The sequence below is a fragment of the Amycolatopsis sp. NPDC057786 genome, assembly GCF_042797905.1.
Lineage (GTDB): Bacteria > Actinomycetota > Actinomycetes > Mycobacteriales > Pseudonocardiaceae > Amycolatopsis.
Genome location: NZ_JBHVKW010000007.1, coordinates 1 through 56,518 on the forward strand (window position 1 = coordinate 1; position 56,518 = coordinate 56,518).

The 56,518-nt window shown below is 70.7% G+C and carries 51 protein-coding genes (1 of these 51 cut by a window edge); 34 read left to right on the forward strand and 17 right to left on the reverse strand.

The annotated features are described in order from the left end of the window. Nucleotides 1–199: 199 nt before the first annotated feature. From ACFVM3_RS06995 to ACFVM3_RS07005, 3 genes are read right to left on the reverse strand one after another with little or no spacing between them, the layout of a single operon-like run. On the reverse strand, nucleotides 200–2,728 hold the full coding sequence (locus tag ACFVM3_RS06995) for a DUF3488 and DUF4129 domain-containing transglutaminase family protein (RefSeq protein ID WP_378436383.1): 2,529 nt from the start codon (nucleotides 2,726–2,728) through the stop codon (nucleotides 200–202). Then, nucleotides 2,725–3,999 carry a DUF58 domain-containing protein gene (locus ACFVM3_RS07000; protein WP_378436385.1) on the reverse strand — a complete coding sequence of 425 codons (1,275 nt, stop codon included), beginning with the start codon at nucleotides 3,997–3,999 and terminating at the stop codon, nucleotides 2,725–2,727. Before ACFVM3_RS07000 ends, ACFVM3_RS06995 begins: the two co-directional genes overlap by 4 nt. Before the next feature lie 18 nt (nucleotides 4,000–4,017). After that, nucleotides 4,018–5,103, reverse strand: a complete 1,086-nt coding sequence (locus tag ACFVM3_RS07005; protein ID WP_378436387.1) for an AAA family ATPase — start codon at nucleotides 5,101–5,103, stop codon at nucleotides 4,018–4,020. 272 nt (nucleotides 5,104–5,375) lie between these two features. Here ACFVM3_RS07005 and ACFVM3_RS07010 point away from each other — a divergent pair, with 272 nt between their 5' ends. The 16 genes from ACFVM3_RS07010 to ACFVM3_RS07085 all read left to right on the forward strand — a co-directional run bounded on the left by ACFVM3_RS07010 (nucleotide 5,376) and on the right by ACFVM3_RS07085 (nucleotide 23,245). Continuing rightward, entirely contained in the window at nucleotides 5,376–5,729 is a 354-nt protein-coding gene (locus ACFVM3_RS07010; RefSeq protein WP_126734978.1) for a hypothetical protein, read from the forward strand. A 4-nt stretch (nucleotides 5,730–5,733) separates the two neighbouring features. Further along, nucleotides 5,734–6,267 carry a DUF3558 domain-containing protein gene (locus tag ACFVM3_RS07015; protein WP_378436389.1) on the forward strand — a complete coding sequence of 178 codons (534 nt, stop codon included), beginning with the start codon at nucleotides 5,734–5,736 and terminating at the stop codon, nucleotides 6,265–6,267. Nucleotides 6,268–6,278: 11 nt separating this feature from the next. Beyond that, entirely contained in the window at nucleotides 6,279–6,857 is a 579-nt protein-coding gene (locus ACFVM3_RS07020; protein ID WP_378436391.1) for a PE-PGRS family protein, read from the forward strand. Next, the gene (locus tag ACFVM3_RS07025) at nucleotides 6,854–7,606 is read left to right on the forward strand and encodes an ESX secretion-associated protein EspG (RefSeq protein WP_378436393.1); all 753 of its coding nucleotides are present in this window, start codon (nucleotides 6,854–6,856) and stop codon (nucleotides 7,604–7,606) included. Before ACFVM3_RS07020 ends, ACFVM3_RS07025 begins: the two co-directional genes overlap by 4 nt. Before the next feature lie 646 nt (nucleotides 7,607–8,252). Next, nucleotides 8,253–8,684, forward strand: a complete 432-nt coding sequence (gene mraZ, locus ACFVM3_RS07030) for a division/cell wall cluster transcriptional repressor MraZ (RefSeq protein WP_005156436.1) — start codon at nucleotides 8,253–8,255, stop codon at nucleotides 8,682–8,684. Between the two features lie 204 nt (nucleotides 8,685–8,888). Further along, entirely contained in the window at nucleotides 8,889–9,848 is a 960-nt protein-coding gene (gene rsmH, locus ACFVM3_RS07035) for a 16S rRNA (cytosine(1402)-N(4))-methyltransferase RsmH (RefSeq protein ID WP_378436394.1), read from the forward strand. Beyond that, complete coding sequence (locus tag ACFVM3_RS07040) at nucleotides 9,845–10,552, forward strand: hypothetical protein (RefSeq protein ID WP_378436396.1); 708 nt, start codon at nucleotides 9,845–9,847, stop codon at nucleotides 10,550–10,552. Before rsmH ends, ACFVM3_RS07040 begins: the two co-directional genes overlap by 4 nt. After that, on the forward strand, nucleotides 10,552–12,480 hold the full coding sequence (locus ACFVM3_RS07045; RefSeq protein WP_378436398.1) for a peptidoglycan D,D-transpeptidase FtsI family protein: 1,929 nt from the start codon (nucleotides 10,552–10,554) through the stop codon (nucleotides 12,478–12,480). Before ACFVM3_RS07040 ends, ACFVM3_RS07045 begins: the two co-directional genes overlap by 1 nt. A gap of 442 nt (nucleotides 12,481–12,922) precedes the next feature. Beyond that, nucleotides 12,923–14,428: a UDP-N-acetylmuramoyl-L-alanyl-D-glutamate--2,6-diaminopimelate ligase gene (locus ACFVM3_RS07050; protein ID WP_378436606.1), complete on the forward strand. Its 1,506-nt coding sequence runs from the start codon at nucleotides 12,923–12,925 to the stop codon at nucleotides 14,426–14,428. After that, nucleotides 14,425–15,936, forward strand: a complete 1,512-nt coding sequence (murF, locus tag ACFVM3_RS07055; protein WP_378436400.1) for a UDP-N-acetylmuramoyl-tripeptide--D-alanyl-D-alanine ligase — start codon at nucleotides 14,425–14,427, stop codon at nucleotides 15,934–15,936. The genes ACFVM3_RS07050 and murF overlap by 4 nt, the downstream gene beginning before the upstream one ends. Next, the gene (gene mraY / locus ACFVM3_RS07060; protein WP_016332673.1) at nucleotides 15,933–17,018 is read left to right on the forward strand and encodes a phospho-N-acetylmuramoyl-pentapeptide-transferase; all 1,086 of its coding nucleotides are present in this window, start codon (nucleotides 15,933–15,935) and stop codon (nucleotides 17,016–17,018) included. The genes murF and mraY overlap by 4 nt, the downstream gene beginning before the upstream one ends. A 3-nt stretch (nucleotides 17,019–17,021) precedes the next feature. After that, entirely contained in the window at nucleotides 17,022–18,425 is a 1,404-nt protein-coding gene (gene murD / locus ACFVM3_RS07065; protein ID WP_378436402.1) for a UDP-N-acetylmuramoyl-L-alanine--D-glutamate ligase, read from the forward strand. Then, nucleotides 18,412–19,890, forward strand: coding sequence for a putative lipid II flippase FtsW (gene ftsW, locus ACFVM3_RS07070; RefSeq protein WP_378436404.1), 1,479 nt, complete (start codon nucleotides 18,412–18,414; stop codon nucleotides 19,888–19,890). The genes murD and ftsW overlap by 14 nt, the downstream gene beginning before the upstream one ends. After that, nucleotides 19,887–21,014 carry an undecaprenyldiphospho-muramoylpentapeptide beta-N-acetylglucosaminyltransferase gene (murG, locus tag ACFVM3_RS07075; RefSeq protein ID WP_378436406.1) on the forward strand — a complete coding sequence of 376 codons (1,128 nt, stop codon included), beginning with the start codon at nucleotides 19,887–19,889 and terminating at the stop codon, nucleotides 21,012–21,014. Before ftsW ends, murG begins: the two co-directional genes overlap by 4 nt. Then, a complete protein-coding gene (gene murC / locus ACFVM3_RS07080; RefSeq protein ID WP_378436408.1) occupies nucleotides 21,007–22,416 on the forward strand; it encodes a UDP-N-acetylmuramate--L-alanine ligase in 1,410 nt (469 codons plus the stop codon). Before murG ends, murC begins: the two co-directional genes overlap by 8 nt. Nucleotides 22,417–22,441: 25 nt before the next feature. Further along, nucleotides 22,442–23,245 carry a cell division protein FtsQ/DivIB gene (locus tag ACFVM3_RS07085; RefSeq protein WP_378436409.1) on the forward strand — a complete coding sequence of 268 codons (804 nt, stop codon included), beginning with the start codon at nucleotides 22,442–22,444 and terminating at the stop codon, nucleotides 23,243–23,245. A 72-nt stretch (nucleotides 23,246–23,317) separates the two neighbouring features. On the opposite strand, the gene ACFVM3_RS07090 is transcribed toward ACFVM3_RS07085, so the two are convergent. Then, on the reverse strand, nucleotides 23,318–24,067 hold the full coding sequence (locus tag ACFVM3_RS07090; RefSeq protein WP_378436411.1) for a TetR/AcrR family transcriptional regulator: 750 nt from the start codon (nucleotides 24,065–24,067) through the stop codon (nucleotides 23,318–23,320). A gap of 95 nt (nucleotides 24,068–24,162) precedes the next feature. Here ACFVM3_RS07090 and ACFVM3_RS07095 point away from each other — a divergent pair, with 95 nt between their 5' ends. Further along, a complete protein-coding gene (locus ACFVM3_RS07095) occupies nucleotides 24,163–24,996 on the forward strand; it encodes an NAD(P)H-binding protein (protein WP_378436413.1) in 834 nt (277 codons plus the stop codon). A 107-nt stretch (nucleotides 24,997–25,103) separates the two neighbouring features. Here the strand turns inward: ACFVM3_RS07095 and ACFVM3_RS07100 are convergent, their stop codons facing one another. Together ACFVM3_RS07100 and ACFVM3_RS07105 are read right to left on the reverse strand one after the other, a co-directional pair. Then, complete coding sequence (locus ACFVM3_RS07100) at nucleotides 25,104–25,874, reverse strand: hypothetical protein (RefSeq protein WP_378436415.1); 771 nt, start codon at nucleotides 25,872–25,874, stop codon at nucleotides 25,104–25,106. 130 nt (nucleotides 25,875–26,004) lie between these two features. Beyond that, the gene (locus tag ACFVM3_RS07105; RefSeq protein ID WP_378436417.1) at nucleotides 26,005–28,059 is read right to left on the reverse strand and encodes a PASTA domain-containing protein; all 2,055 of its coding nucleotides are present in this window, start codon (nucleotides 28,057–28,059) and stop codon (nucleotides 26,005–26,007) included. 185 nt (nucleotides 28,060–28,244) lie between these two features. Here ACFVM3_RS07105 and ACFVM3_RS07110 point away from each other — a divergent pair, with 185 nt between their 5' ends. Continuing rightward, nucleotides 28,245–28,613 carry an Rv2175c family DNA-binding protein gene (locus ACFVM3_RS07110; protein ID WP_378436419.1) on the forward strand — a complete coding sequence of 123 codons (369 nt, stop codon included), beginning with the start codon at nucleotides 28,245–28,247 and terminating at the stop codon, nucleotides 28,611–28,613. Here ACFVM3_RS07110 and ACFVM3_RS07115 read toward each other — a convergent pair. Beyond that, nucleotides 28,582–29,748, reverse strand: coding sequence for an MFS transporter (locus ACFVM3_RS07115; protein ID WP_378436421.1), 1,167 nt, complete (start codon nucleotides 29,746–29,748; stop codon nucleotides 28,582–28,584). The genes ACFVM3_RS07110 and ACFVM3_RS07115 overlap by 32 nt on opposite strands. A gap of 22 nt (nucleotides 29,749–29,770) precedes the next feature. Between ACFVM3_RS07115 and ACFVM3_RS07120 the strand changes: the two genes are divergently transcribed. After that, nucleotides 29,771–30,331 (forward strand): CGNR zinc finger domain-containing protein, encoded by a 561-nt coding sequence (locus ACFVM3_RS07120; RefSeq protein WP_378436422.1) that lies wholly within the window; start codon nucleotides 29,771–29,773, stop codon nucleotides 30,329–30,331. Between the two features lie 58 nt (nucleotides 30,332–30,389). Here the strand turns inward: ACFVM3_RS07120 and ACFVM3_RS07125 are convergent, their stop codons facing one another. The 5 genes from ACFVM3_RS07125 to ACFVM3_RS07145 form a co-directional block, all read right to left on the reverse strand. Next, entirely contained in the window at nucleotides 30,390–31,178 is a 789-nt protein-coding gene (locus ACFVM3_RS07125) for an LLM class F420-dependent oxidoreductase (protein ID WP_125675761.1), read from the reverse strand. Beyond that, on the reverse strand, nucleotides 31,175–32,104 hold the full coding sequence (locus tag ACFVM3_RS07130) for a phytoene/squalene synthase family protein (protein WP_378436424.1): 930 nt from the start codon (nucleotides 32,102–32,104) through the stop codon (nucleotides 31,175–31,177). Before ACFVM3_RS07130 ends, ACFVM3_RS07125 begins: the two co-directional genes overlap by 4 nt. Further along, the gene (crtI, locus tag ACFVM3_RS07135) at nucleotides 32,101–33,576 is read right to left on the reverse strand and encodes a phytoene desaturase family protein (protein WP_378436426.1); all 1,476 of its coding nucleotides are present in this window, start codon (nucleotides 33,574–33,576) and stop codon (nucleotides 32,101–32,103) included. The genes ACFVM3_RS07130 and crtI overlap by 4 nt, the downstream gene beginning before the upstream one ends. Further along, nucleotides 33,576–34,667, reverse strand: a complete 1,092-nt coding sequence (locus ACFVM3_RS07140; protein WP_378436428.1) for a polyprenyl synthetase family protein — start codon at nucleotides 34,665–34,667, stop codon at nucleotides 33,576–33,578. Before ACFVM3_RS07140 ends, crtI begins: the two co-directional genes overlap by 1 nt. Before the next feature lie 68 nt (nucleotides 34,668–34,735). Beyond that, nucleotides 34,736–35,284, reverse strand: a complete 549-nt coding sequence (locus ACFVM3_RS07145; RefSeq protein WP_378436430.1) for a CGNR zinc finger domain-containing protein — start codon at nucleotides 35,282–35,284, stop codon at nucleotides 34,736–34,738. Between the two features lie 48 nt (nucleotides 35,285–35,332). Here ACFVM3_RS07145 and ACFVM3_RS07150 point away from each other — a divergent pair, with 48 nt between their 5' ends. Together ACFVM3_RS07150 and ACFVM3_RS07155 are read left to right on the forward strand one after the other, a co-directional pair. Continuing rightward, nucleotides 35,333–36,001, forward strand: a complete 669-nt coding sequence (locus ACFVM3_RS07150) for an AzlC family ABC transporter permease (protein WP_378436432.1) — start codon at nucleotides 35,333–35,335, stop codon at nucleotides 35,999–36,001. Then, nucleotides 35,998–36,303 carry an AzlD domain-containing protein gene (locus ACFVM3_RS07155; protein ID WP_378436434.1) on the forward strand — a complete coding sequence of 102 codons (306 nt, stop codon included), beginning with the start codon at nucleotides 35,998–36,000 and terminating at the stop codon, nucleotides 36,301–36,303. The genes ACFVM3_RS07150 and ACFVM3_RS07155 overlap by 4 nt, the downstream gene beginning before the upstream one ends. Here the strand turns inward: ACFVM3_RS07155 and merB are convergent. Beyond that, nucleotides 36,300–36,977, reverse strand: coding sequence for an organomercurial lyase (gene merB, locus ACFVM3_RS07160; protein WP_378436436.1), 678 nt, complete (start codon nucleotides 36,975–36,977; stop codon nucleotides 36,300–36,302). The genes ACFVM3_RS07155 and merB overlap by 4 nt on opposite strands. Before the next feature lie 136 nt (nucleotides 36,978–37,113). On the opposite strand from merB, the gene ACFVM3_RS07165 reads away from it, so the two are divergent. From ACFVM3_RS07165 to ACFVM3_RS07175, 3 genes are all read left to right on the forward strand, one after another. Further along, the gene (locus ACFVM3_RS07165) at nucleotides 37,114–37,998 is read left to right on the forward strand and encodes a methylenetetrahydrofolate reductase (protein WP_219153413.1); all 885 of its coding nucleotides are present in this window, start codon (nucleotides 37,114–37,116) and stop codon (nucleotides 37,996–37,998) included. A 42-nt stretch (nucleotides 37,999–38,040) separates the two neighbouring features. After that, nucleotides 38,041–39,726 carry a DUF885 domain-containing protein gene (locus ACFVM3_RS07170; protein ID WP_378436438.1) on the forward strand — a complete coding sequence of 562 codons (1,686 nt, stop codon included), beginning with the start codon at nucleotides 38,041–38,043 and terminating at the stop codon, nucleotides 39,724–39,726. A 302-nt stretch (nucleotides 39,727–40,028) separates the two neighbouring features. Further along, complete coding sequence (locus ACFVM3_RS07175; RefSeq protein WP_378436440.1) at nucleotides 40,029–40,910, forward strand: DMT family transporter; 882 nt, start codon at nucleotides 40,029–40,031, stop codon at nucleotides 40,908–40,910. Here ACFVM3_RS07175 and ACFVM3_RS07180 read toward each other — a convergent pair. Continuing rightward, entirely contained in the window at nucleotides 40,907–41,470 is a 564-nt protein-coding gene (locus tag ACFVM3_RS07180) for a GNAT family N-acetyltransferase (protein WP_378436442.1), read from the reverse strand. The genes ACFVM3_RS07175 and ACFVM3_RS07180 overlap by 4 nt on opposite strands. Beyond that, complete coding sequence (locus tag ACFVM3_RS07185) at nucleotides 41,467–41,997, reverse strand: YbaK/EbsC family protein (RefSeq protein ID WP_378436444.1); 531 nt, start codon at nucleotides 41,995–41,997, stop codon at nucleotides 41,467–41,469. Before ACFVM3_RS07185 ends, ACFVM3_RS07180 begins: the two co-directional genes overlap by 4 nt. A 221-nt stretch (nucleotides 41,998–42,218) precedes the next feature. On the opposite strand from ACFVM3_RS07185, the gene ACFVM3_RS07190 reads away from it, so the two are divergent. The 4 genes from ACFVM3_RS07190 (at nucleotide 42,219) to ACFVM3_RS07205 (ending at nucleotide 45,582) form a co-directional block, all read left to right on the forward strand. Next, a complete protein-coding gene (locus ACFVM3_RS07190; RefSeq protein WP_378436446.1) occupies nucleotides 42,219–42,701 on the forward strand; it encodes an SAV_6107 family HEPN domain-containing protein in 483 nt (160 codons plus the stop codon). A gap of 130 nt (nucleotides 42,702–42,831) precedes the next feature. Then, complete coding sequence (locus tag ACFVM3_RS07195) at nucleotides 42,832–43,596, forward strand: maleylpyruvate isomerase family mycothiol-dependent enzyme (RefSeq protein WP_378436447.1); 765 nt, start codon at nucleotides 42,832–42,834, stop codon at nucleotides 43,594–43,596. Nucleotides 43,597–43,733: 137 nt separating this feature from the next. Then, entirely contained in the window at nucleotides 43,734–44,402 is a 669-nt protein-coding gene (locus tag ACFVM3_RS07200; protein WP_378436449.1) for a VOC family protein, read from the forward strand. Between the two features lie 94 nt (nucleotides 44,403–44,496). Then, nucleotides 44,497–45,582, forward strand: coding sequence for a GNAT family N-acetyltransferase (locus tag ACFVM3_RS07205; protein ID WP_378436451.1), 1,086 nt, complete (start codon nucleotides 44,497–44,499; stop codon nucleotides 45,580–45,582). A 64-nt stretch (nucleotides 45,583–45,646) separates the two neighbouring features. Here ACFVM3_RS07205 and def read toward each other — a convergent pair whose 3' ends face one another. Further along, nucleotides 45,647–46,147, reverse strand: coding sequence for a peptide deformylase (gene def / locus ACFVM3_RS07210; protein WP_037343240.1), 501 nt, complete (start codon nucleotides 46,145–46,147; stop codon nucleotides 45,647–45,649). Between the two features lie 37 nt (nucleotides 46,148–46,184). Beyond that, entirely contained in the window at nucleotides 46,185–50,807 is a 4,623-nt protein-coding gene (locus tag ACFVM3_RS07215; protein WP_378436608.1) for an ATP-dependent helicase, read from the reverse strand. A 172-nt stretch (nucleotides 50,808–50,979) separates the two neighbouring features. Between ACFVM3_RS07215 and ACFVM3_RS07220 the strand changes: the two genes are divergently transcribed. From ACFVM3_RS07220 to ACFVM3_RS07245, 6 genes are all read left to right on the forward strand, one after another. Continuing rightward, entirely contained in the window at nucleotides 50,980–52,893 is a 1,914-nt protein-coding gene (locus ACFVM3_RS07220) for an Hsp70 family protein (RefSeq protein ID WP_378436453.1), read from the forward strand. A gap of 35 nt (nucleotides 52,894–52,928) precedes the next feature. Beyond that, nucleotides 52,929–53,123 carry a DUF3046 domain-containing protein gene (locus ACFVM3_RS07225; protein WP_126734939.1) on the forward strand — a complete coding sequence of 65 codons (195 nt, stop codon included), beginning with the start codon at nucleotides 52,929–52,931 and terminating at the stop codon, nucleotides 53,121–53,123. A 207-nt stretch (nucleotides 53,124–53,330) separates the two neighbouring features. After that, complete coding sequence (recA, locus tag ACFVM3_RS07230) at nucleotides 53,331–54,371, forward strand: recombinase RecA (protein ID WP_020637646.1); 1,041 nt, start codon at nucleotides 53,331–53,333, stop codon at nucleotides 54,369–54,371. 78 nt (nucleotides 54,372–54,449) lie between these two features. Next, nucleotides 54,450–54,977 (forward strand): regulatory protein RecX, encoded by a 528-nt coding sequence (locus tag ACFVM3_RS07235; protein WP_219154001.1) that lies wholly within the window; start codon nucleotides 54,450–54,452, stop codon nucleotides 54,975–54,977. Between the two features lie 451 nt (nucleotides 54,978–55,428). Next, nucleotides 55,429–56,052, forward strand: a complete 624-nt coding sequence (locus ACFVM3_RS07240; protein WP_126734937.1) for a glyoxalase — start codon at nucleotides 55,429–55,431, stop codon at nucleotides 56,050–56,052. Nucleotides 56,053–56,102: 50 nt separating this feature from the next. After that, nucleotides 56,103–56,518, forward strand: the 5' portion of a protein-coding gene (locus ACFVM3_RS07245) for an iron chaperone (RefSeq protein WP_378436455.1). The gene runs 25 nt beyond the window's last position; 416 of the gene's 441 nt are visible here — the first part of the coding sequence; it begins with the start codon at nucleotides 56,103–56,105; its stop codon lies off the right edge, out of view.

Here is a 56,518-nt window from a genome sequence, read left to right on the forward strand (position 1 = left end):
GTCAGTCGGCGTTTCCTGCCCGGCAGGGGTCGTGCCGGGCTTCGCCCGGGGTTGCGAAAGGCACTTTCGCAACGTCGGCCGTGGCCGGGCCCGGGTACCGCCGTGGCGATCATGTCGCGAAAGCCACTTTCGAGACGTCTGATGTCCCGAAAGTGGCTTTCGCGACGCACCACCAGAACCCCTGACCAGGGACCGAGCGCTACTTGCGTCGCCGAAGCGACCGCGGGAACAGCCGGCCCTTCCACGACATCGGCGCGTTCCGCTTCAGGCTCTTGCGAACCTCGTCGAAGGCCGGGCCCAGCGTCTGGTCGTCCGCGGGCCGGTCCGAGTACCAGGACCGCTCCACGACACCGATGACCGTCCGCAGGCCGGTGCGGCCCTCTTCGTCCAGACGGTGCTTCTCGACGACCTTCCGGCCCGCCACGCGCACCGTGTCGCCGTCGGAGAGCGGCAGGCCGCGGTCCGCGCATTCGTCCATCAGTTCGCGCCACGCCGCGTCGGCAGCGGCGGGGGAGCGCGACGCGATCTTCTGCAGCCGCAGCCGTCGCTTGACCTCCCGGATCGTCGTCGGCGTGCCGAGCCCGCCGAGGACGATCACCAGCGCGAGCGCGAACCACCACGAAACCCACGCCGCCAGGAACGCGAACGCCGCCACCCACAGCCCGATCACGATCAGCGGCAGCCAGTTCGTCACGTTCTGGTTGTCCAGGAACCCGCCGTCCTCGCGGATCGGGGCAGGCGCGTTCGGGCCGGGGGACCGGGCGGGCGATGAGCGCAGCAGCGCCCGATATCTCAACTGCGACCGCACGATCGTCACCACGGTCAGCGCGGCCGCCAGCCCACCGAGGATCCCGGCGAGGATCGCGGGCCACAACGGCTCTTCCTCCTGCTGGCCCGTGCCGCCGTCCGCGCCGAGGTCGGCGCCGGGGTCGCGGGGCGTCCCCGTGGCGGGGGCGCTCGACGCGGGGGCGCTCGGCACTTCCTGGGTGTCGTTGGCCGTGGAGCTGCCGGTGTCGTTCTGCAGGTACGGCGGGACGACCGCGCGGCCGTCGAGCAGCGGGGTCGGGTCGAAGCTGACCCAGCCCTTCGTCTGGAAGTAGACCTCGACCCACGCGTGCGCGTCCTCGGAGGTGATCGAGACGTAGTCGCCCTTCGGGGTCCCGGAGGAGAAGCCGATGGCGACCCGCGACGGGATGCCGACCGACCGCAGCATCACGGCCATCGCCGACGCGTACTGCTCGCAGAACCCGCGTTTGCCGTTGAGGATGAAGTCGGCGAGCGCGTCGGAGTCGGTGGCGTCCGCGGTCTTGGTGTCGTAGACGAAGCCGTTCTGCGCGGTGAAGAACGACCAGAGCGCCTGCGCCTTGTCGAAGTTGTTCGACTCGTTTTCCGTCAGCTGCTTGGCCTTCGCGACCACGCGGGGATCGACGCGGTCGATCTGGGTGAACTGCTGCGGCACCTCGGCCAGGCGGGCGTCGTCGCGCCGGAGTTCGTCCTTCGTCGGGTTCTCGATCGACGCGGTCTCGGTGTAGGCGGGCGCGTTCTGCTTGGTCGTGGTGAACACGGCGCCGCCGACCGGGTCGTACAGCCAGTTGTCGGCCAGCCCGTTGAGTGCCCGCGGCGCGCCGTAGATCGGCAGCCAGTTGTCGACCCAGTTCGTCGGTTCGATCCGGATCTCCCGCGCGGGACCGGTGCCGTCGTCGCCCGGCGCGGGCGGAAGGCCCTTGTTGGCCTGCACGCCCTGCTGGGCGCGGCCGTTCTGCGCGAGCCCCCAGCCCTTGTTCGGCGTGTACGTGTCGAGGGTGAAAGCGCGCAGCAGCCGTTTGTCCGCGCCCATTCCGTAGACCTTGAACAGTTCCACGTTCTCGCCCTGGTCGAGCAGGCCGCGCAGCTGCGTGAACGGCTCGACGCCGAACCCGCCGGCGCCACCGCGGCCAGAGCCGGTGCCGCCGGGAAGGCTGCCGACCGTGCCGACCCCGGTGACGGCCGTGCCGATCACCAGGCCCATCGCGATCGCGGCGGCCACCACGCCGACGGGGGCCGACAACGTGCTCGCCGAGTTGCCCAGTCCCGGCGCGTCCCGGTTGCGCCAGCGGCGATGCCGGTGGTTGCCGTCGACGGCGAGGAGGGCGGCGAACGCGGCCGCGCCCAGCAGGAACGTCCACCACGGCAGCATGTCCTCGGCCAGCGCGGCCGGGACGGCGTATACGCACAGCAGGACCAGGCCGGTCGCGGCGGGCGCCGCGGCGGCGACGGCCAGCGTGTCGACCAGGACCGCGACCAGGCCGATCGCGATGGTGATCAGGCAGAGGATCGGCGGGGTGCCCTCGATCGGCGGCAGGCCGACACGGATCTGCTCGGCCGCCGCGGCGAGGACGCCGCGCAGTTCCCCGAACGCGTCCGGGCCGGGGAAGATCTTCAGGATCCCGCTGGTGGTGAACGCCCCGGTGATCAGCAGCAACAGGACCAGCAGCTGCGCCAGGCCGACGACGATGGTCGGCGCGCGCAGCGAGCGCAGGGCGAGCCCGGTCGAGGCGATCAGCACGACGGCGACCATCAGGTAGCCGAACCACGCCCAGCCGGAGACGACGCCGGTGAGCGAGGTCGAGGCGAACAGCGTGGCGAGGCCGGCGGCGACCGGCGCGAGCACACTGCTCGTCCAGACCGGGGGCGGGGCGGACAGCCGCGGTTGGGGGGTATGCGGCCGGGGTGGCGCGGTCGCGGTCACAGGCCGCCTCCGATCAGCGTGCCCCGGCGGGTGGCCGTCTGGCAGAGCTCGGCCCAGACCTGCGGCATGGGCGATCCGGGACCGGCGACGACGACGCCCCAGCCCGCGGCTCGCAGCAGCGCCACCGATTCCTCGGTGGCGGCGGCACGGTTTTCGGGCCGGTTGACGCCGGAGGACCAGCCGGGGGTGTCGAGCAGCACGGCGAGGCTCCGGATCCCGCGCGGGCGGTACCGGGACAGCTCGTGCACGGATTCGTTGCTGACGGTGCCGAGCACCGCGATGAGTTCCTGTCCCTCGGCCGGGTCGTGGCCGAGGGTGATGTCGCGCTGGTGCGCGGGCTGGAGCGCGGCGAGGACGTCGAGCACGACGTTGTCGTAGTGCTCGCCACCCTCGCCGGGGGTGTCGGCCAGGGTCTGGCCGTGCTCGGTGATCAGCCGGACCCGGTGACCGGAGCGGCGCAGGTGCAGTGACACGGAAGCGGCGAACGAGACGGCCCATTCGAGGCTCGCCGCGGGGCCGGTGCCGTGGTGCGCCGCCGCGCGGTGGTCCAGCAGCACCGTGGTGCCGCCGCGCCACGGCCGTTCCTCGACGCGGACCATGATCTCGTCGCGGCGGGCGGTCGAGCGCCAGTGGACCTTCCGCAGGTCGTCACCCTGCCGGTACTGCCGGACGATCACGTCCGATTCGCCCTGTCCGGCGTGCAGGCGGATGCTGCCGTCGTCGCCGGCGCCGATCCCGGCGCCACTGGGCAGCCCCCACAGGCCGACCACCTTCGGCACGACGACCAGCCGGGAATGCCCGATCAGCTCGCGTTCGAACTCGCACAGCCCGAACGGGTCGGTGATCGTCGCCCGCAGCGGGCCGACCTGCTGGACCCCGCGCAGCACCGGCTGCAGCGGGTAGCGCAGCGCGACCCGGCGGTCGTGGGGAAGACGTTCGACGACGAACCGCGGCCGCGAACCCAGCGCATAGGGCACGCCGTCTTCGAGCAGCACCTCGCCGGCCGGGAGCCTGCCGTCGCGCCAGAGTACGAGCTGGACCTCGCCCGGCGAACCGACCGCGACCCGCTCCGGGCGCAGCGAGCGGGCCGCGCCCAGCCGCAGCCGGGTCGCCGAGATGAAGAAGGCGACCAGCAGCGGCAGGGCGATGACGAACACCGCGACGCGCAGCAGATCCCGTTCGTTGAGCACGAACGAGCACACCGCAGCGGCCACGCCGGCGGCGAGGAGGCAGCGGCCGCGTGTGGTCAGGCCGGACAGAGCACGCAGCATGGCCCCGTATTCCTTTACTCAGCGGTGGTTCGAGCCCTGCGGCACGGGAACGCGGTGCAGGATCGCGCGGACCACGTCGGTGGCCGACCGGCGGGCGGCGTGCGCCTCCGTGGTGAGCACCATGCGATGCGCCAGCACCGGGACCGCGACCGTGTGCAGGTCGTCCGGGACGACGAACTCACGGCCCGAGAGCGCGGCCTGCGCGCGGGCCGCGCGGACCAGCTGCAGGGTCGCCCGCGGCGAGGCGCCGAGGCGGATCTCCGGTACCTGACGGGTCGCGGACACCAGGTCGACGGCGTAACGGCGGATCTCCGGCGACATGTGCACCGACCGCACCGTCTCGATCAGCCGCTGCACCGACTCGCGGTCGGAGACGGGTTCGAGATCGGCCAGCGGGTTGTGCCCGGCGTGCTCGTCGACCATGGCCAGTTCGGCCTGCTGGTCGGGGTAGCCGATGGACACCCGCGCGGTGAACCGGTCCCGCTGGGCCTCGGGCAGCGCGTAGGTGCCCTCCATCTCGATGGGGTTCTGGGTGGCGATCACCATGAACGGCTCTTCGAGGTGGTAGGTCGAGGTGTCGACGGTGACCTGGTGCTCTTCCATGCATTCGAGCAGTGCCGACTGCGTCTTCGGCGAGGCGCGGTTGATCTCGTCGCCGACCACGATGTTCGCGAACACCGGGCCGGGGCGGAACTCGAACTCGCCGCTCTGCCGGTTGTAGATGGACACCCCGGTGACGTCGCTGGGCAACAGGTCGGGGGTGAACTGGATCCGGCTGACGGTGCAGTCGATCGAGCGGGCCAGCGCCTTCGCCAGCGAGGTCTTGCCGACCCCGGGGACGTCTTCGACGAGGAGGTGGCCTTCGGCGAGCAGGGTCACGAGCGCGATGCGGATGACGTCGGGTTTGCCGACCAGTACCCGCTCCACGTTGGCGGCGATCCGCCGCGCGGTCTCGTGCAGTTCGTCCAGCGACGCCCTGTTCTTGGCGTCACGGCCGTTCTGCCGGCCGCTGACCGAGCCGGCGTCCGTGGGGTACGGCGCTTGCCCGGTTGCCTGCTCGCCCTGGTGTTCGCCGGGCGTCGCAGACTGGATTCTCGACGTCACTCGACCTCCTGATGCCGCGTGGCTGGATTTCCGCTGGGTCCTCTGCCGGACCGTTTCAGTCCCCCGGGCAGCGGTCAGCCTCCCACGAAGTGTGTCAAACTCGGGCGAACTCGTGGGGGGAACCCCGCCAACCCCAGTCGATGACTCTGTGCAACCGGAGACCTTACCTCGATCGGGTGAGGTGAGCGCGTTTTCAGGTGCTCCCGCTGACGCCTTGTTTTGTCGTATGCTCCGGTGCGAGGTCGCTCGACTACGGAGAGGCGTAATCGCATATGAGCGAGGTGAGCACCGCCAAGCCCCGGTTCGATCTGAGCGGGTTCGCGGTCGCGCCGGAGCTGGCCGCCGACGCCCACGCGAAGATCTCCGCCCTGCAAGACGTGGTCGGCCAGATGGTCCGCGAGGCCAAGGTGCTCGGCCGCACGGTTCCCCTCGGCGGGGGATACGCGGACGAGGTCGGCAGGTTCATGGCGCAGTACGGGATCGGCGCCGAGGGCTCCGCGGTCGAGGCGCTCACGGCGTTCGGCAAGGAACTCGAGGCGCTCAAGAACCGGATCGAGAAGGCGCTGGCGAAGTACACCCGACAGGATGAACAAGCGGCGGCGGACGTGGACTGTGTCGGCGGCTGATCCCATGAGCTCCCGCCTCGTCGCACTCGTCGGCCTCGTCGTCCTCACAGTGTCCGCCTGCGGGCAGGGGGCCGCGGGCCAGGCGCCGGTTCCGAGCGTGGAGACGGTACGCACCGGCGCTTCCGTCGCGGGCACGGTCCCGCCGGCGGTCCTGGATCCGTGCGCGCTGCTCGGCCCGGAGGACCGGTCGACGGCGGGGTTGAACGTGCTCGGCGTCGCGAAGGAGATCAACGGCGCCCGCGCCTGCGACTGGACGGTGCCCGCGACCTTCGGCGTCACCATCACCGTGGACGAGCGCAACGGCCTGAAGGATCTCGAGGTCGCGCGCAAGACCGCCACCAAGACCAAGGTCGGCGGACGGGACGCGCTCAAGGTCGCCGACAAGAAGGCCGCCGACGGGACCTGCGCGGTCCTGCTCGGCATGGGGGAGAAGGCGAGCGTCCAGATCGACGTGAGCAACACGAACTTCACCGACACCCCGCTCGCCTGCGAGCGCGCGACGACGGTGGCGGGACTGGCCGAACCCAAACTGCCTTAGGGAGAGTTGCCGTGCCTGAAGGAGAGACGCCGGGCCGCGAGGTCCCGGTCGCGGCCACGCGGTACGAGGCCTACAGCCACGAAGCACTGGCCGCCGAAGTCGAAGCGGGCAACGACCCCGAGGCCGCCGGCGGGATCGGCGCCGCCTGGGACGCGCTCGCGCGGCGCATGCACGACGCGACGTCCGAACTGGCCGGGCTGGTCGGCAGCAGCGAAGAGAACTGGCGCGGCGAAGCGGGCGACGCGCTCCGCGGTGTGCTGGCCACCGCGTCCGGCTGGCTGACCTGGTCCGCGGACATCTCGGCCGCGCTCGGGAAGGCCGTCTCCGGGCAGGCCGAAGCGGCGGCGCGGGCCCGAGCCGACATGCCGCCGCCGGTGGACTACGACCCCGGCGCGATGATCCGCGGCGCCGCCGCCGGCGGGAATCTCGCGCTCCTCGCCGCGCTCGCCGACGAGATGGAGGCCAAGCACGCGGCGGCCGAGGAGGCCCGGCGCAAGGCCGTCGACGTCATGAACACCCGCGACGCGTCCCTGCGTTCGCTGACGCCGCAGGTCTCCTTCAGGAAGCCGCCCGAGCTGGGGCGGTCTTGATCCGCGTTTCCGCGTCGGCGTTCGACGTCCTCTGGTCCGACCTGGGACACGCGGCCCCGCCCTGGCCGCTGTCCGTCCGCAGTGTCGGCGCGACGGAAGCGGAACGCGCCGAGATCCGCGGGGCGGTCTACGAAAACCTCGCCGAACGAGGCCTTTACGACGGGGGCCGGCTCGACGCCGCCCTGGAAGCGCGGCTGGACCTGCTCGCGCGCGCCGAGGTCTATGTCGAATGCGAAGCACTGGCCGACATGACGGCTCAGGCCCCGTTCCGCGCGGTCGCGGCCGCGCGCGGGCGGCACGGTGTGCTGGCCACGCAGCCGGAACAGACCATCGCGCTGTCCGGGATCACCGACGGCGAGGTGTTCGCCGCGATCGTCGACGTCCTGCCCGAACTGCGGCCAGGCCCCGGCTACGGGATCAGCCTCCCCGCGGCGCGCTTCCGCGACGACCTGGAGGATCCGGTGTTCGGCGACGGCGGGCGATCGTCGGCTTCGGACAGTCAGCTGCGCGAGGTGCTCGCGATCCAGGCGCGGCCCGTCTACAGCGCGGGCCAGTTCACCGTGCGGACCCGGGACCGCGACGGCCGGGCACACCGGGCAGGCGGGCTGACCTGGTTCGACACCGACGTCGGCGCGTACTGCGCGGCGCGGACCGAGGGTCGTGGCGGGCAGGCGTGGGTGAACGTGTCCCCTGTGGACGGTCCCCGGCTGGCCGCGCGGCTGGCCTCGCTGCTGGACGAGGACCGCTAGGTTGTGACGAGCCGAAAGCCTGAGGGGGCCTTCGGGAACAGGGGGTTCGGAATGACCGTGCCCTTCGTGGCGCTGGTGGCGGTTTCGCGTGACTGGACGGACGACACGCGTGTTGGGATGGACGACACGCGTGATCGGGTGGACGGCTCGCGGTGGCACCTGGCCGCGCGTCGTGTCGTCCGGTCGATCACGTGCTGAGCCTCGTGAGTGGTAAGGACGGTTAGAACCGTCCTTACCACTCACGAGAACGGGACCGCTGTCCTTTGTCGACACGTCATGGGATGACCCGACGTCGTCACCCTCCACAGTGTCCTCGGCCGTCCCCACCGCGCCCCACCGGATTCCCCACTTTCACCCCCACTCCGCCCCACAGCAGGGTTCCGGCTGCCGATATCCGGACGTCTCAGGCATGGATGAGGTTGCTTCGATACCCGCCCAGGGGGATCTTGGCCACCGTCCCCCACCGAGCCCCCACCTGGCCCCACCTGGCTGACCAGCGAAAACGTCTGACACGACGGAGTGGTCGCGGCTTTTGACGCGTTGACTGTGGTGAAAAGTGGGGTACGGTGGTGCGCAGTGGGGCAGAAGGGAGCCCCGTGGCCGAGCCTGGTTGTTCGCAGCCGGGAGCGGTAGGGAGGTGGAGCCGGTGTTCCTCGGCACCCACACCCCGAAACTGGACGACAAAGGGCGGCTCACGCTGCCCGCGAAGTTCCGCGACGCGCTCGCCGGTGGGCTGATGGTCACCAAGGGACAGGATCACTGTCTCTTCGTCTTCCCACGGGCGGAGTTCGAGCAGATGGCGAGGAAGGTCGCCGACGCCCCGTTCACGAACGAGGCGGTCCGGGCCTATCAGCGCTATCTCTTCGCCGGGACGGACGAACAACGCCCGGACGGGCAAGGACGTATCGCGATCGCGTCCGAGCTCCGACGCTACGCCGGGCTGAACAAGGAGTGCGTGGTGATCGGGGCGATCACCAGGCTGGAGATCTGGGACGCCCAAGCGTGGCAGGGCTACCTGGACGAACACGAGGACAGCTACGCGAAGGCTCGAGAGGAAGTTCTGCCGGGCGTCTTCTAGACGTGGCCGAGGAAGCACCCACGCCGTCGGGGGGCGCGGGTTCACGCTTCGGACACGCCGGGAACCGTCCACACGGATGCCGTGAGGCCTCTGTCCGCTCAGTGGCCCTGGTACACCTTCCCCGGTACCAGGTCAGCAGGCGGGCGGACAGGGACCTGACGGCATCCGGCATCTTCCCCGGCACTACAGGAAAGGGGGGAAGACATGGCAGACGAACACGAGCACGTTCCGGTGCTGCTGGACCGCATCGTCGAACTGTTCGCGCCGGTCTTCTCCGACCGCGAGGCCGTGCTGGTCGACGCGACCGTCGGACTCGGCGGTCATTCCGACGCGCTGCTCACCGCGTTCCCCTCGCTGCGCCTGGTCGCTCTCGACCGTGACCCCAACGCGCTGGAACTCTCCGCGAAACGGCTTGCGCGGCACGGGGATCGTGTCGACTTCGTGCACGCCGTCTACGACGAGATGCCGTCCGCGCTGCAGGGGCTCGGACTGTCCAGAGTGGACGGGATCCTCTTCGACCTCGGCGTCTCCTCGATGCAGCTCGACCGGGCCGAGCGCGGTTTCGCCTACTCCAAGGATTCCCCGCTCGACATGCGGATGGATCCGACCACCGGGTTCACCGCGGCCGACGTCCTCAACACCTACGCCCCCGGCGAGCTGATCCGGATCCTGCGCGACTACGGCGAGGAACGCTTCGCCCAGCGGATCGTCAAAGCCGTTGTGGCGGAACGGGAGAAGGAACCCTTCACACGTAGCGGGCGGCTGGTGGAATTGCTGTACGACGCGGTCCCCGCGGCGAGCAGGCGCACCGGCGGGCACCCGGCGAAACGCACGTTCCAGGCGTTGCGGATCGAGGTCAACGGCGAACTGGAGGTGCTGCGGCGGGCGATGCCGCGGGCGTTGTCCTGCCTCGCCGTCGGCGGCCGCATCGTCGTGGAGTCCTATCAGTCCCTCGAAGACCGGCTGGTCAAGCAGGCCTTCGCGGAACTGGCGAAATCCCGGACGCCGGAAGGGCTTCCGGTGGAACTGCCGGGCCACGGCCCGGAACTGAAACTGCTCACCAGAGGGGCCGAGAAGGCCGGCGAGGCGGAGACCGAACTGAACACGCGGGCCGCCTCCGTGCGGCTGCGAGCCGCCGAACGGATCGGAGACCGAGCACGATGACCGCTCCCGCGAAGTCCCGCGGCCGCCGGACACCGGCGCCCGGACGGCGTGCCCGCGCGACCAGCACGGTCGACCAGGCGCCCGGCACCGAGTCCACGACGTCCACCCGTGCCTCCCGCGGCCGCACGTCGGCGGCCGAACGCGCCTACGCCCGCCGCGCCCAGCGCGCCGACCTGCTGCAGCGAGACCAGCAGCGCAACCGTCCCGACGCCGAAGGCGGTGCGGGCAAGGAAGAGCCGAGGAAGAAGTTCACGCTGCGCTGGCCGCGTTCGCGGGCGTCGTTCGTGCTGATGATGATGGGACTGCTGGCCGTCGGTGTGGCGTGCACGCTGTGGCTGACCACGCAGGCCATCGCCGATTCGTACCGGCTCGAACAGCTCCGCACGACCAACGCCGGGCTCGCCGAGGCGAAGGAGCGGCTGCAGCGCGAGGTCGCGAAGGCCGAGTCGCCCGCTTCGCTGGCGCCCAAGGCCAGGGAACTGGGTATGGTGCCCGGCGGCGACCCCGCGCATATCGTGGTCGGCCCGGATGGACAGTCCACTGTGGTCGGTGAGCCGAAGAAGGCCGAAGCCGAAGCGCCCGCCGCCTCGGCGGAGTCGACCGCGCCGCCGCCCGCCGAGGGAACGCAGCAGGGCACGCCGTACGAGGGCGACCAGCCCGCGGTGCCGCAGGAGAACGCGGCCCCGGCGCAGGGAGGTCAGTGATGTCGCCCGGCCGCCCGGCGCAGTCCAGGGCCCGGTCGGCGGGGAGCGCGCGCAGGACGTACGCCGCCGGGACCCGCCGTGCCACCGCCCGCCGGGGCAACGGGGGGAACCGGAGCCGGTTCACCGGCGTCCGGATCCTGCTGATCGTCGTGATGGTGCTCGCCGGCCTCAAACTGGTGCAGGTGCAGTGGTTCGAGGCAGGCGCGCTCTCCGAGGCGGCGGAGCGGCAGCGGACGTCGGTGATCGAAAGTCCCGCGCAGCGCGGGTCCATCCTGGACCGCAACGGCACGAAGATCGCGTTCAGCGTCGAGGTGCGGACCCTCGCCGTGAGCCTGAACTGGGTTCGCAAGACGATGGACGACTTCGCCGCGAAGAACCCCACCAAGGGCAAGAACTTCGAGTCCGAGGTGGCGGGCGCGGCGAAGCTGATCGCGGCCAAACTGCCCGGGGTGATCACCGAGAAGGAACTGCTGGACAAGTTCCACAAGCCGGACGGCTTCACCTACCTGGTCCACGACATCGAACCTTCGGTCGCCGAGGCGATCGTCAAGGAGTACCCGTGGATCAGCGTCGAGAAGCGCTCGAAGCGGGAGTACCCCGGCGACTCGGTCGGCGCGAACATCGTCGGTTACGCGAACTGGCGCACCGACGACAAGGACGTCTCCAAGCACAACCTGCACGGTGGCTACGGTCTCGAAGCCTCGCGGGACAACGACCTCGCCGGAACGCCGGGCCGCAAGATCGTCAACACCCGTAACGGCAACGACAACCTCGTCATCCCCGGCACCGAACGGGACATCCAGAACGCCGTCCCCGGTTCGGACCTGCAGCTCACGATCGACACCGACCTGCAGTACGAACTGCAGCGGCAGCTGAGCGAGTACGTCGTCAAGTCGAAGGCCAAGGGCGGCCAGGCGGTCATCCTGGACTCCAAGACCGGCGAGGTCTACGCGCTGGCCAACGACAAGACCGTCAACCTCAACGACCCGGCTTCGCGCAGCGAGACGGAGAACCTGAACAACCGCGCGGTGACCACACCGTTCGAACCCGGTTCGGTGAACAAGATCGTCACCGCCGCGGGCGCGATCGACGCGGGTATCACCACGCCGGAGGCGTCCATGCCGGTGCCGGGCTCGCTGCAGGTCGCGGACAAGATCGTCAAGGACGCCTGGCACCACGGCACGCAGCAGTTCACCACCACCGGCATCTTCGCGAAGTCGTCGAACGTCGGCACCCTGTTGCTGGCGCAGAAGCTCGGCGAGGACCGGTACGCGGACCTGCTCAAGAAGTTCGGCCTCGGCCAGCGCACGGGTCTCGGCCTTCCCGGCGAGAGCCCGGGTGTCGTGCCGCCGCGCAACCAGTGGTCGGCCACGACCTTCGGGAACCTGCCGATCGGGCAGGGGCTTTCGATGACCGTCGTGCAGATGGCCGGGATGTACCAGGCGATCGCGAACGACGGGCTGCGCGTGGAACCCCGGGTGGTCAAGGCGAAGGTCAATCCGGACGGGACACTCGTGCCCGAACCGGCGCCCAAGACCGTCCAGGTCATCAGCCCGCAGGCGGCGAAGACCGTCCGCGAGATGATGCGCGCCGTGACGCAGAAGGGCCGCGGGCAGCAGAGCGGCACCGGGCCGAAGGCGGCGCTGGAGGGTTACCAGATCTCGGGGAAGACGGGCACCGGCCAGCAGGTCGACCCGCAGACGAAGACGTACAGCAACCACCTGTACAACATCACCTTCGCCGGGATCCTGCCCGCCGACAACCCGCGCTTCGTGGTCGGCATCCGGCTCGACGCCCCGGACGCCACCCTGCAGCAGGGACTCTCGGCCGCGCCGCTGTTCCACTCGGTGGCCGCGTACCTGGCGCAGCGGTTCCAGATCCCGCTTTCGGACGGCCCGTCACCCCAGGTGCCGCTGGTGCTCTCCTGACGTAACTCGCGTGATCGAAGGCGTAACTCTCGAAATACGCCTCCAGACACGCGAGTTACGGCTTCAAGCACGCGAGTTACGGCCCCGGACACGCGAGTTACGGCTTCGGTCACCACGGCTGAGCGGCCCCGCAACCTCCGTGACCGACGCCGGAGCGCCCGATCGTGAGCGTCGCTGTCCTCAAGCGACAGTCGGAAGCCCTTGCGTGCCAAGGAGAGCCCGCGAAACCCATTACCACGCGAGTGATCGTCGCGTGCACACACCGCACCGCTTCAGTCACCCGAATGCCGCGCCGGTAACCTCCTTGGCTGTGTCGGTGCCTACTTCAGATCCCCGCAGCGGTCCCGCCGTCGAAAGCGGGTCCGGCGCGACGGCTGCCCAGGTCCCGGACAGCCCGGTCAAGGCCGTCGCCGCGCCCCCTCGCCCGGCCAGGATCGAGCCGATGCCGCTGGGCACGTTGCTCGCCAGGGCGGGCGCGCGGCTCGTGGTTGGCGGCGACGACTACCCGGCCGCGGCCGAGCTGACGGTCACGGGCAGCACGCTGCGCGCGCAGCACGTCCTCCCCGGTGACCTCTTCGCCGCGCTCCCCGGCGCCCGCGCCCACGGCGCGGACTTCAGCGACCAGGCCATCGCCGCCGGCGCGGCCGCCGTGCTCACCGACGAGGCCGGCGCCGAGCGCCCGGTGCTCCGCGACGCCGGCGTGCCGATCCTGGTGCACCCGGACCCGCGGGCCGCCCTCGGCGAGATCGCCGCCTGGATCTACGGCGAGCCGTCGCTGGAGCTGTCCGTCCTCGGCATCACCGGGACGTCGGGCAAGACCACGACGTCTTACCTGGTCGACGCCGGGCTCAAGGCGGCCGGGCTCACCACCGGGCTGATCGGCACGGTCGAGACCCGGATCGCGGGCGAGCGGCTGGCCAGCGGGTTCACCACCCCCGAGGCGCCGGACCTGCAGGCCCTCCTCGCCGTGATGGTGGAACGCGGCGTCACGCACGTCCCGATGGAGGTCTCCAGCCACGCGCTGTCGCTCGGCCGGGTCAACGGCACGCGCTTCGCGGTCGGCGCCTTCACCAATCTCTCCCAGGACCACCTGGACTTCCACAAGGACATGGAGGAGTACTTCGCCGCCAAGTCGCTGCTGTTCGACGGCCGTTCCACCGCCGAGGTGGTCGTCGCCGACAGCGCCTGGGGCCAGGCACTCCTCACCCCGCACACGGTGACCGTCTCCACCGAGCCGGGGACGGACGCGCTCTGGCGCGCCACCGAGCTGAACCCCACCCCGGCGGGGGAGCAGACCTTCACCCTCCACGGTCCCGAAGGGCTCACCGCCTCGGCGAAGATCCCGCTGCCGGGTGCGTTCAACGTGGCGAACGCCGTGCTCGCGGCCGCGATCCTGAACACCGCCGGTATCCCGCTCGACGCCATCGTCGCCGGGCTCGCCTCGGTCGAGGTGCCGGGCCGGATGGAGCGGGTCTACCTCGGCCAGCCGTTCACCGCCGTCGTCGACTACGCGCACAAGCCCGCCGCGGTGGCGCAGGGGCTCGACGCGCTGCGTGCCCGCACCGAGGGCCGGATCATCACCGTCCTCGGCTGCGGCGGGGACCGCGACACCGCCAAACGCCCGGTGATGGGCGAGGCGGCGGTCCGGCGCAGCGAGGTCCTGATCGTGACCGACGACAACCCGCGTTCGGAGGATCCGGCCGCGATCCGGGCGGCGATGCTGGCCGGTGCCCGCAACGCCGGTCCGGCCCTCGGCGGCGAGATCCTCGAGATCGCCGACCGCCGGGAAGCCATCGTCCGCGCCGTCGAGCTCGCCCGGCCCGGCGACATCGTGCTCATCGCGGGCAAGGGCCACGAGACCGGCCAGGAGGTCCAGGGTGTCGTGCACCCGTTCTCCGACCGGGAAGAGCTGGCCTCCGCCATCCGCAGACGTCTGGAGACAGAGTGATCGTGCTCAGCCTGGCCGAGATCGCCGCCATCGTCGGCGGCAGGCTGCATCGGACCGACGGGACCGAAGAGGTCACCGGAAGCGTCGAATTCGACACCCGTGAGGTCACTCCCGGGGGTCTGTTCATCGCGCTGCCCGGGGCGAAGGTCGACGGCCACGACTTCGCCGCGCGGGCCGTCGAGGCGGGCGCCGTCGCGGTGCTCGCCGCCCGCGAGGTCGACGCCCCGGCCGTGATCGTGCCGCCGCTGGAGGCCGGCGAGGGGCACGAGCGGGCCTTCGCGCTGGTTTCGGACAAGGACGGGGCGGGTGCCGCGGTGCTGGCCGCGCTCGCCAAGATCGCCCGGCACGTGATCCGAAAGCTCGCCGGCGACCACCTGACCGTCGTCGGGGTCACCGGCTCGGCGGGCAAGACCTCGACCAAGGACATCATCGCCCAGCTGCTGGAGCCGCTCGGCCCGACGGTGGCACCGCCGGGATCGTTCAACAACGAACTCGGCCACCCCTGGACGGCGCTGCGGGCCGACGACTCGACCCGGCAGCTCGTACTGGAGCTCTCCGCCCGCGGACCCGGCCACATCGCCGAACTCGCGGCCATCGCGCCGCCGCGGATCGGGGTCGTGCTCAACGTCGGCACCGCGCACGTCGGTGAGTTCGGTTCGCGCGAGGGCATCGCCAAGGGCAAGGGCGAGCTCGTCGAGGCGCTGCCGAGCGCGGAGGACGGCGGTGTCGCGGTCCTGAACCTCGACGACCCGTACGTCGCGGCGATGGCGAGCCGGACGAAGGCACGCGTCGTGTTCGTCGGTGAGAGCGAGTCCGCGCAGGTCCGCGCGGCCGACATCACCCTCGACGGTGAAGCGCGCGCGTCGTTCCGCCTGGTCACCCCGGACGGCGAGGCGCCGGTGAAGCTGCCGCTCTACGGCGAGCACCACGTCGCGAACGCGCTCAGCGCGGCCGCCGTGGCACTGGAAATGGGCTCGACGGTCGAGGAGGTCGCGGCCCGCCTGTCGAACCTCGAACGGCGCTCGGAGCGCCGGATGGAGGTCACCACCCGGGCCGACGGCGTCACGGTGCTCAACGACTCGTTCAACGCCAGCCCCGAGTCGATGCGGGCCGCGCTCAAGGCGCTCGCGTCGATGAGCGCGAACCGCCGCTCCTGGGCCGTGCTCGGCGTGATGGGCGACCTCGGCGAGAACTCGGTCGAGGCGCACGACGGCATCGGCAGGCTCGTCGTCCGGCTCAACATCGACAAGCTCGTCGTCATCGGCCAGGCGGCCGCGGCCACCCATCAGGGCGCGCAGCAGGAGGGCTCCTGGGGCGAGGAGTCGGTACTGGTACCCGACGTCGAGGCCGCCATCGCCCTGCTGCATGATCAGCTCCGCGCGGGCGACGTGGTGCTGGTGAAGGCTTCCAAGGCCGCCGCGCTGTGGCGGGTGGCCGACGCCGTGCTCGCCTCCCCTGTAGTAGCCCCTTCCCCCTCTCAAGAACGCTCGAACGGTGGTGACGCGTGATCAGCATCCTGATCGCGGCCGCGGCGGGCCTGCTGGTCTCCATCCTCCTCACTCCCTATCTGATCCGGGTGTTCTCCCGGCAGGGCTTCGGCCAGGAGATCCGGGAGGAAGGACCGCAGGGACACAAATCCAAACGCGGTACCCCGACGATGGGTGGTGTCGCGATCATCGTCGCGATGGTCGTCGGGTATTTCGTGGCGCATCTGATCAGCGCGCTCAGCGGCGGCAACGGCACCGGCGGCCCGTCCGCCTCGGGGCTGCTGGTCCTCCTGCTGGCCGTGGGCCTCGGGCTCGTCGGCTTCCTCGACGACTTCATCAAGATCCGCAAGCAGCGCAACCTCGGCCTGAACAAGACCGCGAAACTGGTCGGCCAGCTCGTGGTCACGATCGCCTTCGCGATCCTGGCGCTGCAGTTCGCCGACGAGCGCGGGCTCACCCCGGCCTCGGAGAGCCTGTCCTACGTGCGGGACCTCGCGCTGATCACCTTCCCGTCGGTGTTCTTCGTGATCTTCTGCTACATCGTCATCTCGGGCTGGTCGAACGCGGTGAACTTCACCGACGGCCTCGACGGTCTCGCCGGCGGCACCGCGGCGATGGTGCTGGCGACCTACGTCGTCATCGCCTTCTGGCAGACCCGCCTCTCGTGCGCGGTCACCCCGCAGGCCGCCTGCTACGACGTCCGTGACCCGCTGGACCTGGCCGTGGTGGCGGCCGCGGCGACCGGCGCCTGCGTCGGCTTCCTGTGGTGGAACGCGGCACCGGCGAAGATCTTCATGGGGGACACCGGTTCGCTGGCCCTCGGTGGCCTCGTCGCCGGTCTGTCGATGACCACCCGCACCGAACTGCTCGCCATCGTCATCGGCGGTCTGTTCATGGTCGAGATGATCTCGGTGGTCGCGCAGATCGCGGTGTTCCGCACGACCCGGCGGCGGCTGTTCCGGATGGCGCCGTTCCATCACCACTTCGAGCTCGCGGGCTGGGCCGAAACCACCGTCATCATCCGGTTCTGGCTGCTTTCGGCCATCTGCTGCATGTTCGGTCTCGGCCTGTTCTACAGCGAGCAGCTCGGCCTCGGGGGTTAGCAAGTGGAGCTCGCCGGGCGTCACGTCCTCGTCGCCGGAGCCGGGGTCACCGGCAAGTCCATCGTCCCCGTCCTGGCGGACCTGGGCGCACGGATCACCGTCACCGACGGCAACGCCGAACGGCTGGCGGAACTCGAAGGGCTCGGCGCGGAACTCGTGCCCGGCCTGACGGAGCCGCCGGAAGGTATCGAGCTGGTCGTGACCAGCCCTGGCTGGAAGCCGACGTCGCCATTGCTGGTGGCGGCGGCCGAGGCGGGGATCGAGGTGATCGGCGACGTCGAGCTGGCATGGCGCGTCGGGCAGCTGCGCGACAAACCGCCGGTGTGGCTCGCGATCACCGGTACCAACGGCAAGACCACCACGGTCGGGATGCTGGAGTCGATCCTGCGTACCGCCGGGGTCGACGCCGTGGCCTGCGGGAACGTCGGTTTCGCGGTGCTCGACGCGGTGCGCGCCGGGCACGAGGTGCTCGCCGTGGAGCTGTCGAGCTTCCAGCTGCACTGGTCGTCGACGCTGGCGCCGCTCGCCTCGGTGGTGCTGAACCTGGCCGAGGACCATCTCGACTGGCACGGCTCGATGGAGGAGTACGCGGCCGCGAAGGGCCGCGTCCACACTCATTCCCGGAACGTGGTGCACAACCTTCACGAGCCGTGGTCCGCCCGGCTCGCCGACGAACACGCGCCCACGGACGCTCGTCGCGTCGCCTTCGGCATGGACACCCCGCGCCCCGGCGAACTCGGGATCGTGGAAGACCTGCTGGTCGACCGTGCTTTCGTGGCCGACCCGGCGACCAGCGCCGACGAACTCGGCACGCTGGCCGACGTGCGGCCCGCCGGCCCGCACAACGTCTCCAACGCGCTCGCCGCGGCCGCGCTGGCCCGCGCGTACGGCGTCACCGGCGAGGACGTCGCCAAGGGCCTGCGCGAGTACCGGCCCGCCCCGCACCGGGCCGAGGAGATCGGCGAGATCGACGGCGTCCGGTACATCAACGACTCCAAGGCGACCAACCCGCACGCGGCGAGCGGTTCGCTGCGCGCCCATCTGAACGTCGTCTGGATCGCCGGTGGCCAGCTCAAGGGCGCTTCCGTGGACGAACTCGTCGGTTCGATCGCCGGGCGGCTGCGCGGCGTCGTGCTCTTCGGCGTCGATTCACCCGTGATCGCCGCCGCTGTCGCGCGACACGCGCCGGATGTCCCGGTGAACAGCCTCCCTTCGGGTGACGATGACACCATGACTGCGGCGGTGAAGGCGGCCCGAGCCCTGGCGCGCCCTGGAGATGTGGTGCTGCTGGCCCCCGCCGCGGCGTCGTTGGACATGTACTCGAGCTATGGCGCGCGCGGCGACGCGTTCGCGAGCGCGGTTCGTGTCCTGCGCGACGGTGCGGGGGAGACCAGTGACGGCGGTTGAGGAAAGAAAGCGCGAGACCGCGCCCCGCAAACGTCGTGAACGCAAGGAAAGCCCGTTCGTCGCCTTCCGCACCGCGCTGACGGCCTGGCTTTCGCGGCCGCTCGCTTCGTTCCACCTCGTGCTGGCGCTCACCGGCGTGCTGACCGTGATCGGCATCGTGATGGTGCTGTCCGCCTCGTCGGTCGCCTCGTACAACCCCAAGACCGGCACCGGCGTGTACGCCCAGTTCAGCAAGCACCTCATGTTCGTCGCGATCGGCGCCGTGGTGTTCTGGATCGGGCTGCGGGTGCCGCTGGAACGCGTCCGGCGGTTGTCGGCGACGGCGACGGTGGTGTGCCTCGGGTTGCTGGTGCTGGTGCTGACCCCGCTCGGCTCCGAGGTCAACGGCTCGCAGGGCTGGTTCCGGCTCGGCGGGTTCGCCTTCCAGCCGGTCGAGGCGGCGAAGGTCGCGCTGGCCTTCTGGGGCGCGCACATCCTGGTGATCAAGTACAACATCATCAACCAGTGGCGGCATCTGCTCGTCCCGGTCGTGCCGATCGCGCTGCTGATGTTCGCGCTGGTCATGATGCAGCCCGACCTCGGCGGCACGATCACCCTCGCGGTCGTGCTGATGGCCCTGCTGTGGTTCGCGGGCGCGCCGAAACGACTGTTCGGCGTCATCCTCGCGGGTGGCCTCGCCGGGATCCTGGTGCTGGCGATCATCGCCCCGTACCGGCTGGCGCGGGTCATGTCGTTCGTCTCGGGCGACCCGGACACCAGCGCGGACGGCTTCCAGGCCAACCAGGCGAAACTCGCGCTCGCCGACGGCGGGATGTTCGGCAAGGGCCTCGGCCAGGGCCAGTCCAACTGGGGCTACCTGCCGAACGTGCAGAACGACTTCATCTTCGCCCTGATCGGCGAGGAACTCGGCTTCATCGGCTGCGTGGTGGTGCTCGGGCTGTTCGCCGGGGTCGCCGTCGTCGGCCTGCGGATCGCCACCCGCAACCTCGACCCGTGGATCCGTATCGTGTCCGGCACGCTGACCGTCTTCCTGGTCGCGCAGGCGGGGATCAACATCGGCTACGTGGTCGGCCTGCTGCCGGTCACCGGCGTCACGCTGCCGTTGATCTCCTACGGCGGCACGTCGCTGGTGATCACCATGCTCATCATGGGGATCCTCGCCAACGCCGCCCGGCACGAACCGGAGGCGGTGGCCGCACTGCGTTCGCAGGGGCCGGGTAAATTCGGACGCCTGCTGAGGCTTCCCGCGCCCGAGCCGTACCGCCCGCCCGCCAAACGGAAGGGCGCCGCGGCCAGGGGAGGCACCGCCAAGGCGGCGAGGCCCGCGCCGAGGACGGCGAGGCCTTCGCCCGCACAGGAGCGGCGCCGGTCGGTACGGGAACCCGGCAGGAGGACGGCCGCGCGAACGGCGGCGAACCGCGGTACCGCGAAACGAGGTACCGCAAACTGGAGAGGTCATAGGTGAACAACCCCGTCAGAGGTGGCGCCGCAGGCGAGGTCGCCGGCAAGGCACCGGTGGTCGTGGTCGCCGGCGGTGGTACCGCAGGGCATATCGAACCGGCACTCGCCCTCGCCGACGCGGTGATGCGCCTGCGTCCCGACGCGAAGGTGATCGCGCTCGGAACCGAGCGCGGGCTGGAGAACAAGCTCGTCCCGGCGCGGGGGTACCCGCTGGAGCTGATCCCGCCGGTGCCGATGCCCCGCAAACCGACACCCGAACTGCTGAAGATGCCGCTGAAGGTCCGCGACGCGGTCAAGCGCACCCGTGAGGTCCTGGACCGGGTCGGCGCGGACGTCGTCGTCGGCTTCGGCGGGTACGTCGCGCTCCCGGCGTATCTCGCCGCGCGCGGCCGCACGCCGATCGTGGTGCACGAGGCCAACGAGAAGCCGGGCCTGGCGAACAAGGTCGGCGCGCGGTTCGCCGTCCGCGTCGCCGTCGCCGTCCCGGGGACCCCGCTGGCGAAGGCCGAGGTCATCGGCATCCCGCTGCGGCGCTCCATCACCTCGCTCGACAGGGCCGCGCTGCGCGCCGAAGCCCGTGAGCACTTCGGGCTCGACCCCGACGCGCCGACGCTCCTGGTCTTCGGCGGCTCGCAGGGCGCGGTGTCGATCAACGGCGCCGTTTCGGGTGCCGCCAAGGAGTTCGCGGACGCCGGCGTCGGTGTCCTGCACGCCCACGGGCCGAAGAACACGCTGGTCGTCCAGGAGTTCCCCGGGCGGCCCGCGTACGTCCCGGTGTCGTACCTGGAACGGATGGACCTGGCCTATGCCGCCGCCGACGCGGTGCTGTGCCGCTCCGGCGCGATGACCGTCGCCGAGGTGTCCGCCGTCGGCCTGCCCGCGGTGTTCGTCCCGCTGCCCTACGGCAACGGCGAACAGGCGGTCAACGCCCGGCCCGCGGTCGAAGCCGGCGCCGGGCTGATGGTCGACGACGCCGACCTCACCCCCGCCAAGGTCGCGGAGCTGGTGATCCCGCTGGTGTCCGACGCCGACAGGATCGCGAAGATGAGTGCGGCCGCGGTCGGCCTCGGCCACCGAGAGGCCGACGAGACCCTTGCCAAGATCGTGCTGGAGGCCGCAGGTGCCTGATCAACTTCCCGACACGCTCACGCGTGCCCACCTGGTCGGGATCGGCGGCGCCGGGATGAGCGGCATCGCGCGGATCCTGCTGGCCCGCGGTGCCCAGGTCTCCGGATCCGACGCGAAGGAGTCACGCGCGTTCCTTTCGCTGCGTGCCCAGGGTGCCGAGATCGCCGTCGGCCAGCGCGCCGAGAACCTCGACGCGTTCCCCGAAGGCCCGTCCTCGGTGATCGTGTCGACCGCGATCAAGGACGACAACCCGGAACTGGTGGCCGCGCGGGAACGCGGGATCACCGTGCTGCACCGCGCCGAGGCGCTGGCCGGGCTGATGGAAGACCACCGCGTCGCCTGCATCGCCGGGACGCACGGCAAGACGTCGACGACGTCGATGCTGACCGTCGCGTTGCAGCAGTGCCGTCTCGACCCGTCGTTCGCCATCGGCGGCGACCTCAACGAGTCGGGCGCCAACGCGCACCACGGCGAGGGCGGGATCTTCGTCGCCGAGGCCGACGAGAGTGACGGGTCGTTCCTGGCCTACTCGCCGTCGGTCGCCGTGGTGACCAATGTCGAGCCGGACCACCTGGACCACCACGGCACGGCCGAGGCGTACGTCTCGGTGTTCACCGACTTCCTCGGCCGGATCGTGCCGGGCGGGCTGCTCATCGTCTGCGGTGACGACGAGGGCGCCTCGGAGCTGGGCGCGCGGGCGTCGGCGCAGGGCATCCGTGTCCGTCGCTACGGGCGTTCGGTCACCGGCGCCGACGACGCCAAGATCCTGGACTTCGCGCCCGCTCCGGACGGCGGCGTCGTCCGGATCTCGTTGCGGGGCGAGGAAATCGTCCTGCGGGTCGCGGTACCGGGCGAGCACATGGCGCTGAACGCGATCGCCGCGCTGCTGGCCGGGATCGAACTCGGCGCGCCGGTCGAAGGACTCGCCGAAGGGCTCGCCGCGTTCGGCGGCGTCCGGCGGCGGTTCGAGTTCAAGGGCCGCTCGGGCGATGTCCGCGTGTACGACGACTACGCGCACCACCCGACCGAGGTGGACGCGCAGCTGCGCGCGGTGCGGACGGCCGCGGGTTCGGGCCGGGTCATCGTGGTCTTCCAGCCGCATCTGTACTCGCGCACGAAGACTTTCTCGAAGGAGTTCGCGGCCGCGCTGTCGCTGGCCGACGAGGTCGTCGTGCTGGACGTCTTCGGGGCGCGAGAGAAGCCGGAGCCGGGTGTCAGCGGCGCGCTCATCGCCGACCAGATCTCCGGTGTCCCGGTGCACTACCAGCCCGCGTTCGACGTCGCGGCGAAGCTCGCGGCGGATCTGGTCAAGCCCGGCGACCTGCTGGTGACCATGGGCGCCGGCGACGTCACGCAGCTCGGCCCGGAGATCCTGGCCGAACTGGACCGGCGGGCGGGGTAGCCATGACATCGGCCGGCGATCAGCCATGACACAGACCGGGGAACGCCGCCGCCCGGCCGAACCCGGTCGGCGTCCGAGCAGCGCGCAACGCGCGAAGGCCCGGCGCGGCAGGCGGTCCGTGTACGACCGCCGCCGCACCGCCCGGCCGGCCAGGCACAAGGAGATGCGGCGCCGCTGGGTCGCGCTGCTGTCGGTGCTGACCGTCGTCGCCCTCGTGTACCTGCTGTGGTTCAGCTCGATGCTGGGCGTGCAGCAGGTCGATGTCGTCGGGGCGAGTTCGGTGCCGGCGGACCAGGTCCGTGCCGCGGCGGCGGTGCCGGACCAGAAGCCGATGCTGCGCCTGGACACCGACGACATCCGCGACCGGGTGGCGCAGATGCCCGGTATCGCGACCGTCGACGTCTCGCGGTCCTGGCCGAGTACCCTCGAGATCACCGTGACCGAACGGACCGCGATCGCGTTCTTCGACAGCGGGCCCGGCGGCGACGGCGTGCACCTCGTCGACGGCGGGGGAGTGGTGTTCAAGACCGTCAAGGAGCGGCCCGCCGGGCTGCCCGAGCTGAAGCTGCCGTCGGTGTCGGCCGACGACCCGGTGACCCGCGCGGTCACCGGCGTCCTCGGGGTGATCCCGCAGCAGCTGCTCAAGCAGGTGACCACCGCGACGGCGAAGACCCCCGGAAGTGTCGAGTTCGCGCTGGCCGACGGGAAGACCGTGCGGTGGGGGACCTCGGCCGACACCGAACGCAAGGCGAAGGTCCTGGCCGCGCTGCTCACGCGCGAAGGCAAGGTCTTCGACGTCTCGGCCCCCGATCTGCCGACCGTCTCCTGACGCGTTTCGTCCTCCGAATGCGGTGGTTGGTCGTGCGAACTACCGCTTTCAGAGGACGAAACGCGGTGGGGGTCAGCGGGTGACGAGGGCCTCGATGCCGTCCAGCAGGCGTTCCAGGCCGAACGCGAAGGTCTCGTCGGCGGCCTCGCAGGTGTCCGCGTCGTAACCGCCGCTTTCCCAGATCCGCGTCATCGCCGGATGGCGTTCCACGTCGAAGTACTTCTCCCAGAACACCGACCGCTGCCCCCACCAGGCGTCGGTCGACTCACCGGTCTCCTGTTCGACCAGCGCGGTCTCGGCGAACAGCGTCGCGTTGGCCTGCACGTAGATCTCGATGCTGTTCGCGGCCGCGGCCGCCTTGCGCGGCTCCAGCCCGATGTCCGACACCGCCGCGATCAGGTACTCCTGGCCCGCCATCAGCCCCGGGCCGAGCACCGGCCGCACCATCGACGTCGAGCGCAGCCACGGATGCGCGCGGAACACGGCCAGGGTGCGCTCGGCGTAGAGCCGCACCTGCTCGCGCCAGCCGTCCGGCCGCGGGTCGCCGGGGCCGGGAAGGCCTCGTTCGGCGAGCACCGAGTCCACCATGAGGTCGAGCAGTTCCGTCTTGCCGGGGACGTAGGTGTAGAGCGTCATCGTGCCGGCGCCGAGTTCCTTGGCGATCCGGCTCATCGACACGGTCGCCTCGCCCGCGCCGTCGGCGAGCGCGACGGCGGTGGCGATCACCTGGTCGAGGGTCAGTTTCGGCTTCCGCCCCCTGGTCGGCTGCCGGGCTTCGCCGCGGTCACGCCACAACAGTTCGAGGCTGCGCTCGAAGTCCATCCACACTCCACTCGGCCGTGAAGCTGGATTCTACATTCTCGTATGCGGTACGGTTAAGGGTATCCCGTAGGGCGTACGAAAAGGAGTGGGGAATCGTGACGATCCTGGTGACCGGTGCGACCGGAAGCGTCGGCAGGCTGCTCGTCGACGGGCTGGTGGAGGCCGGTGCGCCGGTGCGGGCACTGACCGTCAACCCGGCGAAGGCGGCGTTGCCTGGGCAGGTGGAGGTCGCCAAGGGGTTCCTGGGCAAGCCGGAGACCTTGCCGGAAGCCCTGAAAGGCATCGAAACCGTGTACCTGGCGCCGCTCGCGGCCAAGGTGGACGACTTCGTGAAGCTGGCGAAGGAGGCCGGAGTGCGCCGGGTGGTGGCGCTGTCGGGCAGCAACGCCGACGACCCGGCGGAGAACTCGAGCGGCGTGGACTACGCGATCATCGAGAAGGCCGTCCGGGAGGCGGGCTTCGACTGGACGTTCCTGCGGCCGGGCGCGTTCATGAACAACACCCTCGGCTGGGCGGAGACGATCAAGGCCGAGCGCGTGGTCCGCGAGGCCTACCCCGAGGCGCGGATGACCCCGATCGACCTCGCGGACATCGCCGCCGTCGCGGCGCACGTCATCCTGACCGACGGACACGTCGGCAAGAAGCACACGCTGAGCGGGCCGACGGCGATCAGCCAGCGCGAACAGGTCGCCGCCATCTCGGCCGCGCTCGGCGAGGAGGTGGTCTTCGAGGAGCTGACCCGGGAAGAGGCGAACAAGCAGTGGGCGGCCGCCGGGATCCCGGCGGAGATCGCGGAATGGCTCCTCGACGGCTTCGCGTACTTCACCGAAAACCCCGACAAGCCGACTGGGGTAGTGCAGGAACTCACCGGACGGCCCGGCGTCACCTATGCGGAGTGGGCGGTGGCGAACGTCGAAGCCTTCCGCTGAACTCGTAACTCACGTGATTGAAGGCGTGACTCGCGTGATTGGAGGCGTAACTCATGAGTTACGGCTTCAATCACGCGAGTTACGGCCAGAAGCACGCGAGTTGCGGGTCAGCGGGCCCGGCGGGGGAGGCGGGTCGGCAGGGGCGCACCACGCCGCGGCTGGGCGGGAGCCTCGGCGCGCGGCGCGGACGGCTGGGGCAAGGGAGGCGGGGCCTGCGATTCGCGGGGCCAGGCAGGGGTGATCATCGCCTGCGCCCCGACCCGGCGGACCGGCAGACCGTGCGCCTCCCGCGCGGGCAGGCCGGGCCAGATCTCGCCCGCCTCCTTGGCGGCGTCGCGGATCGCGGTGCCGTCGAACGAGGTGTGCGTCTCGTCGATGCCGCGGTCGAGCCACTGGACGATGAGCTCCAGCGGCCCGTCGGGCGGCAGCGGCCACAGGAAGATCTCGTGGTCGACGTGGAACGCCGAACCGCCCAGCCCCTGCGCGCGCAGCACCGGCTGGTCCGGTTTGGTGGCCGATGGCACGGAGATGGTCTCCGAACTGGCGCGCCTGCCGTCGGGGAAGAGCACTCCGACCAGCAGCGCGTTGTAGTCCGGGACCCGGCGATGGTCGATCAGGCCTTCGCCGGGTTCGTCCAGCAGCAGATCACGCGAGTACACCGACAGCTGGAACGACACGGACTCCGGCCACACCTCGATACCGCGCAGCGCCACGATGGTCCGCTCGGCGCGCCCCAGCGGCATCGACCAGGGCAGGATCGCCGGGACGATGTACTCGTGCGGCGGCTCCACCCAGGGGCGGCCGTTGTAGCCGAACAGTTCCTGTTCCGGCACCGGGAACAGGGGGCGGTTGCGCGGAGCGTCCGTGAAGAAGCTCATCGTGGACCGGGCGCGGCAGAACGCGGGGTGAACCTGTCCGACCTGCCGCTCACGCCGTCAACGACCACCATGCGCTTCACGGTATCCGATGACCACGCCGGTACTGAACGGTTTCACCGCACCTTTCGCGTCATCCGAAGCCCTTGAGCTTCACTTTCGTGCCCTTCGGCACCTTGGTGCCCGGTTTCGGATCCTGCTCCAGGACGAAGTCGAAACCACCGTTTCCGCCGCCGTTACCGTTGCCGTTTCCGCGACCCTGACGGTCGGGCTCCAGTCCCGCCTGTCGGAGGATCTGGAACGCCTCCTCCATTCGCTTGAACGTCACGTTCGGTACTTCGACGGCGTTCGAAACGAACACCCCGATGCGGCGGTTGCTCGCCTTGCCGCCGCCCTTCGGGTCGGTGCGGATCACCTGACCCGCGGCGAACTGGTCGGAGAACTCCTCGCCTGCCTGGAACGGCTGGAAGCCCGCCTGCTGCAGGATCTGGAACGCGGCGTCCTTGCTCTGCCCGGTGACGTCCGGGACCGGCGGCAGCGGTTCGGGACCCTTCGACAGGATGATCGTGACCTGCCCGCCGATGTTCAGCTGCGAACCTGGGCTCGGGTCGACGCGGACCACCTTGTTCTTGGCGACGTCGCTGTACTCCTGCTCGCCGCGGACCGGGGTCAGCTGCGCGGCCTTGATCGACGTCTCCGCGTCCTGCGGGCTCGTCCCGGCCTGGATGTCCGGCACGATCGGGCGGCCCTTCGACAGCACGACGTTGACCGTGGAGCCCGGCGCGAGCGACGTGCCCTCGCCAGGGTCGGTCCGGATCACCGTGTGCTGGGCCGCGGTGTCGCTGTACTCCTCGGTGTAGGCAGGGGTCAGCTTCGCCGAGCGGAGCGCGTCACCGGCGGCGGCCTGGTTCATCCCCGCCAGTTTCGGCACCGACGACGAGTTCGGCCCGGTGTCGTTGAGGATGAAGGCGAACGCGCCGATCAGGCCGCCCAGGACCAGCACCGCGGCCGTGATCATGACGTAGAGCCGCTTGCGCGACCCCGGCTGCTCGTCGCCGGCGGCAGGCTTGGGCCGGGGAGGAGGTGTACGGGGCGGCTGGGCGACGGGAATCTGCGGCTCCCGGTGCAGTGCCTGCGTTCCCCGCGGGCCGGTGACCGGCATGGTCGCCTCGGCGACCGGGGCCAGCACCGTCGTCGCCAGGGCCGGGTTCGCCGCCGGGACGGCGGGGATACCGGGCGTGGTGCGTTCGGCGTCGGTCTCCCGGTCGGCGTCCGCGGGCAGCGGAACGGGCACCGGGACGGCGGGGACACCCAGGACGGTGCGCAGATGGTGCAGCTCGGCGAGGAACGCCGCGGCGTCGGCCGGACGCTGCTCGGGGTCGCGGCGTGTGGCGCGCAGGATCAGCTCGTCCAGCTGCGGCGGGATGCCGGGCCGCAGCTCGCTCGGGCGCGGGACGTCGTCGTTGACGTGCCGGTACGCCACGGAGAGCGCGGTGTCGCCGGTGTACGGCGGGCGTCCGGTGAGCATTTCGTACAGCAGGATCCCGGCCGAGTAGACGTCGCCGCGCGAGGTGGTCGCGCCGGTCGCGACCTGTTCGGGCGAGACATAGGCGACGGTGCCGAGGATGACGCTCGAACTCGTTGTGCCCGCGCTGGCGATCGCGCGGACCAGGCCGAAGTCGGCCACCTTGACCACGCCGCCCGACAGCGCCGTGCCGCCGCGGCCGATGAGCACGTTCTCCGGTTTGACGTCGCGGTGCACCAGGCCGGCGGCGTGGGCCGCGGCCAGCGCGGAGAGCACCGGTTCGGTGATGCTCAGCGCGAGCGCGATGTCCAGCGGGCCGCGTTCGGCGAGCAGTTCACGCAGGGTCCCGCCGTCGACGAGTTCCATGACCAGGAACGCGCGGCCGGACTCCTCGCCGCCGGGGGTGTCGAAACCCTGGTCGTGCACCGCCACCACGTGTGGATGATGCAGCCGGGCCGCTGACCTGGCCTCCCGCTCGAAACGCTCGACGAACGACCGGTCGTCGGCGAACCGCGGGTCCATGATCTTGATGGCGACCTGGCGGTCCAGGCGGGTGTCGACGCCGCGGTACACCGACGACATCCCACCGCGTGCGAGCAGCTTGTCCACCCGATAGCGGCCCTCGAGCAGAGTGCCCACCAGCGTGGGGTCCGTGCGTGTCACGGCTATGGATCGTACGGAAGTACCCATGTTCTGGTGTACGGGACCTGGCACGCCGAGGATCACGATTCCCGCCATTTCGTCGAATCGGCGGTATACGTGACCGGGCGGGTACTTTCCGTCATGGTCCGGGTCGTCACCCATGCGTACTAACGGAGCGGGAGACGGAATGTGGCACAGTGTCACCTGTGAGTGGTATTCCCGTCGCCGACGACGTTCTTGACGCAGATGTGGCCGTTCTCCCGCTGCCGGAGGTCGCGACCGCGTTGAACGTTTCGGCCAACAAGGTCCGCCAGATGCTGCGTGACGGCCATCTGATCGCCGTCCGGCGCAAGGGCGAGCTGTACGTCCCGGTCGCGTTCCTGGTGAAGGACGGCGTGGTCAAGGGCTTGGCGGGCACCATCACCGTGCTCGCGGACTCGGGTTTCAGCCGGACGGAGATGCTGCGCTGGCTCTTCGCCGCGGACGAGACCCTGCCTGGTTCCACCCCGGTCAACGCGCTCCGCACCAGCCACGGCACCGAGGTCAAGCGACGCGCGCAGGCGATGGCTTTCTAGTCCTGACCAGCACATACGTCACGGCCGCGAGGAGCTGGCACCCCGCGGCGGCACTCAGCGCGGTGGTTACGGAGAGTGCGCTCAGCGGTCCCGCGAGCGCGGCACCCGCCGCGAGTCCGGTGATCTTCACGCTCGCCGCCGTCGTGAAAACCTGAGCCCGCACTCGCGCGGGCGCTTCGCGATGCCGGATGGCGAAAAGCGCCGAAAGTTGCGGCCCTTCGGCGAATCCGGCGAGCACGGCGGCGGCCAGCAGGGTCACCACGTCGTGCCCCGACGCCGCGAGCAGGAAGCTCGCGCCCAGCAGGACGGTGCTGGCGAGCACGGTGCGGTCCGGCGGCGGTGGCCTGCGGGCCAGCACCGCGTTCGCGACCAGTGACGCGGCGGCCAGCACGGTGAGCAGCAACGCGCCGAAGCCCGGATTCCCCAGCCGTTGGGCGCCGAGCAGCGGATAGCAGACGATGGCGACCCCGATGCCGACGAAGGACACCGTGGAGGTCGCGGTGGCTCGCAGCAGGGCGCGGTTGCGGAAGAGGACCGCGAATCCGTCGGCGAGTTGACGGCGGACCGGTGTCGCGGGCTTCGCCGCGACCGGGGGAAGCGACCACGCGGCGGGGGAGGCCGCGGCGACCAGCGTGATCGCGACCGCGACCGCCGCCGGTGCTCCGGCGTACGCGGCCACGAGGCCGGTGAGGCCCGGCCCGGCGAGGCTCGCGGCGGTGAACGTCATCGCGTCCAGCGTGCTCGCCCTCGCCAGCGGTGTCGTGCCGCGGACATTCGGCAGCTGAGCCGTCCATCCGCCGGCCAAGGCGGGGTTGAGCAGCCCGGCCACGACGGCCACCGCGATCGCCGCGGGGGTTTCGACCAGCGCGAGCACCGCGCCAAGCCCGGCCGCGTAGGCGAGCAGCGCCCACGCCAGCAAGCGGCCTGGTCTGGGACTGCGGTCGAGTAGAGCGCCGAGCAGTGGCCCGCCCGCCGCCGCGGAGATCGTCAGGCCCGCGAGCAGCGCGGACCCGGTGGCGGCCGAACCGTCGACACCGATGCCGAGCAGCAGCAACGCCGGTCCGGACAGCTCGTCGCCGGTCCTGGCGATCGTCGCGCCGGTCAGATAGGCGGCGAGTCTGTAACGGCCTCTCATTATTGAGACGTTACAGTGGGATATGACTTCAGCGCAGCGGGATTTCCTGCCGGGCCGTTCGGCCAGGGCGGCGGCGCAACGGGCGGTGGATCTGCTGACGGTGCTGCTGGCGCCGGAACCGTCGGCTTTGGACGTCCGTTCCGTCCTGGAAGCGCACGGCGAAACCTCGGTCGAGCTGGTGCCGTCGGATATGGCCTCGTTGCGGGAGGCGGCCGCCGAACTGCGGGAAGTGTTCGCGGCGCGGGATGCCGGGGAGGCGGCAGAGGTGCTGAACCGGCTGCTGGCCCGTTACGCGCATCCGCCGCGGCTGACCGATCACGCCGACGGGTTCGGCTGGCACCTCCACGTGGACGCCGACGACGACGGGCCGTGGGGCGCGTGGCTGGTGACGTCGTCCGCGCTGGCGCTGGCGGTGCTGCTGGCGGACCGTCAGGCGCCGCCGGGAGGGTTGTGTGCGGCTTCGGGCTGCGGGAAACCGTTCGTGCACTTGGGCGGGGGGAGTCCGCGGCGGTACTGCTCGACGCGGTGCGCCACCCGGGAGAGGGTCGCGGCTCACCGTCGCGATCGGTCCCGAACGCTATGAAAGGTCCTTTCCTTGCAAATTTCGCAAGGAAAGGACCTTTCATAGCGTGGGTGAGAGGTCAGGACTGCTGCTTGTCCCGCCACGCGATCCAGGACCGCAGCTTGTCCAGGTTGTAGTCCGGTCCGCCGGTCGCCACGGTGAACAGCGAGACACCCAGCTCCAGCAGCTTCGGGCCCAGCTCCTCGGGCTCGCCTTCGACGGCGACCGAACGCTCGATCTCCTTCGGGTCCCGGCCGACGTCGGCGCAGTGCTGGTCGAGGATCTTGACCTTGCGCTCCACGACCTCCGGGTCGCCGAAGCCGTGCCAGATGTCGGCGTGCTTCGCGACCAGGCGGAGGGTCTTCTTCTCGCCGCCGCCACCGATCAGCACCGGGATGTCCCGGACCGGCTGCGGGTTCAGCTTGCCCAGCCTGCTCTCGATCCGCGGGAGCGCCTCGGCGAGGTTGTCGAGCCGCCCGCCCGCGGTGCCGAACTCGTAGCCGTACTCGTCGTAGTCCTTCTCGAACCAGCCGGAGCCGATGCCGAGGATCAGCCGTCCGTCGGAGATGTTGTCGACGGTGCGGGCCATGTCGGCCAGCAGTTCGGGGTTGCGGTAGCTGTTGCACGTCACCAGCGCGCCGATCTCGACCCGCGACGTGGACTCCGCCCACGCGCCCAGCATGGTCCAGCACTCGTAGTGCAGACCTTCGGGCTCACCGTAGAGCGGGTAGAAATGGTCCCAGTTGAAGACGATGTCCACGCCGAGGTCTTCGGCCTCCGAAGCGGCCCGGCGGATCGCCTTGTACTCGGCGTGCTGCGGCTGCAACTGGACGCCGATCCTGATCTTCTTGTTCGCGGCAGAGGTCATGTTCGCAGCCTAAGCCTGGAGTTGCTCCACGCGCTCGCCAGCATCCTCGGCATCGCCATTCCCAGGCGTCGACGGCGCGGGACGACCGCGCGAGTGTTCAGCACGTCGTAACCCAGCGCCGCGATTTCGTCGAGAATGCCTTCGTAGAGCACGAGCGCGGTCCGCACGCAGTCGCGGGATTCCGGGCGCAGCAACGGGATGCCCGCTTCGGCGCGGCGGTACACCGCCCGGTTCCGCGCCACCGCGACGGCGAGCGCGCGCCGCACCCGCCGGTCGGGCAGCCCGCGGGCGCGGGACCATTCGAGCAGTTCGCGGTCGACGCCGAACGCGGCCAGCTCCTCGGTCGGCAGGTACAGCCTTCCCCGGTCGAGGTCTTCGCCGACATCGCGCAGGAAGTTGGTCAGCTGGAACGCTTCCCCCAGCGCGGCGGCGCCAGGGACGGCTTCGGCGACCGGGACGACGGTGCCGAAGACGGGCAGCATCTGCAGGCCGATCACCTCGGCCGAACCGTGGATGTACTCCCGGAGATCGGCATAGGTCGCGTACTCGGTGATCTTGAGGTCCATCGCCATGGACCTCAAGAACGCGTCGAACAGCTCGCGGTCCAGGCCGTGGCGCCGCACGGTGTCGGCGAGCGCGGTCAGCACCGGATCGGCGGGTGTTTCCCCGTCGAAGATCCGAGCGACCATGACGGCGACCTCGTCCAGCGCGACCGCGGGATCGATACCGGGAGCGGGGTTGTCGACCACTTCGTCCGCCATCCGCGCGAAGCCGTACAGCGCGTGCGCGAACGGACGCGTCCGCGACGGCAGCAGCCGGGTCGCGAGGAAGAACGTGCGGCCGTAGTGCGCGTTGACGCGGCGGCATTCGGTGTACGCGGCCCGCAACGACGGCTCGGTGATCCCGGCGGCGTCGAGTTCGTTCATCGGCCGGTGACCCTTCCCGCCGCGAGCCTGCCGGAGATCACCACCGGCGGGATTCCGACGCCCGGTGTGGTCCCGCAGCCGGCCAGTACGACGTTCTCCGCCGCTCGCATGAGGTTTCCCGGCCGGAACGGGCCGGTCTGGGCGAAGGTGTGCGCGAGCGAGAACGGCGTTCCCGCGGTGAGCCCGCGCTCCGCCCAACCCTCCGGGGTGATCGTCTCGTCGACGGTGAAGCCGTCCGCGAATCCGGTGAGTCCGCGCTTTTCCAGCGTGCGCACCAGTTCCGCGCGATAGGCGGGCCCGACCCGGCGCCAGTCGATTTTGCCGCGGCGCAGGTTCGGCGCCGGAGCCAGCACCGAGATCACCTGGCCGCCGCCGGGGGAGAGGCCCGGTTCGGTCGCGGTCGGCCGGGTCACCAGCAGCGACGGGTCGCTCATCAGCTTGCCCTCGCGGATGATCTCCGAGAACGTCTTCTCCCAGGCGTGGCCGAAGAAGATGGTGTGGTGGCCCAGATCCGGCCAGGACTCCGGTGCGTGCCCGTGCAGGACGACGGCCGACGGCGAGTACCGCAGCGGCAGCGGCCGCCGGGGGCGGGCGCCGAGCAGCCGGTACGCGGTGCCGAGTTCGGTGGCCAGAACCACTGTGTCGCAAGGGATCCGCTCACCGGTTCGGGTCCGCACCGCGCGCACCCGCGAGGAAACCCTTTCCAGCCAAGCGGCTTCGGTGCCGAAGCGCAGTTCCGCGCCGGCGCGTTCGGCCGCGTTCGCCATGGCCCGCGCGATTTCGCCCATCCCGCCCGACGGGTAGTAGACCCCGCCGACGGTGTCCATATAGGAGATGACGCCGTACGCGCCGATCGCGCGCGCCGGATCGAGGCCCGCGTAGAGCGCCTGGAAGGAGAACAGGCGGCGCACCCGGTCGTCGCGCAGGAACCGGCCGATCTTCGGGCCGAGCCTGCCGAAACCGCCCAGCGCGGCCAATTTCGCCAGTTCCGGGCGGACGAGATCGAGCGGGGAATCGAAGTTCGCGCCGATGAAGTGGTCCTTCTGGACCGCGTACAGCTCGGTCAGCCAGCGGCGGAGCCTGCGGTAGCCGTCGGCTTCGGCCGGGCCCGCGGCCGCGCGGATCTCGGCCTCCATCGCCGCCGCCTCGGTGTGCACGGCGATCGTGCTGCCGTCCGCGAACCTCGCGCGATAGGCCGGGTCGAGCCTGGTCAGCGTGAGGTTGTCCGCCAGGGATTCACCGACCGCGGAAAAGGCCTCGTCGAGCAGCTCCGGCATGGTCAGCACGCTGGCGCCGGTGTCGACGGTGTTGCCGCCGAAATCCGCCTGACCGGCCCGGCCTCCCGGGCTCTTGTCCTGTTCCAGCAGGGTCACCCGGCGGCCGGCGCCGAGCAGGTGCAGCGCCGCCGACAGCCCGGCGAGCCCGCCACCGATCACCACCACGTGGTCACTCGGACCGGTGACGGTGCGCATCAGTACGTCCGCTGGGTCGCCTTGACGACCAGCCCGGTCAGCGCGGCGGGAGCGGGTTCGGCCAGGTGAGCGCGGTCCAGCGTCGCCATCGCGGAGTCGGTGAGCTCGTCGATGCGGCGTTCCACCGCGTCGACGGCGCCGACGTCTTGCAGCGCCTGGCGCACGGTCTCGACGGCGTCTTCGGACAGGTGGGCGTCGCCGATGGCGTCGGAGATGACCTTCGCCGCCGCGTCCTTGCCCTGCTCGGCCGCGCGCTGGAGACCCAGCGCGACCAGCAGCGTCCGCTTGCCCTCTCGCAGGTCGTCGCCCGCGGGCTTGCCGGTGACCGACGGGTCGCCGAACACCCCGAGCAGGTCGTCCCGCAGCTGGAACGCCACGCCGACCTCGTCGCCGAACTCGCGCAGCGTCGCGATCAGGGCGTCGTCGGCGCCGCCGAGCGCTGCACCGAGGTGCAGCGGCCGCTGGACGGTGTACGCGGCCGTCTTGAGCTTGCAGATGTGCAGCGCCGCCTCGGGGGAGGCGTCGCCGGTCGCCTGGGTGCGGACGTCGAGGTACTGGCCGGCGAGCACCTCGGTCCGCATCGCGCGCCACGCCGGCCGCGCCGCCGCGAGGGCCGCGGGCGGGAGCGGGGCCTCGCCGAACATGTCGTCGGCCCAGGCCAGCGCGAGGTCGCCGACCAGGACGGCGGTCGCGAGCCCGAACGTGCTCGGCGAACCCAGCCAGCCGCTGTCGGCGTGGAGTTTCGCGCCCGCGATGTGCACGGTCGGTGAACCGCGGCGCGAGTCGGAGGAATCGATGAGGTCGTCGTGGATCAGCGCGCACGCCTGGATCAGCTCCAGGCTCGCCACCGCCTGCAGCACACCTTCGACGTCCGGCCCCGCCGGATCGCCGCCCGCGCCGCGCCAGCCCCACCAGGCGAACGTCGGGCGCAGGCGTTTGCCGCCGCCGAGGACGAACCCGGCCAGCGCGTCGATCCCGACCCCGACGACCGGTTCGGTCCGGCGGATCTCGGCACCGGCTCGCTCGAGGAACCCGGCCAGCGCCCGCTCGACGTGGGCGGGCAGATCGGCGTCGTAGGCGGACGTGTCCATGAGCACATCCTCCGGGAAGCGCGTCCCCGTGACCCAGTCGGGTGCCTTCGAATGTGGCGAACGAGACGTCAGCCGCGGGTCTTTTCGTAGTGCCGCTTCGCCCGCGCCCGGTTGCCGCAGTCCGCCGAACTGCACCAGCGACGTGACCGGTTGCGCGTGTGGTCGGTGAAGATCCAGCCGCACCCAGGGCCCTCGCATTCGCGGATCCGTTCCAGATCACCGGATCGAAGCAGTTCCTCGGCCTCCAGCGCGAGGAAGTGCGGCAACGCGGTGCCGTCGGTCAGCGCCACCGTCCACCGCAACGGCGGGGACGGCGCGAGCTCGGCGTGCCGATACGCCGCGAGCAGGGGTTTCCGCAGCGGTGTGGTGTCCGGTGGATCCGACACGAGCACGCGATACAGCGTCTCGCGGAAGGCCTTGACCGTCTCCAGGACGGCTTCGGAGATCTCCAGCCGTTCGGTGCCCGCGCCGACCAGGACGACCCACTCGGACAGCCGTTCCGGAGACGAAAGCCGGTCTTCCCGCCTGGCCGGATCGCGCCGCCAGGAAACGGTGTTGACCAGGTCCAACGGCACGCTTCCGCCGATGCTGTCGTACCCGTCCCAGTGGCCGTCCATGATTCTCCTAATGGTCAAAAGGTAGTTTAGCTTGTTAGAGTCGGGGATATGACAACGCTCCGGCGGAACTATCTGGCCGGTGCCCGCATCGGGCTCGGGCTGGGTGTCGCGACCTTCGTTCTCGGTGTCACCTTCGGCGCGTACAGCCAAACGCTGGGCTGGGGGATCGCGGCCCCGATCGCCGCGTCGATCCTCGTCTTCTCCGGCTCGGCCCAGTTCGCGATGGCCACCGCGCTCGCGGGCGGCGGGAACCTCGCCGTCGCGGTCGGCGCGGCGGCCCTGATCAACGCCCGGTTCCTGCCGATGGGCGCCGCCGTCGCCGCGGACCTGCGCGGCGGGCGGCTGCGGCGCGCGTGGGAAGGCCAGGCTGTCGTCGACGGTTCGTGGGTCGCCGCCCACCTCGGCGGAGGGCGCTTCGACCGCGAAAAGCTCATCGGCTGCACGCTCGTCCAGCTGCCGGCGTGGGTGCTCGGCACGGTGCTCGGCGTCCTGGTCGCGCCGCCACCCGACGTCGTCACGCGGTTCGGCCTCGACGTCGTGTTCCCCGGCTTCATCCTGGTCCTGCTCATCGGCGAGCTGCGGCGTTCACGTCAGGCCGTCCTGACCGCGGCGCTCGCCGTCTGCCTGGCCGGGGTCCTGGTGCTGTTCCTCCCGGTCGGGCTCGCGCTGATCGGTGCCTCGGCCGCGGCGCTGGTCGGGCTGGGGGCGCGGCGATGACGCTCTGGCTCGCCATCGTCCTCGTCGCGCTGGTCAGCATCGGGTTCAAGGCGGCGGGGCCGGTCCTGCTCGGCGACCGGACGCTGCCGCCGCGGGTCGCGGGCGTGATCGCGCTGCTCGCGCCCGCGTTGCTGGCCGGACTCGTGCTCACGGACGTGACCGGTCCGGCCTGGTCCGGGGTCGACTGGACACTCTGCGCCGGACTGGCCGCGATCGCGGTGACCTACGCGCTGCGCGTCCCGATGATCGCCGCGATCCTCTGCGGGGTGGTCTGCACCGCCGCCCTGCGCTTCCTGGTCTAGCTCCAGAACGGGCCGCTCAGCCCGGCCTGGTCGAAGTACGCGGCCGCGGCGGCCGGATCCCGGCGGATGTACCCGTGCTCGAGTCTGCCCTCGTACCACCCCGCCGCGAGCCGCCACAGTGTCGCGAGGTCCATGACGTAACCCTTGTCCTGCCCCGTTTCCGCCAGCCATCCGTCCACACAGGACTCACCGCAGAACAGGCGCTGGTTGGCGCAGGTGTGCACGACGTCGTCCCACATCCGCGCCACCGGCACCAGGAAATGCGCGACCAGGTCACCCTGCGGCGGGGTGCGGTCGTTCACCAGCAGGGCGTGCGGCTCGCCGCAGCCGCGGCAGCGCGTGGACACCAGCACCTCGGGTTCGGCCTTGACCAGATGGGGGATCGCGAACGCGTCCCACGCGCAGCCGCCCCACCACAGCGTGTGCGCGCCCATCACGGAGAACCCCAGCGGGATCGCCGCGAACGGATGCGCCAGCACGACGTGCTCGCATTCGTCGAGCACGAGATGCCGTCGCTCCGCCAGCCGGTGCAGCGCCTGTTTCGCCACCGCGAGTGATCCGTGGGCGGCGTCGGCCAGTTCGGGGGCCGTCGGCGGCCTCCGGTGCTCGGCGAACGCGCGGTAGACGGCGACGCGGACGTCCTCATCCCAGCTGGTGTCGGTTTCGGCGCTCATGGCGGCTCCCTGTGCTCGTCATCGAGTCTCCCCAGGCCGGCTCGACTCGGCAACCGCTCGTACGTGGCTGAAGTCGCACGCCCATAGCCTGAGAGGGGGCTCCCAGCCAGCGGACATTCCCCCCTAAAATGGCGGAATGACTTCGGTGGTCGAGCGGTTGCAGGGTGATGGACCCGTGTTCTCCATCGAGTTCTTCCCGCCCCGCGACGCGGCCGACGAGGCCGTCCTGTGGAAATCGATCCGGGAACTCGAGCCGCTGGACCCGGCGTACATGTCGATCACCTACGGCGCCGGCGGTTCCAGCCGGGACGGCACGATCCGCAGCATCGCCCGCGTCGCCACCGAAACCACGCTGGTACCGATGGCGCATCTCACCGCCGTGAACCACTCGGTCGCGGAACTGCGCAACGTCATCGGCTGGTACGCCGCCGTCGGCGTGCGGAACATCCTCGCGTTGCGGGGCGACCCGCCGGGTGACGTCTACGGCGACTGGGTCCCGCATCCGGAAGGGCTCAACTACGCCGAGGAACTCGTCGAGCTGGTGCGTTCGCTCGGCGACTTCTGCGTCGGCGTCTCGGCCTTCCCGTACGGCCACCCGCGGTCGGCGAACCTCGAAGCCGACACCGAGTACCTCGTGCGCAAGCTCCGCGCCGGCGCGGATTTCGCGATCGCGCAGCTGTTCTTCGAGCCGGAGGACTTCCTCCGCCTGCGCGACCGGGTGGCGGCCACCGGCTGCGAGGCACTGGTCATCCCCGGGATCATGCCGCTGACCACGCCGCGGACGCTGCACACGTCCATCAAGCTGTCCGGCGCGCCCGCGCCGCGGCGGCTGCTGGACCGGCTCGAACCGCTGGCCGACGACCCCAAGGCCTTCCGCGCCGCGGGGATCGACGCGGTGACCGAACTGGGCGAGCGGCTCATCGCCGAAGGCGTCCCCGACCTGCACTTCTACACGTTCAACCGGTCCAAGGCCACGCGTGAGGTGGTCAGCAGGCTCGGGCTGGTCCCGGCGCGCGCGTAACTCCGTACCGAAGTCGCACGCCGTCCCGGTAGCGTGCCGGTCATGGCTTCAACCGCGCTGAGGGTGCACCAGATCTGTGACCGGTACGTCGACGACTACGCCGCGGCCGACCCGGTCGCCGCGACGACGTACGGCATCTCCGGGTACGACGACCAGCTGACCGACTACTCGCCCGCCGGGCACGCGGCCAGGGCCGCCATCGCCGCCCGCGCGCTGGCCGACATCGAAGCGGCCGAACCCGCCGACGACGGCGAGCGCGCGGCCAAGGCGGTGTTCACCGAGCGGATCGGGTTGCAGCTGGAGATCCACGAGGCGGGTCTCGACATCGCGGTGCTGAACGTGATCGAAAGCCCCGTGCAGGAAGTGCGCATGGTCTTCGACTACATGCCCACCGACACCGCGGAGGACTGGGCGACGATCGCCGCCCGGATGGCGAGGGTGCCCGAAGCGCTCGACGGTCTCCGCACCTCGCTGCTCGCGGCCGCGGACGCGGGCCGGGTGTCGGCGTTGCGGCAGGTCGGCAAGGTCGCCGAACAGGCCGAAACGTGGGCAGGCCTGAAGGACGAGACCGGTTTCTTCGAGACCTTGGCCTCGGGCGCGAAGGACGTCGACGACAAGCTCCGCGCCGAACTCGGTCAGGCCGCTCACGCCGCGCAGGAGGCGTACGCGGAGTTCGCCGGTTTCCTCCGCGCCGAACTCGCCCCGCTGGCGCCGGTCAAGGACGCCGTCGGCGCCGAGGTCTACCGGCTGTGGTCGCGGTTGTTCACCGGAGCCACCTTCGACCTGGACGAGGCCTACGCCTGGGGTTGGGCCGAGTTCACCCGTATCGAGACGGAGATGCGCGAGGTCGCCGGCCGGATCAAACCCGGCGCGACCCTCGCCGAGGCGGCCGCCGTCCTCGACGCCGACCCCAAGTACGTCGTGCGCGGCCGGGCGGAATTCCAGGCCTGGATGCAGAACCTGTCCGACAACGCGCTGAAGTCGTTGCGGGGCAAGCACTTCGACATTTCCGACCGGGTGATGGCGCTGGAGTGCAAGATCGCCCCGCCCGGCGGCACCGTCGGCGCGTACTACACGGGCCCGAGCGAGGACTTCTCCCGCCCCGGCCGCATGTGGTGGTCGCTGCCGCAGGGCCGGGACGAGTTCACCACCTGGCGCGAGGTCAGCACCGTCTACCACGAGGGCGCGCCGGGCCACCACCTGCAGATCGCGACCGCGGTCGACCAGTCGGAGTCGCTGAACAAGTACCAGCGGCTGCTGGCGTTCACCTCCGGACACGCCGAGGGCTGGGCGCTGTACTCCGAGCGGCTGATGGAGGACCTCGGGTTCCTCACCGACGACGGTGAACTGTTCGGCATGCTGTCCGAGCAGCTGTTCCGCGCCGCGCGGGTGATCGTCGACATCGGCATGCACCTGGAACTGGAGATCCCGGCGGGCACCGGCTTCGACGAGGGCGAGCGGTGGACACCCGAACTGGGCCTGGAGTTCATGCTCACCCGGACCGTCACCGACCCGGCCCACGTGCACGACGAGATCGACCGCTACCTGGGCTGGCCGGGGCAGGCGCCGTCGTACAAGCTCGGCGAACGCCTCTGGCTCGCCGCCCGCGACGAGGCCCGCGCGCGGCAGGGCGACGCGTTCGACATCAAGCAGTTCCACACGCGGGCGCTGGCGCTCGGCGGGATGGGGCTGGACACGCTGCGGGAGATGCTGGCCGCGCTGGACTGAGCCCGCCGCCCGCTCCCGGAAGTGCTAGGAACGGTCCTTTCCTTGCGAAATTTGCAAGGAAAGGACCGTTCATTGCATCCGGAGGAAGCCTCCGCGTGCCGCAATTCACGTGCTCCCGGTGCCGAGGTCTTGATACGTTCCTGGCGTGCACCGGATCTTTCTCGTCACCCCACCCCCCGCTTCCTGAGCGGGGTGTCTCCGGCCGCGCGGCGTTCCAGCCGCCCGGCCGATCCGTGCTGCACTGAAGCACCCCGCGTCGTCGACGTCCTTTCCGACAGACACAGACGCAGGAGCGTTTCCCCATGTCCGTTGCCGTACCCACGCGCGCCCGATCGTCGGCCGCGCTCGTCCTCGCCGGAGTCCTCTGGGGGACCGGCGGCCTCGCCGGATCCCTGCTCGCGTCCCGCGCGGGACTCCATCCACTGAGCGTCGCCGCGTACCGGCTGCTCATCGGCGGCGTGATCGCCACCGGCTATCTCTGGCTCACCGGGAGCCTCCGCGGCTTCCCCCGCACCCCTGAGGTCCGTCGCCGCCTGCTCGCCGTCGGCGGCCTGTTCGCGCTCTTCCAGACCAGCTACTTCGCCGCGGTCTCACTGAGTTCCGTGAGCGTCGCGACGATGACCACCATCGGCAGCGCACCCGTCCTGCTCGCCGTCGCGACGGCCGTCAGGACCCGCCGCCTGCCCGGAGCGTGGACGGCGGTGTCCGTGGCCGGGTCCCTCGTCGGGCTCGCCCTGCTGCAGTGGACGCCCGGACAAGAGGTCGACGTGGCAGGGGTGCTGTTCGCCCTGCTCGCGGCAGCCGGGTTCGCCGCGCTGACACTGGTCACCGCGACCCGTGTGGAAGGGCTCGATCCCTTGCCCACCACGGCTTTCGGCTGCCTGATCGGCGGTGCCGCGCTCGCCCCCGCCGCGCTGTGGTTCGGGATGGCGGTGCCGGTTCAGGCCGACGTGCTCGCGCTCGTCGTCTACTTCGGCGTCGTGCCGACGGCGCTGGCGTACGCCGCGTACTTCCGCGGTCTCGAAAGCGCGCATCCCGTACTGGCCGCGTTGTCCGCCCTGCTCGAACCGTTGACCGCCGCGCTCCTGTCGATGGCCGTGCTCGGGGAACGGCTCGGCGCCGTGGGCTGGTGCGGCGCGGTGGTGCTGATCGCCGCGCTCACGGTCGCGTACTCGAAACCCTAGAGCGGCAACGTCCGGCCGAGGATCGCGAACGGCCGCGGATCCCCGGCGAAGTGGTAATCCCGCAGCACGTCGACGAAACCGACCCGCCGGTACAGGTTCCAGGCCCGGCTGGTGCCTTCCGGTGTGGAAAGGAGGACATGGGCGCTGGGCACGCCGTCGAGCAGCCGTCGCAGGAGGTCCTCGCCGATCCGCTTCCCCTGGCTTTCGGGGCTGACGTGGATCTCGGTGAGCTCGAAGTAGTCGGACATCCAGTGCTCGGCGGCGGCCGGGCCCTCACGCCGGGTCAGGCCGTGGCGGACCTGTTCGTGCCACCACTGGCCGCCGCGGCCCTTGTAGCCGTAGGCGAGCCCGAGCAGGACGCCGTCCGCGTCGAGCGCGGCCATGCAGCGCCAGCCTTCGCGCAGCGCGTGCGTGAGCCACATCGGCGCGCGTTGCTCCGCCGTGCCTTCGGGGTAGCGCATGGCGTTGACGTAGATGGTCAGCGCCTCGGGGAGCCGGGCGCGGAACTCGTCCGCGGACAGCTGGACGTAACGGGTGCATTCCGAGGACATCGCGGTCACGGGCGCCCATCCTGCCCGTCGCCCGCGACGTCCGCGGGAGTGCCCCCGGTCAGCGCGACGAGGCCGTCGAAGGTCGTGGGGTACACCGACTTCGGATGCCCGGCGGCGGCCCAGACGACCTCGTGGGCGCGTAGCGCGGTGTCGACGAGGGTGGTCAACGCCTTCGGGTGACCGACCGGGGCGACGCCGCCGATCGGCTGCCCGGTGTGCGCGCGGACGAACTCCGCGTCCGCCTTGCCGATCTCGTCGGCACCGGTCAGCGAGGCCAGCAGCGCGGTGTCGGCGCGGTGCGCGCCCGAGGTCAGTACGAGCAGGGCCGTTTCGGTGTCGCCGGTGCGGCCGCGGAAGACGAGGCTGTTCGCGATCGCGCCGACCTCGACTCCGAGCGCTTCGGCGGCCTGCGCGGCCGTGCGGACTTCGGCGGGGAGGATCCGGATCCCGTCGGCGGCGGCGTGCTGGCCCGCCTCGGCGAGCGCGGCCGCGACCTTGGCCACCGAGGGATGACCGGACCGGTCGATGGTGCTCATACGCCTATGAGATCACGTGGCCGATGCCGTGTCGCGCACCACATGCGGCGATCACCCCGGTACGGGGTTGAGGAATGGGGCACTTCGGGGTTACATTGGAGTTGTTCGAACAGACGTTCGACATTCGGTGAGCGCGCACCGGTAGGTGCCCGGCGCGGGGGCGGGGGAAGCGCCTCGGCGCCGGGCACAGGCAGGCGCTCACGTACAGGAGGAGGGTCGTCATGTCCGTTTCGGTCGTGTCCCCCGACGAAGCCGAGAGGCCGGGGGGCACCACGCAGCCCGCCCTGCCGATGTCGTTGCGCCCGCCGGCACCACCCGCGGCGGTCTCCTTGTACGCACAGGCGAGGCGGGGGCTCGCCGAAGCAGAGCGTGAAAGCGATCCCGCGGAGCGGTTCATCGGGGCGTATCTCGCCGCGCTGCGGGGCGCGGCGGCGGTACTGGAGGCCCGCGGCCGTCCGCACCGGGGCCGTGCCCGGCCGGCGAGCGGCTGGGTGCTGCTCGACTCCGTCGCCCCCGAGCTCAAGGAATGGGCGGCGTTCTTCGCGGCCAATTCGGCGACGCGGGCCGCCGCGCAGGCGGGCATCACCGGAAAGGTCACCGTCGAGCTGGCGGACGAGTTGACCAGGGCCGCCACGGTGTTCTTGGAGCTGGTGCGACGGGTGGTGCACGGCCTGCCGATGGGTGACTCGGCGTATGTGGCTTAGCAGCCTGCTGGCGGAGCCGCGGTTTGTCCGGAAAGCGCCTTTACCGCCTTCGTGACTTGAAAGACCAGGTCGCGCCCTGCCGACGCGGGTTCACCTAATTCGACAGAGTCACCATGAGAGGGGGTGCCCGATGGCCGGGCAGGCCATGATCGACCAGGGCAGGTTCCTGGAGGTGATCGGCGCCGAAACCGAGTTGATGGCCCAGGTGGCGCACACCGCGTCCGCCGACGCGCCGGTCCCGACCTGCCCTGGCTGGACGCTCGGCGAGGTCCTCAGGCATGTCGGCAGCGTGTACCGGGTCACCCGCCGCTGGATCACCGACGGGCGGCGTCCCGAGCACTGGCAGCGCAAACCGGGGCCGGGACAGAGCCTGGAGGAGTACTTCCGGGAGGGCCGGGAGGAACTCGTCGCCGAACTGTCCGCGCACGACCCGGACGAACTGGCGCCGACCTGGTGGCCGGCGGACCGCAGCTACGGGTTCTGGCGGCGGCGGATGGCGCACGAGACGACGATCCACCGGATCGACGCGGAGAGCGCGGCAGGCAGGGACGTGTCGGAGATCCCCGAAGACGTGGCACTCGACGGGATCGACGAGGCACTGGTGCTCTGGTTCGGCCAGCGGTTGCCGTTGCTGGGACTGTCCGGCACCAAGACCGGCTCGGTCGGCGTGCGCACCGCGGGCCACACCTGGATCGCCAGGGCGGGGCCCACGGAAACGGTCGCCTGGCGATGCTCGGCCGAGGAGGCGCAGCGCGCGGACGACCTGGTCACCGGGAAGCCGGACAAGATCTATCGCTGGCTCTGGGGCCGGGCGGGTCCGACGGCGGTGACGATCAGCGGAGACCAGGACATGGCGGGACAACTCTGGGCCCTTCTGCGGCTCGCGACCCGATGACCGGTCGGTGGGGAAGCCAAACCGGTCAGAAGTGTCGGGGAGCTGGAGATGTGCTTGAGCGCCCCGACGTCGATCGCGGACGCGGGTTCACCTGAGACACACAGAAAATGTCAGGGGTGCCGTCTAGGTTCACCGGTGTGGCAGCACAGCTGGTGAACCTGGTCTTCGACTCGGCCCTTCCCAGAGATCTGGCGGGTTTCTGGGAAGGGCTGTTCAGCTGGGACGCCCCGTTCCAGCCGGCGTTCCGCTCCGAGGTGAGCCCCAAACGGGGCAAGAACCGGCTGCACCTGGATCTGACGAGCCGTTCGCCCGGGCACCAGGCCGAGCTGGTGGACCGTGCGCTGTCCCTCGGCGCACGGCATATCGACATCGGCCAGGGCCCGCCGGAGGAGAAACGGGTGCCGTGGGTGGTGCTCGCGGACCCCGAGGGCAACGAGTTCTGCGTCCTCGAGCCACGCGAGCACTACGAGGGCGCAGGCGCGATCGCGTCGGTCGTCACCGACGCCCTCGATCCACAGCGGCTCGCGCGCTTCTGGGCGGCCGCCCTGGGCTGGGAGGTCGGCGTCCGGGAAGAGACGATCGTCGGCCTGCGGCCACCGGACGGCCGCGGCCCGTGGATCGAGTTCCTCGCCACGCGAGAGGAGAAACGGCACAGCAACCGGTTGAGGTTCGAGATCGCGCCACGGCGAGGCAAGAGCCGGGCGGCCGAGGTCCGGCGCCTGCGGGAGCTGGGCGCGTCAGGGCAGCGTGGCGACGCGATGGTGGATCCGGAGGGCAACGAATTCAGCGTGCTTTCTCCCCGCTGAGTGTTTCGCCGGGGTTGCGCGGTGGCGTCGAACGCTGACCTGAGCGAAACACCCGCGCCGTGGGCAGGCAACAACCGGCCGGGACCGTGGAGTCATGGAGACCTATCGAGCCCGGCCCACCCTGGTCCATCCCGGCGAAGAGACCGCGGCCGCGTCGGCCTGGCGTGTCCGGATCCGCGTGGACGACCGGCCCGGCACCCTGGCCAGGATCGCGATCCGGCTCGCCGACCTCGAATGCAACATCCTCGGGCTGTCGGTGCTCCCGGTCCCCGGCGGGGTGCTCGACGAGATCGTCCTGCGGCCTGCCACCGGTCTGCCGCGCCAACTGCTCATCGACGCGATCCGCGACGAAGGGTGCGAATGCTCCGCCGTCATCGACGCGGATCTGGCCGAACTGGTCGACCCTGCCACCGCGACGCTCACCGCGGCCAAGAGGGCCGTCGAGGAGCCCGGCGGCCTCGCGGAAGTACTCCGCGGCGTCCTCGCCGCCGACGTCGTCACCAAGGTCCCGTCGATCGAGGCGAACCCGGCCCGCACGGAAGGCGGGCACCGCGCGGTGTTCCCGACCGGGGACGGCGCCGCGTTCGTCGCGCGCCGCCGGTGGTCGCCGTTCGTCGAACTGGAACTGAGCCGCGCCGTCGCGCTGATCGGCCTGAGCACCGCCGTCCGCGACAACGTGACCGGTCCGATCGTGCTCGACCGGGCCGACGGCGCCGCGATCGTCCTGCGCAAGGGCGTCCCCGGTGACGCGGAAGCGGTGTCCGCGCTGCACCAGAGATGCTCGATGACGACGCTCTTCCACCGCTATCACACCGGAATGCGTGCCGTGCCGCGTCGCTGGCTGCACCGGCTCCTGATGCCGCCGCGCGGGATCAGCCTGCTCGCGGTCTGCGGCCGGGACGTGATCGGTCTCGGCCAGCTGATCCCGGCCGCCGACGGCGGCGCGGCCGAAGTCTCGCTCCTGGTCGAGGATTCCTGGCAGCGCCAAGGCATCGGCACGGCTTTGCTCGCCCGGCTCGCCACTCTCGCCGTGGCTAAGGGGGAGCGCGAACTCACCGCTGTCTGCTTGCCCGGCGACGACTCCCTCTACCGGACCGCCGCTCGCGTGGGGCTCCGGCCCGAACGCGCCCCCGGCGACCCCGGCACCCTGCGCTTCGCGCTCCCCAACCCACGCATTTAGTCCTCTGAACGCGGTAGTTCGGGTTACCAACCACCGCATTCAGAGGACCAAACGCGGGAGTGGGTCAGCGGTTCCAGAACCAGTCTTTGCCGCGGGCCTCGCCCAGCGCGCGCTTCTTGCGTTCGGGGGTGAGCCGCTCCAGGTAGAGCTTGCCGTCGAGGTGGTCGGTCTCGTGCTGCAGGCACTGGGCGAGCACGTCGACACCTTCGACCTCGACCGGCTCGTTGCGCAGGTCGACACCGCGCACCACGGCGTGCTTCGCGCGGACGACCGGGAACCACAGTTCCGGCACGGACAGGCAGCCCTCGCCGATCTCGTGTGTCTCTTCGGACAGCTCGACGATCTCGGGGTTGATCACGTACCCGCTCAGCCCGCCGACGTCGTAGCTGAACACCCGCAGCCCGACCCCGATCTGCGGCGCCGCGAGACCCGCGCGCCCGGCCGGTTTCACCCCGTCCATCAGATCGGTCACCAGCGACTCGATCTTCTTGTCGAATGTCGTGACCGGGTCGCATACGGTCTTGAGCACGGGATCCCCGAAATAGCGCAGGTCGCGCATCACCATGGTCGAACGTCCTTCTCCGCAGGGCTGAGCGGTGATTCTAGGCCCGCAGGCGCAGACCCTTGGGAGTCGCCCGGAAACCCGCCTCCTGGAGGACGGCCGAAAGCTCCGAGGTGAGCGCCACCTCGCCGTCGGCCTTCTGCACCGCGAGCTGTCCCAGCCAGCCTTCCCGCACCGCCGTGGAAAGCGCCCTGGCGGCCGAGCGCAACCTGTCCTGATCTTCGGTGAAGCTCAGCAGCGACCGGCCGCCTCGTTCGACGTACATCGCCGGGACGCCGTCCACGAGCACCGCCAGCGCACCCGCTTTCCTTGCCGGACGGTGCTTCGTGTCGCCCGTCGCGGCGGGCCAAGGCAACGCGGCGCCGTAGGGCTGGGCCGGGTCGGCGGCGGCGAGGACGACGGCGCCTTCCGCGGTGGTGCGCTGGTTCCCGGACTGCGCGCGCAGCCTGTCGACGGCGCCCTTCGCCGCGAACTGCGCCGCGCCGAGCCCTTCGACCACATACCCGCGGACGACCTGCCCCGAGTCCTCCATGCCGCGCAAAACCTTGTAGATCCCCGAAAAACCGCCCGTCACCCGCTCGGTGTCGAGGGCGCCGCGGGTGAGGACACCGTGCCGTTCCAGGAAGGCTTCCGTCCGCGCCAGCGCGCGCCTGGTCGGATCCGCCTCCCGCCCAGGGGTCAGCGCCCAGCGGCCGGCCACCGTCGGCGGCCCGGTGCGCGAAGGCATCGCCGGCCGCCCGGCGCGAAGCCGCGCGTACCGGCCGCGAGGAGCCTGCCGCCGTGGCTTGTGCGCCGCACCGGAACCGGAGACCTGCGCCCGCAGCGGGCCCAGCGTGTCCCCGGTGACCAGGCCCGCCCACACGAGATCCCACAGCGCAGCCACGACTTCACCGTCGTTGGGCGGGGTTTCGACCAACGGCGACACCCGGTCCACGAGCTGACGGAAGAACTGCGCTCCACCCTCCAAAGTGGACAGAATGGCCTCGTGGAGCGGGCCGGAGGGCAGATCGTCGTCGAGATCCGGCAACAGCAGATCGGCGACGTCCGTGGGCGCGAGCGCCAGCCACCCGTCCCCGCCGGACAGGGATCCGCAACCGCACCAGGTGACCTCGCCCGCCGTGGTGAGTTCGTCCAGCAGCGACGGGGTGTAGCCGGGCAGCCTGCTCGGCAGGATCAGCGACTCGACCGCGCTCGCCGGGAGCGGGGCACCGGCCAGCTGCTCGACCACGGACAGTACGTCGTCCGCCGTCGGCGCCGACCGCACTCGCGCCCCGATGCCGTGCCACGAAGGCAGGAACCGCCCCAGCGCGGCCGGTTCGACCGGCTCGACCTCGGCCCGCAGCCGGGCCAGCGACGCCCGCCGGAGCCTGCGCAGCACCGACGCGTCACAGAACTCCATCCCGACGCCGTGGGTCTCCGGATGTCCGACGGGGCTCAGCTCGCCCCGGACCAGCCTGCCCTGCGCGGTCAGCCTGTCCAGCACGCCGGTGACCACGGCCGTCCCGAGGCCGAACCGCTCGGCCGCCTGCCGGGCGCTGAACGGGCCGCGGCTGCGTGAATAGCGCGACAGCAGGTCGCCGACGGGATCTTCGACCGGTTCGGTGAACGCCTCCGGTACCCCGACGGGCAGCGCGGTGCCGAGCGCGTCCCGTACCCGGCCGGCGTCCTCGATGGCGATGAAGCGTTCACCACCGCCGATACGGACCCGGATCACCCGCCGCGCGGCCTCCAGTTCCTCCAGCCATTCCCGCTGGATGCCACGCGCCGCGGCTTCCTCGATCGAGAGATCGCCGAGGAACCGCAACAGATCCGCGGCTTCTTCGGCGTTGCGGGCGTGCCTGTCCGGATCGAGGCGTTGCAACGAGCGCTCGACTTCGGCGACGACCTCGGCGTCCAGCAACTCCCGGATCGCCTCGGTGCCGAGCAATTCGGCCAGCAGCGTCGAATCCAGCGCCAGCGCCGCCGCGCGTCGTTCCGCGAGCGGGGCGTCGGTCTCGTACAGGAACATCCCGACGTAGCCGAAGAGCAGGCTGCGCGCGAACGGTGACGCCGACGGCGTCTCGACCTCGACCAGCTTGACCTTGCGGGACCGGACGTCGGTCATCAGCTCGCGCAGCCCGCCGACGTCGTACACGTCCTGCAGGACTTCCCGCATCGCCTCCAGCACCACCGGGAACCGCTCGTACTTGGCCGCGACCGAAAGGAGCTGCGACGCGCGTTGCCGCTGCTGCCACAGCGGCGTACGGCGGCGCGGATCCCGGCGGGGGAGCAGCAGCGACCGCGCCGCGCATTCCCGGAACCGCGCGGCGAACAGTGCCGAGCCGCCGACCTCGGCGACGATCAGCTGCTCGACCTCTTCCGGATCGAGCAGTACGTCCTCGACGCCGATGGTGACCTCGGCACCCTCCATGTCCAGCGCCTCGGGCAGCCGCAGCACGATGCCGTCGTCGGAATGCGCGACCTGGGCGTCGACCCCGCGGTTCTCCCGCAGGCGGGCCGCGATCGCGAGCGCCCACGGCGCGTTGACCTGAGCGCCGAACGGCGAGTGCAGGATGACCCGCCAGTCACCCAGCTCGTCGCGAAACCGTTCCAGCAGCACGGTTTTGTCGTTCGGCACATGCCGTGTGGCCGACTTCTGCTCGTCCAGATATGCCAGCAGGTTGTCGCAGGCGTACTCGTCCAGCCCGGCGACGGCGGCGCGTTCCCTGGCCGCCGACGGCTCCGAAGTGGACAGTTCGCGGACGAACGCGCCCAGCGCCCGCCCCAGTTCCAGCGGACGGCCGGGGGCGTCGCCCTTCCAGAACGGCATCCGGGCGGGCTCACCCGGAGCGGGGACCACGATCACGCGGTCGTGGGTGATGTCGGTGACCCGCCAGGAGGAGGTGCCGAGCAGGATCGTGTCCCCGACGCGGGACTCGTAGACCATCTCCTCGTCGAGCTCACCCACGCGCGACCCCGGTTTGCCGTCGGAACCCGGCGTCATCACGGTGAACAGGCCGCGGTCGGGGATCGTGCCGCCGGAGGTCACCGCCAGCCGCTGCGAGCCCGGACGGCCGTGCAGTTCGCCGGTGACCCGGTCCCAGGTGATCCGGGCTCGCAGCTCGCCGAACTCCTCACTGGGGTACCGGCCGGCGAGCATGTCGAGCACGGCCAGCAACGCGTCGTCGGGAAGGGACGCGAACGGCGCCGCCCGCCGGGCGAGGGCGGCCAGCTCGTCGACCGTCCACGATTCGAGCGCCACCATCGCCACGACCTGCTGCGCGAGCACGTCCAGCGGGTTCCGCGGGTACCGCACCGCCTCGATCGCCCCGGACGCCATCCGTTCCGCGACCACCGCACAGGAGACGAGGTCACCCCGGAACTTCGGGAACATCACCCCGCTCGACACGGCGCCGACCTGGTGCCCGGCCCGGCCGACCCGCTGCAGTCCCGATGCCACCGTCGGCGGTGCCTCGATCTGCACGACGAGATCGACGGCGCCCATGTCGATGCCCAGCTCCAAGGAGGACGTCGCCACGACGCACGCCAGCCGCCCGGACTTGAGCTCCTCTTCCACCTGGGTGCGCTGCTCGCGCGACATCGAGCCGTGGTGCGCCCGCGCGATCACCGGCGCCGCCCCGGTGGTGAGCCCGGACTGGCCGATCGCCTCGGCCGGATACCGCTGATCCGGCTCCAATTCGGCCTGCTCCGCGACGAGTTCGTTGAGCCGCGCGGTCATCCGCTCGGTGAGCCGTCGCGAGTTGGCGAACACGATCGTCGACCGATGCGCCTGGATCAGTTCGAGGACCCGCTCCTCCACCGCGGGCCAGATCGACGGCCGCCGCGGCGCGCCGTCGATGTCCTCCAGCGAACCGGGGAGCCGTGCGAGGCCGGCGTCGAGGTCTTCGTTCTGCTTCGGTCCCTGCGGACCGTCGAGATCGGCCATGTCCTCGACCGGGACCTCGACGCGGACCTCGATCGTCTTCGCGAGCTTCGGCTGGACGATGGTGACCGGCCTGCCGCCCGCCAGGAAGGAGGCGACCTCGTCGATCGGCCGGACCGTCGCCGACAGCCCGATCCGCTGGGCGGGCTTTTCGAGAAGCGCGTCGAGCCGCTCCAGCGACAGGGCCAGATGCGCCCCGCGTTTGCCGCCCGCGACCGCGTGGACCTCGTCGATGATCACCGTCTCCACGCCGCGCAGCGAATCGCGGGCGGAGGAGGTGAGGATCAGGAACAGCGACTCCGGCGTGGTGACCAGCACGTCCGGCGGTGTCTTGCCGAACGAGCGCCGCTCGGCCGCGGTGGTGTCGCCCGTCCGCATGCCGACGCCGATGTCCGGGACCGGCAGCCCGAGCCGCCGCGACGCCTGCGAGATACCCGCCAGCGGTGCCCGCAGGTTGCGCTGGACGTCGACCGCCAGCGCCTTGAGCGGAGAGACGTAGAGGACGCGGCAGCGTTTCTTCGGCTCGGACGGCGGCGGCTCGACCGACAGCCTGTCCAGCGCCCAGAGGAAGGCCGACAACGTCTTGCCCGATCCGGTGGGGGCCACGACCAGCGCGTGTTCCCCCGCGTGCGCGGCACGCCACGCGCCCTCCTGCGCGCGGGTGGGCGCGGCGAAGGCCCCGGTGAACCAGTCCCTGGTCGCGGGGGAGAAGAGGTCGAGTACGTGTGCCACGCCCTCCATACTGCGCCGGACCACCGACAGTTTCGCTCCGAGGGCTGTGACGAGGCACCCGGTCGGGGACGAGTTCGGCGGGTTCCGCACGTGCGGTGACCTCGCTCATGGGAGCATCACCGCCAGCGCGACCGGATCAGTGCTGGGGCGGTCGCCGTTCGTCTGTGAAGGGGTATGAGCTGTGCGGATCCTGTCGGTGGACCTCGGGACGTCCAACACCGTGGCCGTCCTTTCGGCGCACGGGAGGCCTCCGCGTGTGGTCGAAGTCGACGGTTCGGCCAACATGCCGTCCGCGGTGTTCGCCACCGAGGACGGCACGATCATGGTCGGCCGCGACGCCGAGCGCCGCGCCCGCCTCGACCCGACCCGCTTCGAGCCCAATCCCAAACGCCGCATCGACGAGCAGACGCTCCTGCTGGGCACCGACGTCATCCCGGTCAGCGAGGTGCTGGCCGCGATCCTGCGCCGCGTCCTCGACGAGACCACCCGCCAGCTCGGCGGGGACCTGCCCGACGAGGTCCGGCTCACCCACCCCGCGCAGTGGGGCCCGACCCGCCGCAACGTGCTGCTGTCCGCCGCCCGGCTCGCCGGGATGGGCGGCAACCTGGTGCTCGTCCCCGAGCCGGTCGCCGCGGCCGCGCATTTCGCGTCGTTCCCCGGCAAGACGCTCGCGCCAGGCCAGGCGCTCGCCGTGTACGACCTCGGCGCCGGCACCTTCGACGTCGCGATCGTCGGCGCCACCCCGAACGGCGGCTTCACCGTCGTCGCCGAAGACGGCCTCCCCGACCTCGGCGGACTCGACGTCGACCAGGCGCTCCTGGTGCACGTCGGCCGCGAGGTCTCGCACAAGGATCCCCAGCGCTGGCAGCGAGTCCTGCGGCCCGAGTCCACTCCGGACCGCCGTACGCGGCGCGCGCTGCAGGAGGACGTGAAGGCGGCGAAGGAGGCCCTCTCACGGCACCCGCAGACCGAGGTCCCGATGCCGGAACCGTTCGAGGACGTCCTCGTCACGCGAGGCGAACTCGAAGCGCTGGTGCGGCCCTCGATGCTGCGCAGTGTCGAGCTGATGTCGCGGGTGGTCCGCTCGGCCGGGATGACCCCGGACCGGCTCGCCGGTATCTACCTCGTCGGCGGTTCGAGCCGTCTCCCGCTGGTCGGCAGCCTGATCGCGGAGAAGCTCGGCGTCGTCCCCGGCAGCCTGGACCAGCCCGAGACCGCGGTCGCGCTCGGTGCCCAGCACGTCGCCTCCGACGGCATCAGCTCGCGCACGCAGGGCGTCGAAGGGCAGGTCGCCGCGGGAACCGGCGCGCATCAGGTCGGGCCCGGCGCGTCGGGACCGTACGCGCCGCCGCCGCAGCAGGTCGCGTCGATCCCAGGGTATTCGGGCGGCAGCCCCGGCCAGTCCGGCGGTTTCCCCCAGTCGGGTTACCCGAACAGTGGTCCGCAGCAGGTGCAGCAGCCCGCTCCGACGAATTTCCCGACGTACTCGCTGGCCGGCCAGGCCTCCGGCGACAAGGCGCCCGCGAGTAAGAAGAAGCCGCTCGTCATCGGCGCCATCGTGGCCGTCGTCGTGCTGCTCGCCGCCGGGCTCACGTACTTCCTGACGTCCTCTCCGGTGGAGACCTACACGGCCGACGAATGCAAGGTGCCCGCCGCGGCCGACGACAAGGGCCTCACCGGCTGCCTGCGCCAGCTCGCCGGGAAGATCGCCGACACCGGCGACTGCAAACCCGGGATGGGCAACGGGCCGGCGAAACCGGCGGAGGATCTCGGCGTGACGTCGACCTGCTCCGCCCCGGGACGCGCCGGGACCCAGGTGACCTACCTGCAGAGCGATTCCGCGGACAAGCTGAAGGCCTACACCGACGGGCTGCTCAAATCGGCCGGTGGAGACCGCACCGAGGCCAAGTGGGCGGGCAACGCCCTGGAAGGCCAGTACTCCTCGGCCGCCGGGCGGAACGCCGCCGTACTGGTGTTCACCGTGACCGACCGGCCGCTGGTCGGCTTCATCTACCAGGTCCCGGCCGAAGGCCAGAACCCGACGCCGGGCGAGCTCGCCGACTACTTCGAAAAGAGCGTCCAGCCGGGCGAGTAGGCCTCTTTTCGCGGGCGCGGGCTAGAATCCGGCCGATGCGTATCACGGTCTTCCGGCGGCTGATGGCCGACGAATTCGGTCCCGGACGTGCGGAAACCCTCGCCAGGGATCACGTCTTCGGCGAACTCGGGGGCCGGACCGTCGAACAGGCCCTCGACGCGGGAACCTCCGCCAAGGACGTCTGGCGGGCGGTCTGCGAAGCCTTCGAGATCCCGCCGGAGCGGCGCTGACCTCGGCGAACGGGCAAGAACTCCAGCACGTCGGCGTGTCGGTCGCGGCCTCGAACACACGTTCGTCTAGGGTGTTGTCCACAACGGGGTCAGCGATCCACAGCTTGGGCGCGAGGCCTGGAATTGTCGGTGGTCGCCCGTAGCGTCGGACCCGACAGCTCAGAACTGAAACAAGCCCTACCCGGCTCAACCAACGAGGTGGACTCCATGGCACCAGCAGCACCCGACAAGGACAAGGCGCTCGAACTGGCCCTCGCCCAGATCGACAAGCAGTACGGCAAGGGCTCGGTCATGCGGCTCGGCGAAGAGGGCCGTGCCCCGATCGCCGTCATTCCCACCGGTGCCATCGCGCTCGACGTCGCGCTCGGGATCGGCGGCCTGCCTCGCGGCCGGGTCATCGAGATCTACGGTCCGGAGTCCTCCGGTAAGACCACCGTCGCGCTGCACGCGGTCGCCAACGCGCAGAAGAACGGCGGCATCGCCGCGTTCATCGACGCGGAGCACGCGCTGGACCCGGAGTACGCCAAGAAGCTCGGCGTCGACACCGACGCGCTGCTGGTCTCCCAGCCGGACACCGGTGAGCAGGCGCTCGAGATCGCGGACATGCTGATCCGCTCCGGCGCGCTCGACATCCTGGTCATCGACTCGGTCGCCGCGCTCGTGCCGCGCGCCGAGATCGAGGGTGAGATGGGTGACAACCACGTCGGTCTCCAGGCCCGGCTGATGAGCCAGGCGCTGCGGAAGATGACCGGTGCGATGAACAACTCCGGCACCACCGCGATCTTCATCAACCAGCTGCGCGAGAAGATCGGCGTCATGTTCGGCTCCCCGGAGACCACGACCGGTGGTAAGGCGCTGAAGTTCTACGCGTCGGTCCGCCTGGACGTCCGCCGGATCGAGACGCTGAAGGACGGCGGCGAGCCCGTCGGCAACCGCACCCGTGTCAAGGTCGTGAAGAACAAGGTCGCGCCGCCCTTCAAACAGGCCGAGTTCGACATCCTCTACGGCAAGGGTGTCTCCCGCGAGGGTTCGTTGATCGACATGGGTGTCGACCAGGGCATCCTGCGCAAGTCCGGTGCCTGGTACACCTACGAGGGCGACCAGCTGGGCCAGGGCAAGGAGAACGCCCGGAAGTTCCTGCTGGACAACCCGGACATCGCCAACGAGATCGAGAAGCGCATCAAGGAGAAGCTCGGCATCGGTGCCGTCGTCGACGCCGAAGCCGCCCCCGCGCCGGTCGACTTCTGAGTTTTCCGAGCCCCGCCAGGGGTGAAGTCACCGATCGATCGTTTCGACTGGAGTGATGGCTGAATGCGTGCGCCCAAAGTGGATCCGGCGGAGCTGCCGCCGGACGAGCGGAGGAAGAAGGCCAAGGAGATCTGCTTCGATCTCCTGGCCGCGCGCCCGCGTTCAACGGACGAACTGCGTCAGGCCCTCAAGCGCAAGGGCTTCGACGAGGAGACGACGGAGACCCTGCTCGGTAAGCTGGACAAGGCAGGGCTCATCAACGACGCCGAGTTCGCCGAGATGTGGGTGCGTTCCCGTCATGCCAACATGGGCCTGGCACGGAACGCCCTCGTAGCCGAACTCAAACGCAAAGGAATCGATGGGGATATCGCCGTCCAGGCCGCCGAAGAGGTGGACCGAGAGGCAGAGGAGCAGCGCGCCCGAGAGCTGGTACGGAAGCGCATGCGCTCCTTGGGCAACGTCGACGAACAGACGGCGATCCGCCGCCTGCTGGGCTTCCTCGCCCGCAAGGGCTATCCCCAGGGGCTGGCCTACACCGTGATCCGCGACGAACTCCGCGAGTTCGGCGCCGAGTCGGCGCTGCTGGACGACGCCACCCTCGACTGAGCTTCCTCACCCGAGCCGCTCACCGGCCGGCGGGCACACGTGCCCGCGCGGCCGGTTTTGCGTTCCCGGACGGCGGTCGCGAGTGGCTTTCGGGTTATCGAGGGGTAAGGCAATCGCGTCTGGTGGAGTGGGCGGTCCGCGCTCGCGGCTCCGTCGGTGTTCGTGTCGCGAAAGCCACTTTGGGGACATCACACGTCTCGAAAGTGGCTTTCGCGACACACCACTTGCTCACCCTCGATAGAACCCGAACGCGATGCACGATCGCGGTGGCTACGGGCTGCTCCCTGCCGTCACGGGGCAGCCTGGGCCGAGTGTCCCCATGTCGCTTTTGAGACACTGGGCGTCTCGAATGCGACATGGGGAACCCCTCGCGCAGCCTCCGACCAGCACCGATGTGACCGATCAGGAATCGAGAAGCGCCGGAAGCCCGCCCGGAAATAGCGTTACCGGCATGAACTTCATCGACGCCATCACCCTCGAAGTGGCCGACACCGAGGCCGCCGAACGCTTCTACACCACCGCCTTCGGGCTCGGCTCCGAGCTGCGGCTGCGGGCTTCGCAGGAGCCGTCCACCGGCTTCCGCGGCTACACCCTCTCCCTCACGGTTTCCCAGCCCGCCAACGCCGACGCGCTCATCGACGCCGCCGTCGCCGCCGGGGCGACCGTGATCAAGCCCGCCACGAAGTCGATGTGGGGTTACGGCGGCACCGTGCGGGCTCCGGACGGCGCGATCTGGAAGATCGCCACCTCGGCGAAGAAGAACACCGCGCCGGCCGCCCGTGAATTCGACGCCATCGTGTTGCTGCTGGGTGTCGCCGACGTGGCCGCGAGCAAGAAGTTCTACGTCGAGCACGGCCTCACCGTGGGCAAGAGCTTCGGCCGCGTGTACGTCGAGTTCGAATCCGGCTCAAGCCCCGTGAAGCTGGCGCTGTACAAGCGCAAGGCTCTGGCCAAGGACGCCGGAGTGTCTCCGGAGGGCACCGGCTCACACCGCATCGCGATCTGCGGCGCCGCCCCGTTCACCGACCTCGACGGGTTCGTCTGGGAGACCTCGGCTCTCGCCGCCCAGTCCTGATGTGCCACTACCGGATGCCCCCGCTCGCCGCTTACCAAGGAGAAACCGCCATGAGCACCACGTACGAAGGATTCACGGCCGAAGAGAAGGCCGCGATGAAGGAACACGCCCAGGACATGAAGAAGGCGGCCCGCCGCGGTTCCGCCGCCGACAAAGCGGCGGCGGCCGAGCAGGACGTGGTCGCGAAGATCGCCGAGATGCCCGATGAGGATCGGGCGCTGGCCGAGCTGGTCCACACCGTCGTGAAGGCGAACGCCCCGATGCTCGCGCCGAAACTCTGGTACGGGCAGCCCGCCTACGCGCTGGACGGCAAGATCGTCTGCTTCTTCCAGGCGGCGGCCAAGTTCAAGACGCGGTACGCGACGCTCGGCTTCAACGAGGCCGCTCGGCTGGACGACGGCGAGATGTGGGCGACGGCCTTCGCGCTGACTGGCGTCACCCCCGCGGTGGAGAAGCGCATCGCCGC

What these genes read in the sequence shown, in the direction of transcription:
- ACFVM3_RS07165 (WP_219153413.1), top strand. Translation starts at nt 37,114, where the DNA reads ATGACTTCGGTGGTCGAGCGGTTGCAGGGTGATGGACCCGTGTTCTCC.
- ACFVM3_RS07120 (WP_378436422.1), top strand. Translation starts at nt 29,771, where the DNA reads ATGACTTCAGCGCAGCGGGATTTCCTGCCGGGCCGTTCGGCCAGGGCG.
- ACFVM3_RS07145 (WP_378436430.1), bottom strand. Translation starts at nt 35,284, where the DNA reads ATGGACGGCCACTGGGACGGGTACGACAGCATCGGCGGAAGCGTGCCG.
- recA (WP_020637646.1), top strand. Translation starts at nt 53,331, where the DNA reads ATGGCACCAGCAGCACCCGACAAGGACAAGGCGCTCGAACTGGCCCTC.
- ACFVM3_RS07240 (WP_126734937.1), top strand. Translation starts at nt 55,429, where the DNA reads ATGAACTTCATCGACGCCATCACCCTCGAAGTGGCCGACACCGAGGCC.
- ACFVM3_RS07045 (WP_378436398.1), top strand. Translation starts at nt 10,552, where the DNA reads ATGTCGCCCGGCCGCCCGGCGCAGTCCAGGGCCCGGTCGGCGGGGAGC.
- ACFVM3_RS07155 (WP_378436434.1), top strand. Translation starts at nt 35,998, where the DNA reads ATGACGCTCTGGCTCGCCATCGTCCTCGTCGCGCTGGTCAGCATCGGG.
- ACFVM3_RS07050 (WP_378436606.1), top strand. Translation starts at nt 12,923, where the DNA reads ATGCCGCTGGGCACGTTGCTCGCCAGGGCGGGCGCGCGGCTCGTGGTT.
- ACFVM3_RS07150 (WP_378436432.1), top strand. Translation starts at nt 35,333, where the DNA reads ATGACAACGCTCCGGCGGAACTATCTGGCCGGTGCCCGCATCGGGCTC.
- ACFVM3_RS07215 (WP_378436608.1), bottom strand. Translation starts at nt 50,807, where the DNA reads ATGGAGGGCGTGGCACACGTACTCGACCTCTTCTCCCCCGCGACCAGG.
- merB (WP_378436436.1), bottom strand. Translation starts at nt 36,977, where the DNA reads ATGAGCGCCGAAACCGACACCAGCTGGGATGAGGACGTCCGCGTCGCC.
- ACFVM3_RS07090 (WP_378436411.1), bottom strand. Translation starts at nt 24,067, where the DNA reads ATGGACTTCGAGCGCAGCCTCGAACTGTTGTGGCGTGACCGCGGCGAA.
- rsmH (WP_378436394.1), top strand. Translation starts at nt 8,889, where the DNA reads ATGGCAGACGAACACGAGCACGTTCCGGTGCTGCTGGACCGCATCGTC.
- ACFVM3_RS07170 (WP_378436438.1), top strand. Translation starts at nt 38,041, where the DNA reads ATGGCTTCAACCGCGCTGAGGGTGCACCAGATCTGTGACCGGTACGTC.
- ACFVM3_RS07205 (WP_378436451.1), top strand. Translation starts at nt 44,497, where the DNA reads ATGGAGACCTATCGAGCCCGGCCCACCCTGGTCCATCCCGGCGAAGAG.
- ACFVM3_RS07130 (WP_378436424.1), bottom strand. Translation starts at nt 32,104, where the DNA reads ATGAACGAACTCGACGCCGCCGGGATCACCGAGCCGTCGTTGCGGGCC.
- ACFVM3_RS07010 (WP_126734978.1), top strand. Translation starts at nt 5,376, where the DNA reads ATGAGCGAGGTGAGCACCGCCAAGCCCCGGTTCGATCTGAGCGGGTTC.
- ACFVM3_RS07190 (WP_378436446.1), top strand. Translation starts at nt 42,219, where the DNA reads ATGTCCGTTTCGGTCGTGTCCCCCGACGAAGCCGAGAGGCCGGGGGGC.
- ACFVM3_RS07140 (WP_378436428.1), bottom strand. Translation starts at nt 34,667, where the DNA reads ATGGACACGTCCGCCTACGACGCCGATCTGCCCGCCCACGTCGAGCGG.
- ACFVM3_RS07115 (WP_378436421.1), bottom strand. Translation starts at nt 29,748, where the DNA reads ATGAGAGGCCGTTACAGACTCGCCGCCTATCTGACCGGCGCGACGATC.
- ACFVM3_RS07000 (WP_378436385.1), bottom strand. Translation starts at nt 3,999, where the DNA reads ATGCTGCGTGCTCTGTCCGGCCTGACCACACGCGGCCGCTGCCTCCTC.
- ACFVM3_RS07040 (WP_378436396.1), top strand. Translation starts at nt 9,845, where the DNA reads ATGACCGCTCCCGCGAAGTCCCGCGGCCGCCGGACACCGGCGCCCGGA.
- crtI (WP_378436426.1), bottom strand. Translation starts at nt 33,576, where the DNA reads ATGCGCACCGTCACCGGTCCGAGTGACCACGTGGTGGTGATCGGTGGC.
- def (WP_037343240.1), bottom strand. Translation starts at nt 46,147, where the DNA reads ATGGTGATGCGCGACCTGCGCTATTTCGGGGATCCCGTGCTCAAGACC.
- ACFVM3_RS07225 (WP_126734939.1), top strand. Translation starts at nt 52,929, where the DNA reads ATGCGTATCACGGTCTTCCGGCGGCTGATGGCCGACGAATTCGGTCCC.
- ACFVM3_RS07015 (WP_378436389.1), top strand. Translation starts at nt 5,734, where the DNA reads ATGAGCTCCCGCCTCGTCGCACTCGTCGGCCTCGTCGTCCTCACAGTG.
- ACFVM3_RS07100 (WP_378436415.1), bottom strand. Translation starts at nt 25,874, where the DNA reads ATGAGCTTCTTCACGGACGCTCCGCGCAACCGCCCCCTGTTCCCGGTG.
- ACFVM3_RS07195 (WP_378436447.1), top strand. Translation starts at nt 42,832, where the DNA reads ATGGCCGGGCAGGCCATGATCGACCAGGGCAGGTTCCTGGAGGTGATC.
- ACFVM3_RS07175 (WP_378436440.1), top strand. Translation starts at nt 40,029, where the DNA reads ATGTCCGTTGCCGTACCCACGCGCGCCCGATCGTCGGCCGCGCTCGTC.
- ACFVM3_RS07125 (WP_125675761.1), bottom strand. Translation starts at nt 31,178, where the DNA reads ATGACCTCTGCCGCGAACAAGAAGATCAGGATCGGCGTCCAGTTGCAG.
- ACFVM3_RS07085 (WP_378436409.1), top strand. Translation starts at nt 22,442, where the DNA reads ATGACACAGACCGGGGAACGCCGCCGCCCGGCCGAACCCGGTCGGCGT.
- ACFVM3_RS07185 (WP_378436444.1), bottom strand. Translation starts at nt 41,997, where the DNA reads ATGAGCACCATCGACCGGTCCGGTCATCCCTCGGTGGCCAAGGTCGCG.